This window comes from Microbacterium aoyamense (genome assembly GCF_023155855.1).
Lineage (GTDB): Bacteria > Actinomycetota > Actinomycetes > Actinomycetales > Microbacteriaceae > Microbacterium > Microbacterium aoyamense.
On record NZ_JAKNUT010000004.1, the window covers coordinates 1 to 56137 of the forward strand.

General features: G+C 68.5%; 58 protein-coding genes and 1 tRNA gene (1 of these 59 cut by a window edge). 36 read left to right on the forward strand and 23 right to left on the reverse strand.

All coding sequences use genetic code 11. The annotated features are described in order from the left end of the window. Positions 1-280: 280 nt before the first annotated feature. The 8 genes from MA876_RS11255 to MA876_RS11290 form a co-directional block, all read right to left on the reverse strand. Positions 281-1021, reverse strand: a complete 741-nt coding sequence (locus MA876_RS11255) for a hypothetical protein (protein WP_248148918.1) — start codon at positions 1019-1021, stop codon at positions 281-283. A 199-nt stretch (positions 1022-1220) separates the two neighbouring features. Then, positions 1221-1766 (reverse strand): nuclease-related domain-containing protein, encoded by a 546-nt coding sequence (locus MA876_RS11260; RefSeq protein WP_248148920.1) that lies wholly within the window; start codon positions 1764-1766, stop codon positions 1221-1223. A gap of 270 nt (positions 1767-2036) precedes the next feature. Next, positions 2037-2576, reverse strand: a complete 540-nt coding sequence (locus MA876_RS11265; protein ID WP_248148924.1) for a hypothetical protein — start codon at positions 2574-2576, stop codon at positions 2037-2039. A 158-nt stretch (positions 2577-2734) separates the two neighbouring features. Next, on the reverse strand, positions 2735-3502 hold the full coding sequence (locus MA876_RS11270; protein ID WP_248148925.1) for a TatD family hydrolase: 768 nt from the start codon (positions 3500-3502) through the stop codon (positions 2735-2737). Next, a complete protein-coding gene (locus MA876_RS11275; RefSeq protein WP_248148927.1) occupies positions 3499-4800 on the reverse strand; it encodes an adenine nucleotide alpha hydrolase family protein in 1302 nt (433 codons plus the stop codon). The genes MA876_RS11270 and MA876_RS11275 overlap by 4 nt, the downstream gene beginning before the upstream one ends. Next, entirely contained in the window at positions 4797-5243 is a 447-nt protein-coding gene (locus tag MA876_RS11280; protein WP_248148929.1) for a hypothetical protein, read from the reverse strand. Before MA876_RS11280 ends, MA876_RS11275 begins: the two co-directional genes overlap by 4 nt. A 379-nt stretch (positions 5244-5622) precedes the next feature. After that, positions 5623-7548 carry a KAP family P-loop NTPase fold protein gene (locus tag MA876_RS11285; protein ID WP_248148931.1) on the reverse strand — a complete coding sequence of 642 codons (1926 nt, stop codon included), beginning with the start codon at positions 7546-7548 and terminating at the stop codon, positions 5623-5625. A 350-nt stretch (positions 7549-7898) separates the two neighbouring features. After that, positions 7899-8345: a nuclear transport factor 2 family protein gene (locus MA876_RS11290; RefSeq protein WP_248148932.1), complete on the reverse strand. Its 447-nt coding sequence runs from the start codon at positions 8343-8345 to the stop codon at positions 7899-7901. Between the two features lie 265 nt (positions 8346-8610). Between MA876_RS11290 and MA876_RS11295 the strand changes: the two genes are divergently transcribed. The 3 genes from MA876_RS11295 to MA876_RS11305 all read left to right on the forward strand — a co-directional run bounded on the left by MA876_RS11295 (position 8611) and on the right by MA876_RS11305 (position 12073). Further along, positions 8611-9063: an ion channel gene (locus MA876_RS11295; RefSeq protein ID WP_248148934.1), complete on the forward strand. Its 453-nt coding sequence runs from the start codon at positions 8611-8613 to the stop codon at positions 9061-9063. Between the two features lie 208 nt (positions 9064-9271). After that, entirely contained in the window at positions 9272-10264 is a 993-nt protein-coding gene (locus MA876_RS11300; RefSeq protein ID WP_248148936.1) for an EamA family transporter, read from the forward strand. Positions 10265-11185: 921 nt separating this feature from the next. Continuing rightward, entirely contained in the window at positions 11186-12073 is an 888-nt protein-coding gene (locus MA876_RS11305) for a hypothetical protein (RefSeq protein ID WP_248148938.1), read from the forward strand. Positions 12074-12131: 58 nt separating this feature from the next. Here MA876_RS11305 and MA876_RS11310 read toward each other — a convergent pair whose 3' ends face one another. Further along, entirely contained in the window at positions 12132-12581 is a 450-nt protein-coding gene (locus MA876_RS11310; protein ID WP_248148940.1) for a DUF6176 family protein, read from the reverse strand. A 90-nt stretch (positions 12582-12671) separates the two neighbouring features. Beyond that, a complete protein-coding gene (locus MA876_RS11315; protein WP_248148942.1) occupies positions 12672-13634 on the reverse strand; it encodes a helix-turn-helix transcriptional regulator in 963 nt (320 codons plus the stop codon). Between the two features lie 158 nt (positions 13635-13792). Between MA876_RS11315 and MA876_RS11320 the strand changes: the two genes are divergently transcribed. Both MA876_RS11320 and MA876_RS11325 read left to right on the forward strand, forming a co-directional pair. Further along, positions 13793-14446: an NUDIX hydrolase gene (locus MA876_RS11320; RefSeq protein WP_248148944.1), complete on the forward strand. Its 654-nt coding sequence runs from the start codon at positions 13793-13795 to the stop codon at positions 14444-14446. A gap of 29 nt (positions 14447-14475) precedes the next feature. Continuing rightward, entirely contained in the window at positions 14476-14760 is a 285-nt protein-coding gene (locus MA876_RS11325; RefSeq protein WP_248148949.1) for a hypothetical protein, read from the forward strand. On the opposite strand, the gene MA876_RS11330 is transcribed toward MA876_RS11325, so the two are convergent. From MA876_RS11330 to MA876_RS11340, 3 genes are read right to left on the reverse strand one after another with little or no spacing between them, the layout of a single operon-like run. Further along, positions 14757-16082: a flavin monoamine oxidase family protein gene (locus MA876_RS11330; protein ID WP_248148955.1), complete on the reverse strand. Its 1326-nt coding sequence runs from the start codon at positions 16080-16082 to the stop codon at positions 14757-14759. The two genes, MA876_RS11325 and MA876_RS11330, sit on opposite strands and share 4 nt — an antisense overlap. Before the next feature lie 10 nt (positions 16083-16092). Continuing rightward, on the reverse strand, positions 16093-16941 hold the full coding sequence (locus MA876_RS11335; RefSeq protein WP_248148956.1) for a helix-turn-helix transcriptional regulator: 849 nt from the start codon (positions 16939-16941) through the stop codon (positions 16093-16095). A 54-nt stretch (positions 16942-16995) separates the two neighbouring features. After that, the gene (locus tag MA876_RS11340) at positions 16996-17922 is read right to left on the reverse strand and encodes an SDR family oxidoreductase (RefSeq protein WP_248148957.1); all 927 of its coding nucleotides are present in this window, start codon (positions 17920-17922) and stop codon (positions 16996-16998) included. Between the two features lie 103 nt (positions 17923-18025). On the opposite strand from MA876_RS11340, the gene MA876_RS11345 reads away from it, so the two are divergent. After that, positions 18026-19114, forward strand: a complete 1089-nt coding sequence (locus tag MA876_RS11345) for a DNA glycosylase AlkZ-like family protein (RefSeq protein WP_248150127.1) — start codon at positions 18026-18028, stop codon at positions 19112-19114. A 9-nt stretch (positions 19115-19123) separates the two neighbouring features. Here the strand turns inward: MA876_RS11345 and MA876_RS11350 are convergent, their stop codons facing one another. After that, positions 19124-19702, reverse strand: a complete 579-nt coding sequence (locus MA876_RS11350; protein WP_248148958.1) for a TetR/AcrR family transcriptional regulator — start codon at positions 19700-19702, stop codon at positions 19124-19126. A gap of 23 nt (positions 19703-19725) precedes the next feature. On the opposite strand from MA876_RS11350, the gene MA876_RS11355 reads away from it, so the two are divergent. Both MA876_RS11355 and MA876_RS11360 read left to right on the forward strand, forming a co-directional pair. Next, a complete protein-coding gene (locus MA876_RS11355) occupies positions 19726-20553 on the forward strand; it encodes an alpha/beta fold hydrolase (RefSeq protein ID WP_248148961.1) in 828 nt (275 codons plus the stop codon). A gap of 19 nt (positions 20554-20572) precedes the next feature. Further along, complete coding sequence (locus MA876_RS11360) at positions 20573-21742, forward strand: Type 1 glutamine amidotransferase-like domain-containing protein (protein WP_248148963.1); 1170 nt, start codon at positions 20573-20575, stop codon at positions 21740-21742. 3 nt (positions 21743-21745) lie between these two features. Here MA876_RS11360 and MA876_RS11365 read toward each other — a convergent pair whose 3' ends face one another. From MA876_RS11365 to MA876_RS11380, 4 genes are all read right to left on the reverse strand, one after another. Then, positions 21746-22303, reverse strand: a complete 558-nt coding sequence (locus MA876_RS11365; RefSeq protein WP_248148965.1) for a hypothetical protein — start codon at positions 22301-22303, stop codon at positions 21746-21748. A gap of 110 nt (positions 22304-22413) precedes the next feature. Beyond that, the gene (locus tag MA876_RS11370; protein ID WP_248148967.1) at positions 22414-22767 is read right to left on the reverse strand and encodes a nuclear transport factor 2 family protein; all 354 of its coding nucleotides are present in this window, start codon (positions 22765-22767) and stop codon (positions 22414-22416) included. Between the two features lie 46 nt (positions 22768-22813). Further along, entirely contained in the window at positions 22814-23392 is a 579-nt protein-coding gene (locus MA876_RS11375) for a hypothetical protein (RefSeq protein ID WP_248148969.1), read from the reverse strand. 32 nt (positions 23393-23424) lie between these two features. Continuing rightward, a complete protein-coding gene (locus tag MA876_RS11380) occupies positions 23425-24240 on the reverse strand; it encodes an inositol monophosphatase family protein (RefSeq protein WP_248148971.1) in 816 nt (271 codons plus the stop codon). A 96-nt stretch (positions 24241-24336) separates the two neighbouring features. On the opposite strand from MA876_RS11380, the gene MA876_RS11385 reads away from it, so the two are divergent. Further along, positions 24337-24412: transfer RNA gene (locus MA876_RS11385), tRNA-Lys, on the forward strand. A gap of 170 nt (positions 24413-24582) precedes the next feature. Then, positions 24583-25824, forward strand: a complete 1242-nt coding sequence (locus MA876_RS11390; RefSeq protein WP_248148973.1) for an HNH endonuclease signature motif containing protein — start codon at positions 24583-24585, stop codon at positions 25822-25824. A 335-nt stretch (positions 25825-26159) separates the two neighbouring features. Here MA876_RS11390 and MA876_RS11395 read toward each other — a convergent pair whose 3' ends face one another. Together MA876_RS11395 and MA876_RS11400 are read right to left on the reverse strand one after the other, a co-directional pair. After that, positions 26160-27383: an MFS transporter gene (locus MA876_RS11395; protein ID WP_248148975.1), complete on the reverse strand. Its 1224-nt coding sequence runs from the start codon at positions 27381-27383 to the stop codon at positions 26160-26162. Then, positions 27380-27811 (reverse strand): MarR family winged helix-turn-helix transcriptional regulator, encoded by a 432-nt coding sequence (locus MA876_RS11400; protein WP_248148977.1) that lies wholly within the window; start codon positions 27809-27811, stop codon positions 27380-27382. The genes MA876_RS11395 and MA876_RS11400 overlap by 4 nt, the downstream gene beginning before the upstream one ends. Before the next feature lie 194 nt (positions 27812-28005). On the opposite strand from MA876_RS11400, the gene MA876_RS11405 reads away from it, so the two are divergent. Genes MA876_RS11405 through MA876_RS11445 form a run of 9 tightly spaced genes read left to right on the forward strand, consistent with a single transcriptional unit; the run spans position 28006 to position 36513 of the window. Continuing rightward, complete coding sequence (locus MA876_RS11405) at positions 28006-29208, forward strand: substrate-binding domain-containing protein (RefSeq protein WP_248148979.1); 1203 nt, start codon at positions 28006-28008, stop codon at positions 29206-29208. Positions 29209-29210: 2 nt separating this feature from the next. After that, the gene (locus MA876_RS11410; protein ID WP_248148981.1) at positions 29211-29981 is read left to right on the forward strand and encodes an ABC transporter ATP-binding protein; all 771 of its coding nucleotides are present in this window, start codon (positions 29211-29213) and stop codon (positions 29979-29981) included. Continuing rightward, the gene (locus MA876_RS11415; protein WP_248148983.1) at positions 29978-30694 is read left to right on the forward strand and encodes an ABC transporter ATP-binding protein; all 717 of its coding nucleotides are present in this window, start codon (positions 29978-29980) and stop codon (positions 30692-30694) included. Before MA876_RS11410 ends, MA876_RS11415 begins: the two co-directional genes overlap by 4 nt. After that, positions 30691-31566 carry a branched-chain amino acid ABC transporter permease gene (locus MA876_RS11420; RefSeq protein ID WP_248148984.1) on the forward strand — a complete coding sequence of 292 codons (876 nt, stop codon included), beginning with the start codon at positions 30691-30693 and terminating at the stop codon, positions 31564-31566. The genes MA876_RS11415 and MA876_RS11420 overlap by 4 nt, the downstream gene beginning before the upstream one ends. A gap of 2 nt (positions 31567-31568) precedes the next feature. Continuing rightward, positions 31569-32666 carry a branched-chain amino acid ABC transporter permease gene (locus MA876_RS11425; protein ID WP_248148987.1) on the forward strand — a complete coding sequence of 366 codons (1098 nt, stop codon included), beginning with the start codon at positions 31569-31571 and terminating at the stop codon, positions 32664-32666. Beyond that, complete coding sequence (locus tag MA876_RS11430; RefSeq protein WP_248148989.1) at positions 32666-34222, forward strand: class I adenylate-forming enzyme family protein; 1557 nt, start codon at positions 32666-32668, stop codon at positions 34220-34222. The genes MA876_RS11425 and MA876_RS11430 overlap by 1 nt, the downstream gene beginning before the upstream one ends. Next, entirely contained in the window at positions 34206-34877 is a 672-nt protein-coding gene (locus MA876_RS11435) for a TetR/AcrR family transcriptional regulator (RefSeq protein WP_248148991.1), read from the forward strand. Before MA876_RS11430 ends, MA876_RS11435 begins: the two co-directional genes overlap by 17 nt. Further along, positions 34874-35620 (forward strand): 3-hydroxybutyrate dehydrogenase, encoded by a 747-nt coding sequence (locus tag MA876_RS11440; RefSeq protein WP_248148993.1) that lies wholly within the window; start codon positions 34874-34876, stop codon positions 35618-35620. Before MA876_RS11435 ends, MA876_RS11440 begins: the two co-directional genes overlap by 4 nt. Beyond that, positions 35617-36513 (forward strand): alpha/beta fold hydrolase, encoded by an 897-nt coding sequence (locus MA876_RS11445; protein ID WP_248148995.1) that lies wholly within the window; start codon positions 35617-35619, stop codon positions 36511-36513. The genes MA876_RS11440 and MA876_RS11445 overlap by 4 nt, the downstream gene beginning before the upstream one ends. Here MA876_RS11445 and MA876_RS11450 read toward each other — a convergent pair. Further along, positions 36510-36764 (reverse strand): hypothetical protein, encoded by a 255-nt coding sequence (locus MA876_RS11450; RefSeq protein WP_248148997.1) that lies wholly within the window; start codon positions 36762-36764, stop codon positions 36510-36512. The two genes, MA876_RS11445 and MA876_RS11450, sit on opposite strands and share 4 nt — an antisense overlap. Before the next feature lie 99 nt (positions 36765-36863). On the opposite strand from MA876_RS11450, the gene MA876_RS11455 reads away from it, so the two are divergent. The 10 genes from MA876_RS11455 (at position 36864) to serA (ending at position 47270) form a co-directional block, all read left to right on the forward strand. Beyond that, positions 36864-38288 carry an alpha,alpha-trehalose-phosphate synthase (UDP-forming) gene (locus tag MA876_RS11455; protein WP_248148998.1) on the forward strand — a complete coding sequence of 475 codons (1425 nt, stop codon included), beginning with the start codon at positions 36864-36866 and terminating at the stop codon, positions 38286-38288. Then, positions 38285-39064 (forward strand): trehalose-phosphatase, encoded by a 780-nt coding sequence (gene otsB, locus MA876_RS11460; protein ID WP_248148999.1) that lies wholly within the window; start codon positions 38285-38287, stop codon positions 39062-39064. Before MA876_RS11455 ends, otsB begins: the two co-directional genes overlap by 4 nt. A 9-nt stretch (positions 39065-39073) precedes the next feature. Beyond that, a complete protein-coding gene (ilvD, locus tag MA876_RS11465; RefSeq protein ID WP_248149000.1) occupies positions 39074-40780 on the forward strand; it encodes a dihydroxy-acid dehydratase in 1707 nt (568 codons plus the stop codon). A gap of 35 nt (positions 40781-40815) precedes the next feature. After that, a complete protein-coding gene (locus MA876_RS11470) occupies positions 40816-42618 on the forward strand; it encodes an acetolactate synthase large subunit (RefSeq protein WP_248149001.1) in 1803 nt (600 codons plus the stop codon). 2 nt (positions 42619-42620) lie between these two features. Beyond that, complete coding sequence (ilvN, locus tag MA876_RS11475; protein ID WP_248149002.1) at positions 42621-43130, forward strand: acetolactate synthase small subunit; 510 nt, start codon at positions 42621-42623, stop codon at positions 43128-43130. A gap of 44 nt (positions 43131-43174) precedes the next feature. Continuing rightward, complete coding sequence (ilvC, locus tag MA876_RS11480) at positions 43175-44200, forward strand: ketol-acid reductoisomerase (RefSeq protein ID WP_248149003.1); 1026 nt, start codon at positions 43175-43177, stop codon at positions 44198-44200. 194 nt (positions 44201-44394) lie between these two features. Continuing rightward, positions 44395-44598, forward strand: coding sequence for a hypothetical protein (locus MA876_RS11485; protein WP_248149004.1), 204 nt, complete (start codon positions 44395-44397; stop codon positions 44596-44598). A 66-nt stretch (positions 44599-44664) separates the two neighbouring features. Then, positions 44665-45183 (forward strand): DNA polymerase III subunit gamma/tau, encoded by a 519-nt coding sequence (locus tag MA876_RS11490; protein WP_248149005.1) that lies wholly within the window; start codon positions 44665-44667, stop codon positions 45181-45183. Then, the gene (locus MA876_RS11495) at positions 45180-45533 is read left to right on the forward strand and encodes a bacitracin resistance protein (RefSeq protein ID WP_308221656.1); all 354 of its coding nucleotides are present in this window, start codon (positions 45180-45182) and stop codon (positions 45531-45533) included. Before MA876_RS11490 ends, MA876_RS11495 begins: the two co-directional genes overlap by 4 nt. A 132-nt stretch (positions 45534-45665) precedes the next feature. Beyond that, positions 45666-47270, forward strand: a complete 1605-nt coding sequence (serA, locus tag MA876_RS11500) for a phosphoglycerate dehydrogenase (protein ID WP_248149006.1) — start codon at positions 45666-45668, stop codon at positions 47268-47270. A 9-nt stretch (positions 47271-47279) separates the two neighbouring features. Here the strand turns inward: serA and MA876_RS11505 are convergent, their stop codons facing one another. Beyond that, positions 47280-47825: a TetR/AcrR family transcriptional regulator gene (locus MA876_RS11505; protein ID WP_275562740.1), complete on the reverse strand. Its 546-nt coding sequence runs from the start codon at positions 47823-47825 to the stop codon at positions 47280-47282. Positions 47826-47918: 93 nt separating this feature from the next. On the opposite strand from MA876_RS11505, the gene MA876_RS11510 reads away from it, so the two are divergent. Further along, positions 47919-49454: an MFS transporter gene (locus tag MA876_RS11510; protein WP_248149007.1), complete on the forward strand. Its 1536-nt coding sequence runs from the start codon at positions 47919-47921 to the stop codon at positions 49452-49454. Here the strand turns inward: MA876_RS11510 and yczR are convergent, their stop codons facing one another. Further along, the gene (gene yczR / locus MA876_RS11515) at positions 49455-50876 is read right to left on the reverse strand and encodes a MocR-like transcription factor YczR (RefSeq protein WP_248149008.1); all 1422 of its coding nucleotides are present in this window, start codon (positions 50874-50876) and stop codon (positions 49455-49457) included. A gap of 101 nt (positions 50877-50977) precedes the next feature. Here yczR and MA876_RS11520 point away from each other — a divergent pair, with 101 nt between their 5' ends. The 6 genes from MA876_RS11520 to gltX form a co-directional block, all read left to right on the forward strand. Further along, positions 50978-51283 carry a hypothetical protein gene (locus tag MA876_RS11520; RefSeq protein WP_248149009.1) on the forward strand — a complete coding sequence of 102 codons (306 nt, stop codon included), beginning with the start codon at positions 50978-50980 and terminating at the stop codon, positions 51281-51283. 88 nt (positions 51284-51371) lie between these two features. Continuing rightward, positions 51372-52424, forward strand: a complete 1053-nt coding sequence (locus MA876_RS11525; RefSeq protein WP_248149010.1) for a 3-isopropylmalate dehydrogenase — start codon at positions 51372-51374, stop codon at positions 52422-52424. A 31-nt stretch (positions 52425-52455) separates the two neighbouring features. Continuing rightward, positions 52456-53562, forward strand: coding sequence for a branched-chain amino acid aminotransferase (locus MA876_RS11530; protein ID WP_248149011.1), 1107 nt, complete (start codon positions 52456-52458; stop codon positions 53560-53562). Positions 53563-53648: 86 nt separating this feature from the next. Continuing rightward, complete coding sequence (locus MA876_RS11535; protein WP_248149012.1) at positions 53649-54419, forward strand: fumarylacetoacetate hydrolase family protein; 771 nt, start codon at positions 53649-53651, stop codon at positions 54417-54419. Further along, complete coding sequence (locus MA876_RS11540) at positions 54416-55663, forward strand: MFS transporter (RefSeq protein WP_248149013.1); 1248 nt, start codon at positions 54416-54418, stop codon at positions 55661-55663. Before MA876_RS11535 ends, MA876_RS11540 begins: the two co-directional genes overlap by 4 nt. Before the next feature lie 2 nt (positions 55664-55665). Continuing rightward, positions 55666-56137: the 5' portion of a glutamate--tRNA ligase gene (gene gltX / locus MA876_RS11545; RefSeq protein ID WP_248149014.1), read on the forward strand. Its footprint extends 1043 nt past the window's final position; 472 of the gene's 1515 nt are visible here — the first part of the coding sequence; its start codon is at positions 55666-55668; its stop codon lies off the right edge, out of view.

A 56137-nucleotide genomic window follows, 5' to 3' on the forward strand; every position in this document is an offset into this window, starting at 1 on the left:
ACCGGCCGGGGCAGGGCACGCTGGGCGACGAGGTGGAAGCCGGCGCTGAACGCGTTCGCGATCGCATTCGAAGGCCGTATCAACTAATGACCGCCAGACCAGATCCACCGTTTATCGGACACACCCGATCGGGGGTCTTTGCGCCCGCACGAGTCGGATCCGAGGGGGGCCCCGCGTCATCCAGTGCTCGTGAGTTGGCTTCGTGGTCGTTCAACTCATGGTCAATTCACCGCATGAGTCTCTATTCGATGAAGCACGCTACTGGCAGCGATGAGATTTGCTATTCCGACAACTCGATGACGGCCCCGCCGAGCACGCCGGCGAGATGGCCGAGGTCTGGCTGCTGGGTGTTGATGATCCAGTTAGGGCCAACGAGAAGGTGAACCGGAGCGTAGCCCTGGGAACCTCTGACCGTCTTGTTGACCTGCGCTTGGACATCAGCTGCACTAGCAAAAGTCGAGAAGACATCGCGGTCGGAACAGTTTCCCGATCCTGATGCCAACGAGACGTTGTTGTTCTGGACCCATGACTGGCAGTAGTACCCAGCAGAGACCGCCGCATCCTTGAGTTCCGTCACCGACCCGTACTGTTGGGCCCAGCCGACGTCGTACGAGACACTGGCGCCCGTGTTGCTGGGCGCGGTTGGACCATCCAGAGCCGGGGCCGGTAGGCCGCCGCCGTTCAGCTGCGCTTCGAACTCGGCGGCCGCCGCCATGATCTCGCCCTCCGTGACGAAGGAATCGCCTTCGAGGAGGTACGGGCGCTGGCTGTCGCTGCCGTTGCTGCAGAGCACGTCGTCGTGCCAGTCGTCGTTATAGGTGGGTGAGAATGAGCACACCCATCCGTGGTCTGGCGCGGGGATATCCCAATCGTCCGGCCCGTCGTCCTCGACCGAGACCTGCTCCGGCGGTTCATTGGCGAGCTGGTCGTAGTACTCGGAGGAGTGGGACGTGCAGCCCGTTGCCGCAAGCATCAGCGATGCGAAGATCATCAGCCTGGCAGTGCGGCGCGGATCGACCATGGGCTTCCTAACGATCGGTGCCACTAGAGGGCAGGCTGGGGCCAGCGCTGCCGACGTTTGGGTGACGCGCGACGATCATCTCGATTGATCGGGTGCGATGAGCATAAGGCACCACCGCCGCTTGCCCCGCCGAGCGGACCATCCCCATCCGGGCGTCGAACGACAACGGGACCTGAAGCGAGCAATCTGGCCGGCGGCCCTACGCAGTGGGGAAGGCGCGTGCGAGGCGCGCGTGGATTGTGTCGGTGTCGATCGGGGTCGTCGAGTCTTCGGTCATGCGTTTGATGAGGTTGCGGGGCCATGTGACGAGGACATCGTCGATGGTGAAGGAGCCGCCGATGAGGGGCCAGTCGGCGTCGATGAAGCACAACGCTCCGTGCACCGGGACAGCGTCGTCCGCGATGGCTGTCTTGACGCGGGCGACCTGCGATCGCACGCCGTCGACCAGCTTTGTGCGATCGCGTCCGTCCACGCGGAGTGACTCGACGCGGGGTCGGAGGATGCCCCCGGTCACGTGAAGTGTGGGTCTCTTCCCCTTGTAGCGTTTGGCGTCGATGACCCAGACTCCGTGAGATCCGATCGCGATGTGGTCGATGTTGGCGCGCGTGCCGGGGATGCGGCGATCGTGAAGCACACGGAATGCTTCAGGGAGGTCGCCGAGGCGGTGCGCGAGCAGCTCTTCCCCAACAGCACCCTGTTGCCACGCCCTCGTGCTCTGCGGGTCGTCCGTGAGAGCGAGAATCAACCCGCCGAGCTTGGGATGCTCAGTTCGGATTCGTTCTTCGCGGCGGTCACGTCGCCGCTCATGCTCTCGGCGTGCAGAAGCGCCAGCCGTGCCACTGTGAGCCTCGGTCAGGGACGAGCACTGTTCGCAGCGGACCGTTTTGGTTGCGCGTTCATAGATCGCCTCGCTTCCGGACGAGAGCGTGGCTCCGCAGCGCCGACACGTCCCGGCGTAGCGCAACCTCATGCGTTTGTCGTCTGGCCCCAGTTCCAGCGTCACGACGCGAACGTATCACCGCAGACGGACACGCAGATTGCCTGCCTCGTCGGTCCAGACCGGGAACAGCCCTACACGTGGCCACGGCACATCGGTGTGTGTCACCAGGTCGTCCCAGAGCTGGCGCACGGCGTCGGTGACCTCGGCCGCCGAATGGGGATCCAGTAGGAGCACGGTGGCCGGTTCTTCTGCGCCGTTGCCGATGCGGGTCGTGGTGACATGGGCAATTTGCTTGTTCACGTCTCGAGCGACGGTTAGAAGTCGATCGAGCGCAGATTGCTGGGGTTGCCACGGATTCCTTGTCGTGAAATGAACCGCGTTGCGATCGTCAGGACGTGGCTTCTTTGGCAGCGGACTGAAGAACTCGGCCAGCATGCGCACGTGGATGTAGAAGGCATCGAGGCAGGACTGTCGAATGAGCATCGGCTGCGCATCGTCAAAGATCACCGCCGGCAAAGCGACCACCTGCTCAACGCGGGAGTGCATTTCCTGCACCACCTGGCGCTCATGATCCGGGAGGTTGTACACCGCCTCCGCAAGTTCGTCGTCATCCACGGTGGCCAGTCTCGCAGTCCATCCCGCCGCGAAGTCAACACCCCGAGTTGGATCCTCATTCGGGCATCCCACGGAAGCGGGACCGCAGCGCGCGGCAACATCGTGTGCGAATGCGATCGACTGGCCGGCGCCACCTGCACGTCGTACGTCGGCGATTGTTATGCGACGGCGATCATGCGTCGGATAGGCGGAGACAAGAGCTCGACCACGTCGACTTCCTCTGCCAGGGTCTTGAAGTTCCGCCACACCTGCCGACGAACGTCAGCAGACGGCGTGCCATAGACCCGCGCGAGGGCGGTCTCGACATCGGCGACCGCGCCAGGTTGACGCGGAGCGGGCGCGGACCGATCGCCCGAGGGGTGATCCGTCTCGGTGAGGATGCGATCCCGCGGTATGCGGGCTACGTCAGCCGTGTACTTCATTCCTGCGGCATTGATGGAGAACCAGCATCCGAGCGCTACGGCCCTGTCGGTCTGTGCAGGTGTCCCGCGCCACCAGTGCAGGACGACACCTTTGATCGGTACCTCTTCGAGAAGTTCGAGGACGAGATGGCAGGCCCCGCTGTTATGTATGGAGGCGATGCGCGGGCTTTGTGTGAGTTCCTGCAGGATGACCCGGAACGTCTTCTCCTGCGTGAGCATCGGCACCTTGGAGCGCCGGTCGAGGCCGACCTCGCTGACGAACGGGGTGGTGCGGATGAGCGATGAGAATCGTTTGCGGTCGAACTCCTCCTGTGCCGACGCGAGTCCGGGATGGCATCCGACACCCCAGACAGTCACGGCATCGCGCCGTCGTTGCGTGGATTCGAACTCTTTGAGGGATCGTGTGGCGGCGAAGACGACCGCGCCGAGTCGTTCGAGGTCTCGCGCGGGGATCGTCGTCTCGACGTGCGCGTGGAGGTCGAGAGGCGGAAGTGAGGGCCTCATCCGACAAGGCCTCGGAGTTCGTCGACGCCGAGCGTGCAAAGCGCGAGCGCGTCCCGTGCTTCATAGCCCTCGGGGAGCGACATTGCCATGACATCTCGAGCGCGCACGCCTCGATACACGAAGTCGCGCATGGGTTCGACGATGCTCTTACCGCGGACGAACTCGTCGAATCTGCCAGAGGCATCATCCACGAGATAGGTCGTGGCATCCCGGACACCAGAAGCCTGAAAGGCAGAGCGGCGCACAAGACATCCGAAACAAACGCCGCAGGAGGCTCCGGCGGGGGCACCGCTATATCGCCCATCGGTGTGGGAGCAGGAGGTGGTTGCGCTGAGGTACCGGGACGCGGCGTCGACGCCGATCGCCGAGGCGACGCGCCGGAACATCTCCCCTTTTGTGATCGTGTCGAATGGGTTCTCTAGTGCACCGTGCCCTCCCACTGCGGCGACGAATGCGCTGAGGTCGCGGAGGAATCGCGGGTGGGTGGTGTGGGTGGACAGGCTGCCTCGACGGTCGGGACCGAGTGGTGGATTCAGCGACGCGAAGCCGTTCTCGGGAATCCAGAGGATCGACCCGGCCCGCTCCGCGACGGCGAGTCCCAGGGCAAGGAAGAGGAATGAACGGGATCGGGTCGATGTCTCGCTGCGGAACTCGGATCCGTCGAGGCGGCGGCTTCCGCGGTTCAGGTGGAACTGATGGTGGATAAGGGTGCGGTCGGGAGCTAGCTCGTTGATCGCCGTCACCAGGTCGCGCTGCACAGGCGAAAGTGCGGTGAAGCTGAAGTGCGACACCAGCGCTTGCGAGTCCCCCGTGCTGAGCTCGAGTGCGGAGAGCAGAGCGCCCACTGCGGAATCGGCACCGCCGCTGAGCAGCACTGTTCGGCCGTGATGCTGTCCCTCGACCGCGAGAGGCGGGAAGGCGGCTGCGGGTGCCTGGGTGAAGGTGAATGTCCAGCGGTCCCCGGTGAGAAAGCCGATCAGACGCGACAGGTCGTCGGCGTGGGCTGCCCAGACTGCGGGGGTCGTCACATCCACCGTCAGGTCGAAGTCTCGGGCATTCCAGTCGGACCCACCACGGCGTCGAAGGATTGATCGATCGGAGGCGAGAACGGCGAGGGCAATGCGGACCAGATCGACGTTGACGGGGCTGACGGCCCCTAGTTCGTGGAGGAATGGCCCCGTAGATCCCGTGAAGGTGGTGCGGCCCGCCCCAGACCACAGGAACACCTCGTCGTAGGTCCCGCCTTCGAGCGCCTTCGTGGCAGCCGCATCGGAGAGCGTGAGGATGAGCCGGCTCATGAGGGCACTCCGAAGATGGTGCCTATATCGCGGATGCCGGTCTCGATCGCGGTCGCCATTTCTTGCTCAGTGGCGCCGGTAGCAGTCAGGTCCGCCTGCGCCGCATATTCGGCCGCAACGTCACGGATCTGCTGCTCGACACTCTGGCGCTCGGCGAAGGATGCGCCCTTGTCGTGCAGTGTGGCGGCGATTTCGGTGAGCGCGGTCTCAGCGATGGTGGTCTCGATGGTCTTGCGGACGACTTCCTCGGGAGAGGGTGCGCGATCTGCGGGATGTTCGAGGATCCACGACACGACCTCCGCCACGATGTCGCGCTCCTCGGCATCGGCGAGGGTACTGTCGGACTTGGCATCGAACGCGGCCTCCACGATCCGGATCCCGACCGCGACAGGGTCGAGCGCCCGCAGGTCGTCGTAGTTGAGACCCGCCTGCGCGAGTGCCACCCGATCACCGGCCGAGTAGGCGAGGGCGAGACTGCCGGCGCGGCCCGCAGCTCGCGAGATGCGACCAACAGAACGGCTCACGCCGCCAGACGAACGTCCTCCGCCACCACTGGCGCTTCCCCCGCCTCCGCCTCCACCGGGGCCGTCGCTACGACCCCCTCGAGATCGAATGAGAAGTCGAATAGCAGGCCCAAGGTCGATCTTCGGCCCGGCCGCAGCAGGGCTGCCTGAAGGATTCGAAGTTGCGCTGGTGCCCGCATCGTCGCCACTCTCGTCGGCTGCGTCGCCACCGAACCCGCCGCCATCACCATCAAGCCATCCGGCGATGTTGTCGCGCAGGTCCTTCGCGTCTTTACCCCCGCTACCGCCGAAGGAGCCACTAGTGCCCATCAGTCCCCCATGCCTTCTCAACCACCGCGATTGCGTTGACGACCGGCTCGATCGTCGCGCCCGTCTTCCACACCGCAAGGACTGGCCCATATGTCGACTCGTCGAGCGCACGCAGCTTGATGACCGTTGCGGCCTCGATGTCGATGCCCCGCACCGACTTCAGGGCGGCAACCACGTCACCCGTGACTACCGGTTGGCTGGCGGCGAGCCGAATGAGACTCTCAACGGAGAACTTCTGGATCGACGGCTGATCGCGCGTCCGACGCCCCAGGAAGGAGACCAGTGTGCGCGCGTCCGTCTCGGGGAGCGCGCGCAGAGCCTCGTCGGTGACGCCCGAACGATCGACCTTAAGTGACGAGGTCAGCGCTGCAGCGATGTCGCGAAGCCGCTCGGGGAGACCGGTGTCGATGACCTCGATCTTTGAGAAGGAGGCGGCGAGATACAGGTAGCCAGAGATCGCCGCGGCATCGAGGACGGGTGGGAGCTTCGCCCATCGGCGCATCGTGTCGCTGAAACCCTCGTCGGGCACGGGTTCCGCCACCTTGACTGCCACAGCAGCGCGCCGCGCCTTGGCAGGTGCCTTCGCTCCCGAGCTCGCCGGAGCAGCCCCTTCCTTCTCCGCAGTTTCTTCCACTACGTCCTCAGACGCCAGTTCGGCAGGGCCGTTGGCGGCAAGGTCCAACGCCTCGAGTTTGTCGCGGAGCTGGTTCGTGGCGAGCCAGTGGAGAACCTGCGCGAAATCGTTGGTCAGGATGCGCTCGAGCACCATCAGCTTCGCGACAGCGTCAGGGGCGAGGGTGAAGCCGCGGCGACGGGCGATGCTCTGCCGAACGTTGAGGTCGTTGAGGAACCGCTTGATCCGGCGCGGGTTGCCGTGGAACTTCTCATAGAGGATCGGGGTCAGCCGCGATGCGGTGACGAGGTGATCGACCAGCGGACTTCCCTCGGGGACAGATACCGAGTCAAGGTTCGGCGCGGTCAGACGAAGCACATCACATTGTGTGATCAGCCGCTCATAATCCGCGTCCTGGAGCCCCGCCTTGGCGAGAAGGAGGAAGAGGTAGGCCTCCGTATCGAAGCGGCTGAGCGCGGGCACGGGAATCGTCGTCTGGACGATCTTGTGTAGATAGAGCGTGGCTGGCGACTCCTCGTCCTGTGCGCCGCCGGCTGTGTGGAACTTCTGTTGGATCGCCTCAGCTACCCGCTCCTCGTCAGCGGCGATCACGAAGGACATCCCTTTCGAAGAGAGGAACAGCCGGATCGCCTCGAGCGTCTCGACCACGGTGTCAGGGAGACACCGGTCCAGGTCGTCGACAAGCACGACCACACGCGAGATGTGCTTGAGTGCTGGGTCGGCGAGGAGTTCCTGGAACTGCTCGCGGAACTCCGCCATGCCCTTTTCGCCTTCGAGACTTTCTGGATCGTCGCTGACCAGCCCGAACACATCGTCGATCTCAGGGAGCTGCAGAGTGATGGCGGTGCGAGCAGCCATCTTGACTGCCTTGGTCCAGTTGACCTTCCGGGCGAGCTTCTTAAGCGTGTCAACCGCCGTCTTCGCTGCAGGGTCGGTGGCCTTGAACTCGGCGCTAAGCGCAGCGAGGACCTCGGCGATGAGGCTCTCTTTCGGGCCGATCGTGGGGTCGTACCGCCATGGCTGAGTAGATACGACGAGGACCTTCCCCTCGGCGCCCTCGGAACGAGCTTCGATTTCTGCCACGACGAGCTCGAGCACACTGGTCTTTCCGCTGCCCCAGGCACCGGAGAGCCCGACTGCGATCGGGTCGAGATCGTCATCGAAGATCGCGTCGGCGACCGTCTCAGCTACCGCGCGGAACGCGAGCAGGTCTCTGCTCGCCGGCTCGTCGGACCACAGAGGAAACGTATGCGGGTCTGGTGATGTAGTTGGCGTCCCCATTTGGCCCTGATTATGACAGCAACGTCCGACACGTCAAGACATCCGGATTTCCGCTGGCGTGCGCGAGCCGCCTTTTCGAAGCTGAGCTGAATAGGTGCCGCTTCTTCATCAGACTGCCGAGCATCATCGAGGTCGGGGTCAGCCAACGGGCGCCGCTCACCGGACTCTGCAATCGCGAGAGATGGGGCGCACTAGCGCCCAGTTGGCAGGCGTGCGCCGAGGCGGACTTTTCACAAGTCGACGCGGAAACGCAGTGTGACCGTTGTTCCGCCCCAAAGCGGGAAGCGTTCGAAGCGCGGCCGCCCCTTTGGCGGTGGCGCCCCGGGCGCCTGCTGGGCGGTGTGGGGGAGCTATCGACTTGAGTTGTCGATGAAGAACGTTCGTATGTGCGTGATGTAGCCGTTCGCGACGGTGAGGACGTCGATTCCTCGGGCTACGGGTGCCTCGCTCGGTCCGAACGCCCACGCGAGAGCGCCGATGTCTGAGCCGACGTAGCGCTCACCATCTTCCGCGAAGACAAAGTTCTCGGGTGCGCTGGCGAGAAGGGCCGCAGCCTTTTCCTCAACCGCGTGCCGGCCATGGACGGTGCCCTCGGGATCGGTGAACACCACGTCCTCGGCGTAGATCGCCTCGATTCGGGTGCGGCGGGCGTCGGCATCCCGATTGCCGAAGACCTCGTGCAAGTTGGCTGCGAGCAGTTCTGAAACGCTGGCCATTGTTCGTCCATTCGATGTGGAGAGTTCGTTAGCGGTGCCAACTACCAGACCGCGATCCGGTATTCCGTGCGCGCGAATCACGGTCGTTCACCGTGCAACCCGGGCACGTCGGACACGACCTCGAGGCACCGAGCGAGGAGCGGCCGAGTACCCCGCCCGGGCCACCTGCGCGGTTGGGTGCGACATCCGCGCCGCGGGCGACAGTCAACGGACAGGCGCCCGGGGCCCGGCTGCGTGCACTCTCGCCAGCATGTATGGGCATCAGATTGCTCGCTGGGAGAAGGTCACGGAGTAGCCGCTCACCATTGCGGCCATCCTCTTCCTGACGGCCTACGCGGTGCAGACCATGGCTCGCCCCGGCGGCGTCCTCAGCGCTGTGTGCGAGGTGACGCTGGGGCTGACCTGGCTCGTCTTCGCGATCGACTACGGCACTCGACCCGTGATGACCGAGATCCGGTGGCGATGGTTCTACCGCGATCTGCTCGACCTGGCGATCGTCGTGCTGCCGATGCTCCGACAGCTGAGGCTCATGCGCTTCCTCACCGTGCTCGCGATTCTCGGCCGGGGGACCGGGACGCTGCTGCGAGGTCGAGTCGTGATCTACACCGTCGGAGCGACGGCTCTCGTCGTGCTCATCGCTACTCGGGCCGTCCTGGACGCCGAGCGCGGAGCGGGCGGTGACGTCACGACGTTCGGCGACGCGATCCGGTGGGCATTCGTCACGACCACGACCGTCGGCTCTGGCGACTTCAACCGGCTCACGGCGGCGGCATCGCCCGCATCGGTGTCGTTAGCGTGAGCCTCGCATCCTCGATCGTCGTACGCGTCGCAGACCAAGCGACCAAGACGATGGCGGCAAGTGAGCGACGAGTCGTCGATCGGCTGACGCGCTGTGCTGGCATTCCTCTGCCATGGCACTTTCCGCCACTTCCGGGCGAGGGTGGACCCTCCGTAGCGTGAGGACCGCTCACCCGCCGGGTGTGCGAAAACCCTGATGAGAGGTCGAGATGACCGGTATTCGTCGCGCCCTGATGTTGTCGGCGCCGCTCGTCGTCGTCGCGGCGTCGACGGCCATCCAGTTGGCAGCCATCGCGTCGCATCCGCTGTTCGCCACGCTCGGTGCGCCTGGGGTGAGCGGATGGAGGTTCGCGATCGCTGCTGCGATCCTGCTGATCATCGTGCGACCGCGACTGCGCGGGCGCAGCGTTCGCGAGTGGGCGGGCATCGTCTCTTTCGGGATGGCGATGGCGGCGATGAACGTGAGTCTCTACCTCGCGATCGAACGGCTGCCACTCGGTCTTGCGATCGCGATAGACTTCCTGGGCCCGTTCGCCGTCGCTGTCATGGGCATCCGGCGCCCGGTGATGGCCGCGCTTCCCGCTGCCGGTCTGGTCGGCGTTCTGCTGATCGTCGGACCCGCCTGGCTGATGGACGGCATGGGACTCCTGTTCGCCTCGGCGAGTGCGGTGGCATTCGGCGCCTACACGCTCCTGACGGAACGCGTGGGCACAGCCCACCGCGGCTTCGACTCGTTCGCGCTCGCCGTGACGGTCTCCGCGGTCGCACTGTCGCCGTTCGCCGTCGAGTCCGCGCCGCGGCTCACTGCGGACGCGGTGCCGGCACTGGTGGTCTCGGGCCTTCTGGGTGTCGTGATCGCGTTCGGACTCGACCTCGTCGCGGTGCGCCTCATCGGGGCACGCACCGTCGCGGTGCTGTTCTCGTTCGATCCGGTGCTCGCATGCCTGCTCGGCGTGCTGTTCTTCGGCGAGCACCTCTCGCTCGCCGCCCTCATCGGCATCGGCCTCGTCTCACTCGCCGGCGCGGCCGCCACCGTTCTCGCGAATCCGAGATCCACACCCACACGAAAGGACGACCGTCATGACCGTGCACCACGCCTGGGGCGCGCTCGCTCTCACACCGCTGTTGTTCATCGCCCCCACGCAGGCCTCGACCTGCGCGGACGCCCACGCCGCTTTGCTGCCCGGCGACTGGACCGGTAACGGCTATCGCGATCTGTCGGCGCACACCTCCGCGACCGTCATCCAAGCCGACGAACAAGGGGTGTTCGACGTCCGCATCGACGCGAGCGGTGCCGTTGTGGGCGGAGCGGTGGAGATCGTGGGCGGCGGAGACATGGCATCCGGAATCGTCGAGGGTTTCTCCTCGGCGCAGTGGTCGGTTGTGGCCGACCTCTCCGGGACGGGCGCTGCGCTGACGGCCACCGGCACGCGGACCCTCGAGATCGGCGGCGCGTTCGACATCAGCGGTGACGACGAGTACGCGGACTTCAACGGATCGCACACCGAGGATCTGCGGGGGACCTTCTCGCCCAGTCAGGCGGACTGCTCGTTCGCCTGGGGGAGCTTCGCAGGTCTCGGTGTCGGAGACGACATCTCATGGGTGGCGCAACGGACCGGCGCGACGAGCTCCGCAGACGAGACGATCGATGCGCTGCGTGGGGTGACGGATGCCGCGAACGCACTGTTGTCCGAGCCCTACCCCGACATCGACTTTCTCGAAGTAGTAACGGAGCGTCTGATCGTGCTCAATCGACTCGTCACCCAGTCCGCAGACTGCGGCGGGCTGCCGGACGGCTACGCACCGGGCACGCCGGTCGCCGGGTTCGCGCGGGATCTGCTGGCGAATGCGCTCGACCGCTACCTCGATGCGGCCGTCGTGGGTGCATACACGGCCGGCGACATCGTGCGGATCACGACGCTCGGCCTCGAGGCGGGTGCGTTCGACCTGCCGCGGTGCGGCGGTGCCACGATCGACGGCGAGATCCGCGCGACGATGCTCGGCAAGCTCCGTGTAGCGCTCGCCGAACGCATCGGCGCGCTCGAACCCGGCTCAGCCGAGTATCTCGCCGTCGTCGCGGCACTGCATCAGTTCGGCATGGCCGACATGCTGGTGGTGTCCGAATGAAGCGCGTGCTGGCGGTGCTGGGGCTTGCGGCTCTTCTCACTCTCGGGCTCACCGCGTGCGCGGGGACCGCGGCCGAGACGGTCGAGCGCCCGGAAGCACTGCGCGATCTGCCGGTGGTCGCGCTGCACAGCACCGAGGACGCGGCGAACCCCGTCCTCGCGTGGGACGCCGTCGGAGGTGCGGGGGAGTACCTCTTGACGGTCGCCGGGGCCGATGGACCGCTCTGGGCGTGGCGTGGGGACGCCACCTCGGTGCGGTTCGGGGGGTATGACGCGGAGCCCTCGCCGGGGACGGGGGCTCTGCGTCTGACCGCCGCCGCGTGGTGGTCGGTCAGTGCGTTCGATGACTCCGGTGCGCTGGTGGCCGTGTCGGAACTGCATGCGGTCTCGCCGGACGGCAGTTCGCCGGCGGTGCCCGTGAGCGAGGCAGCGGCCGCGGATGCGGGCAGTGAGGAGGAGGCGGCGTACGACCTCGACGCGGACGGTGTCTGCCCGCTTGTCGACGACGTCGAGGCCGAGGCGTTCCTCGAAGGTGCGCTGGTGGGAGCGGGTGCGCCCGAGGTCGAAGGGGGAGGGCGCACCTACTACTGCCGCTGGGAGCGCGCCGACGACGAGCTGCTCGAGCTGTCGGTGAGCATTTCGCCGAACATCGATGGCGAGCGGTGGGCGGATCTGGCGGACAGCATGTCGTCCGACCCCGCTGCGATCGGACGGGGGAGCGCCGGCATCGGTGAAGACTCGATCGTCTACGCCGACTGGGGCGGCACGATGGTCCAGATCTTCACCGGGAATGCGATCGTGCAGGTCCGGTCGGGGTTCACCCAGGGGGCCGAAGCCGCGCAGATCGAGCTGGCGAAACTCGTCATCGAACGCTGGGGAGCGTAGGCGGGAAAGACGGATGCCGCGACGAGGAGATCTCGCCGCGGCATCCGTCCTTCGTCCGTCAGTCCTTCGAACCCGTGCGCCCCCAGTGGGTCATCGCGTCCATGATGTGCTGCGGCGCGAGCATGAAGACGGGCTTGAGCTCTTCCCATCCGCGCTCCTTGACCTGTCGTGCCCGTGCCTCGTGTTCGGCGTCGACGGGATTGGAGACGTCGAGCCCACCGCCCTCGAGCCCGACGAGTTGCAGGTGGTACATCCAGACCGAGCCATCGGCCTCGGTGTGACGGAATGTCGCCTCGAAGCACGCGCGTTCCGCGGGAAGGGTGTCGAGGCACTCGTCGTAGCGGTCGGTGAGCATCTGCATCCACTCGTCATGCGCCTGCTCGCTGCCCGGCAGGAGTCGCGCGCGCGAGAGCTCGAGCGACAGGCCTTCGGGAACGGTCGCGGGCATCGGCCAGCGATGCTGCTCGTAGCTCGGGCGGAACGGCGTGTAGGGGGTGGGTTCGGTCATGGCGGTGTCCTTTCAGGTCTCGCATCGACGCTAGGCAACCCGGGGGAGCGCCCGGAAGGAGGAGTGAGTGCCGTGGCATCCGCCTGCCATTCAGCTCGCTCGCCGCGCCCAGGCCGCACCGAGTTCGAAGCGCGTCGGCGCCCGCAGATCGTCCATCGCCTCGGCGATCCGTCGACGCACGGTTCGCAGGCTGAGCCCGAGCGCGTCCGCGATCTGCTTGTCACTGCGACCGATCGCGAGCAGTTCCAGAACGGGCTCCCATCCGGCGACCGTCCCGCCGATCGGGATCGCGGCTGTCCACAGGGATTCGAAGAAGGCGGCGGCGAGGGCGAGCAGCGGCGAATCATGCAGGATGACCATGCCGGCGGGGTTGCCCTGACCCCAGGTGAGGGGGATGCCGCCGATGACGCCGTCATCGACGTAGAACCAGCTCGGGGGATCGGACATCGCGCGAACCTCGACGCCCGCGTCCAGTTGCGCCTGCAGCCAGGGCTCGATGTCACCCTCGGGGCCGAAGCATTCCTCGATGTCGAGGATCACCCGCATGTGGAACCCGCGCTCTATGAAGTCCGCGGCGACGCGCTCGATGTCCTCGAGGACCTGCCCCTTGAGCATCACGGCATCGGGCGTGACCACTCCCGGCCTGTTCGGCTGCAGGTGGGCCGAGTTGCGCCACCACGACTCCCAGACCTCATCGTGCCCGCGCACGATGTCGCCGATCATCCGGTCGCTGCCGGCGCCGGTGGGTTCTGCGACCGAGTGGTTCATCAGGTGGGGGATGGCCGCCAGAAGCGTCGCCGTCTCGTCGATCGACTGCCGCTGCGCCTCCAACGCGCGCGCGGCGCGCGCAGCGAGAGCGCGCACAGGATCCGTTATCCGCAGCTCGCCGTCGGACTGCTCGGCGATCCCCAGGTCCTCGAGGGTCGCGAGCGCGTCCTGCCCATCCCACCCGATCGACCCGGCGAGCTCGCTCAACTCGGTGACGCTCGTCGGCCGCGAGGTGAGCACCCGCTGCAGGAGGGGATCGAAGAGATCGAAGGGTCGACTGATCATGTGCGCTCCGAACGGTCGGCGGGTGATCGCAGGATACGGGAAGCGCGCAGTGGCAGGCGAGCGATCGCCGGACCAGCCCGACGCGGGTGTGCGTACGACGCGGAAGGTGCCGCGCCAGCCTGCGCGTGAGATTGCGCAAGCATGCGTAAAATGCGGGCATGACCTATCGCGACAGCGCCGGGCGCGCCCTCGACGAGTACCCGCGACCGTCGGTGGCGGCCGACACCGCGGTGCTGACGGTCGCCGACGGTGAGCTGTGCGTGCTCCTCGTGATGAGCGAGGATTCTCACGGCGGCGAGTGGCGTCTGCCGGGCACGTTCCTGCATCCGGGAGAGCGATTGACGGATGCCGTGCACCGCGCGCTGCGCGAAAAGGCGGGCATCACGGGGCTCGCGCCGCGGCAGCTGCACGTGTTCGACGCTCCCGATCGCGACGACCGCGGGTGGGTGCTGAGCGTCGCACACGTCGACGCCGTGCCGCCGGAGCGACTGGTCTCCGCCGCAGGCGTCAGCGTCGTGCCGGTCGCCGATCTGCCTGCGCTGAAGTACGACCATGCCGAGATCGTCGGCTTCGCCGTCGAGTGGCTGCGTGAGCGCTATCGCGAAACGCCCGACCCGGCAGGACTGCTGACCGGGCCGTTCACCCTGCGCCGACTCCGGCAGCTGCACGAGACGGTGCTCGGCGAGGGACTGCTGCCCGACTCCTTCCGCCGCGCGATGCTGCCGGGGCTCCAAGAGACGGGAGCGACGTTCAGCGAGGGTCGCGGCCGTCCGGCCGAGCTGTACGTGCGGATCGCCCACCCGCGGGAGTAGCCTTCGACTGCATCCACGAGGGGAGCACCATGCCGAACCAGAAGTCGATCCTTTCGCTCGGATCCAGCGGGTCCGTCCTCTCGCTGTGGTCGAAGAACTCCGTCCTGTCGATCGGAAGCGTCGGATCCGCCTGCTCGATCGGCTCGATCGGGTCGTTCGGATCGATCCTCGGGATCGGTTCGGCGGTCTCGCTGCTCGCGATCATGTCGTGGGTCTCCGTCGCATCTGTCATGTCGGCGACCAGTGCGGGCGGGGTCATGTCGGGCGGCGCGATCTCGAAGGAGCTGGAACGCAAGGGCAAGCTCCGGAGCTAGTCGGCCCAGAGCTCCTCGATCGCGACGGAGCGCCCGAGCACGCGCTCGGCGGCGCGGTGCCCAGAGAGCATCGCGGCGGTCACGGTGGCGGGGTCGTCCGTCCACGTCGCCTCACCCGCCAGGTGCAGCACTCCTCCGACGGGTGTCGCGATGACCTCGTGATCGTCGGTCGTCGAGCCCACGGTCATATAGGCGTACGAACCGTGCGAGAAGGGGTCGTCCTGCCATCGCGTGACATCGACGTGCGTGGGCTGCTCGACGCGGTCGCCGTACAGGCGGCGCAGCTGCGAGAGGACCGAGTCGGCGATGTCCTCGACAGGCCACGAGCGGGTCGCGATCGCGGCGGGACCGGCGGCGAAGGTGAGCAGCGTCGGCGTGCCGTGCAGCGCGGTGAGGTCGTACCACGAGTGCCACCAGACACCTTCGGGCCCCTGCTGCCGGATCGCGTAGACCCCGTCATCCCAGAACTTCGTCTCGAAGCGCAGGAACACCTTCTCGAACGCGTTCATCGTCAGCCGTCCCAGCGCCGAAGCGTTCGGCTCGGGGAGCGGCGGGTCGATCGCGAACGCGGATGACTGCAGAACCCCGACCGGGACGGTCACGACGGCATCGGCGCCGGTGAACTCTCCGTGATCGGTCGTCACGACGACTCCGTCGGCAGACCACGCGACGCGTGACACGACGTGCGAGAGGCGCACGTCGAGCCCCTGCGCGAGATTCGTCGGCAGGAGGTCGTACCCGTCGGGGAAGACGACCTCGTCGCCGTCGATCGAGTCGTCGTCGAGTCCGTGCGCGGCGAGGTCGGCGATCCACGCGCCGTACTGCTCCTCGGACCGATGCTGCATGTATTCGCGCACGCGCGCGGCGCGCTCGGCATCCCAGCCCTGCCGGGCGACGGCCTCGTCGGTGACGTCGAGGTACGAGGCATCCGGAGCCGACTCCGCCACGACGTCGAAGAGAGTCGCGTCGACGGCGTGGATGTCGGCGATGGATGTTTGGGCCTGGGCATCCGTGAGACGCACGCCGTCCGGGCCGTAGTACGCGATCGGTCGACTGTCGGGCTGGTAGCCGCCCACCGTGAACTCCACCGTGCGCATGCCGAACGCCTGCGTCGCGGCGTGGACGGCGGAGTCCTCGATGCCGTGGATCCACGATGCGCCGAGATCGGTGACGCGTCCGTCCGTGCGGTCGGTGTGCACGCGGCCGCCCGTGCGATCGCGTGCCTCGACGACGACTACGCGTCGCCCGGCTCTCGCGAGCAGTCGGGCTGCGGTCAGACCGGACACCCCGGCGCCCACGACGATCGTGTCGAAACGCTCCATGGACGAAACGTTAGCGCTCCCCGCCCGCCAGCGTCTGGGTGCCGATGACGTTGAGCAGTTGCAGCTTGTCGTAGCTCTCGGAGCCGGGCGTCGCGGTGAGGACGAGCAGCGTCTGGCCCTGCTCGGGGTCCACGAGGAACTGGCATTGGAGGTCCATGACCCCCGTCTCCGGATGCTGGAGGCGCTTCTCACGTGCGTGCCCCGCGCCCACCTCGTGCGCTTCCCACAGCTCGACGAACTCGGGGCTCTCGGTGAGGAGCGCCGCGACGATCGCACCCGCTCGGGAGCGCGCCCCGTGCTTGGCGTACGCGCGACGGATGTCGGCCGTGAACGCGCGCGAATGCTCGGGGTGGTCTTCGACCGGGTACACATCGCGGGCCGACGGATCCATGAACCACCGGTAGCCGACGCTGCGCAGGTGCCCCTCGAACCGTGTCTCGTCGCCGAAGAGGGCGCGCGCGGCGGGCGTCTGCGCGAGAGTCTCGCCGAGCTCGGTCATGACCTGCGCGGGGGTGTCGGCGAGGCGATCGAGCACCCGCATCGTGCCGGGGGAGACGTGGTCGCCGCGCAGCGCGCGCACCGGCGCGGTGTGCCCCGCGAGCCGGAAGAGGTGATCGCGCTCGTCGATCGTCAAGCGCAGTCCGCGCGCGATCGCGGCCAGCATCTGCTCCGACGGCTGCGGACCGCGACCCTGCTCGAGCCGGCTGTAGTAGTCGACCGACATGTCGCAGAGCGCAGCGACCTCTTCGCGCCGCAGTCCCGCCGTGCGCCGACGCGACCCGCGCCGCAGTCCGACGTCCTCGGGCTGCAGAGCCTCGCGCCTACGGCGGAGGAAGTCCGCGAGCTGTGCTCTGTCCATGGTTCGAGTCTCCGAGATCAGGATGCCGGGAACAAGGGACCGGCGATCCCTGTCTTACGCGGCGATCGTCACGCCCGTGAGGCGCTCGGACTCCGCCCACACGCGGGCCGCGGCATCTTGATCCGTCAGGCGCGAGTAGAGCTTCTGCTCGGCAGGCGGCCCGCCGAGGTGCTGGAACCCCTTCGGCCCGTACAGGCGCCCGCCGACGGCGTCGGGACTCGTCGCGGCGTAGACCGCCGACAGCGCCGCGGACTGCGGGGTGCCGACGATGAGCCCGAGCCGCGAGAGCGTCCGGATCACCTTGACGGCCGTCGTGTCGTCTGGGCGTCCCATGCCGGGCTGGGCCGACAGCAGGTTCGTGGGTGTGATGCCCGGATGCGACAGGGTGCTGCGGATACCCCAGCCCGCGGCATCCGATCGCCGTTGCAGCTCCGTCGCGAACAGTCCGAATGCGATCTTCGACGAGCTGTACGCGGCCATGGCGTCGTAGTCGCGCTCCCACTGCAGGTCCTCCCAGTGGATCGCGCCCTCGTTCGCGGCGATGCTCACCTGACTCGTCACGTGGCGCAGCAGCGGCCGGAGGCGACCCGCGAGAGCGAAGTGGCCGAGGTGGTTCGTCGCGAACTGCAGTTCGAATCCGTCGGCGCTCGCCTGGCGTGACGGCGGCGTCATGACCCCGGCGTTGTTGATGAGGTAGTCGATCGGGCGTCCCTCTGCGAGCAATTCGTCGGCGAACGAGGCGACGGAGTCGAGCGACGCGAGATCCAGCGAACGCAGATGGATGCCGGCATCCGGCGTCCGCTGCAGGATCTGCGCGGCCGCGGCCTCTCCCTTCGCACGGCTGCGGACGGGCATCACGATCTCGGCGCCCGCGCGCGCGAGGCGGGCGGCGATCTCGAGACCGACGCCGTCGCTCGCACCGGTGATGACGGCGCGCTTTCCGGTCAGATCGGGGACGATGATGTCGTAGGTCTTGGGCATGCATCCATCGTCCGTGTGCTCGGCTGGCGCAGGAAGGGCCGGGTTACCCGGGGATCGGGAGTCCCTGGATGTCGGTGTCGAACCGTAGAGTCGCGGTGTGGCGATGGCATCCATGGATTTCGCGCGCGCGCTCACCTGGCGTCTCCGGCGTCACGCGCTGGACGATGCGTCGGCCGCATCGGTGGCCGACGTCGCCGACCGCGTGCTCGCGTTCCGCGCGTGGCCCACAGACAACGCCGACCTCACGGTCGCGACCCGGCTCGCGACGCCGAGCATGACCGCGCTCGGCACGGCGCTCGCGCGCGGCGACGTCATCCGCAGCTACGCGTTCCGCGGCGGCCAGTACGTCTTCACCCGTGAGACGGGCGCGACGCTGCTCACCGCCCGTACGGCCACCGGTGTCTGGAAGACGGCGCGGTGGCAGGAGCAGGGCGGATTCGCGCTCGACGACTGGCAGCCGCTGCGCGAAGCGGTGCGCGAGACGCTCCGCAGCGGGCCGAAGACACGGCGCGAGATCAGCACGAGGCTGGAAGCGATTCCCGCCCTGCGGCATCTCGCTCCTGCCGCGCGCGGCGCCGGGGCCGACAGCCTCTACAAGCCGCTGCACTGGTGGGGAGACATCTGCTTCGGGCCTTCGATCGACGGCGAGGCGGCATTCCAACTCGTCATCCCGGCCCTCGAGTCCATCGACCTCGACGATGCGGGTCGGCGGGCTGTTCGCGCGTACCTGCATGCGTACGGGCCGGCCACCGAGGCGAATCTCGCCTACTGGCTGACGGACGGACTCGGTGTTCCTCGCAAGAGAGTGCAGTCCTGGGTCGCCGATCTCGCCGACGAGGTCGAGTCTTTCGACCTCGTCGGCACCCCGGCGCTCGTCCTGCGGGTGGACGCCGACGACATCGCGGCGGCTGCGCCCTCCGACGCCGTGCGCCTGCTCCCGGCGTACGATCCCTGGGTGTTCGGGCCCGGCACTGCCGACGCGACGATCGTGCCGCCCGCCCGGCGGTCTCTCATCTCGAACGGCGCGAACATCGTGATCGCCAGCGGCGTGGTCGTCGGGACGTGGAAGATGCGTGCCGACGTCGTCACGATCGACGCGTTCGCGGAGCTCGACGATCGAGCGCTCCGCGACGAGGTCGCACGTCTCGCCGGGACCCGCGGCGAGCACCTCGAGCTCACGCGAGCACACTGACACCCTCCGTCACACGAGCAGGGGCAGCAGGAGAGCGGCCAGCGCCTGCTCGGTCTGTGCCTCGTCGAGCTCGCCGTCGAACCGCAGGATGCGCCACGTCGTCGCATCGCAGATGGCGATGATCTGAGCCGTGCGCACGGCCTTCTCGGTCGGCGAGAGCGACGGGTCGAGGGGGAACGCTCGCCGGCACCAGTCGACGTGGAAGGCGCGACCTCGCGCGGCCAGAGCGGGCAGGCCTGCGACGAGGGGTGCTTCGGAGTACGTCTTGAGAATGAGCGCGCCGTATCGCTCGTAGTGGTGGATGAGCTCGTGGATGGTGTCGGTAGGCGAGGCCTGGGCAGCCTCCTCGCGCGCCGCGGCGACGCGTGCGAGCTCGCGCGCCACTGTCGCATTCATGAGTGCGGCCTTGCTGCCGAACCGGCGGATCAGGGTCTGGCCCGTCACTCCGGCATCGGCGGCGACGTCCTCGATGCGCACGTTCTCGTACGGCGTCGTCGCGAAGCGCGCGAGCATCGCGTCGATGATCCTGTCGGCGGTCCGGGCCGCGGCATCCGCCCGCGAGGTCATCTCGTACTTGCGCTTATTCATGTTAGTGACGCTAACATGAATGCATGCTGACCTTCACAGAACACACCGAACGAATTCACACCCGCCTCGGCGGACTGCATGCGCGCATCGTCGGCGATGGCCCGACCGTCGTCCTCTGGTCGTCGATGTTCGTCGACAGCCACACGTGGGATCGCATTCTGCCGCACCTGATCGCGGGTGATGCGACACCGCGTCGATACGTGCTCATCGATCCGCCGGGACTCGGCCTGAGCGATCCGCTCACCGCTCCGAGCACCGTCGCCGAAGCCGCGGACGCCGCGCGCGACATGCTCGCCGCGCTCGAGCCGGGTGAACCGGTCGACTGGGTCGGCAACGCGTTCGGTGGACACGTCGGGCTCGATCTCGCAACGGACGCCGACAGTGTCCGGAGTCTCGTCGCGATCAGCTCTCCTACGGAGCCGATCGCTCCCGAGCTGCGGAGGCGGATCCAGCTGCTCAAGCCGCTGCTGCGTCTCGTCGGCCCGGTCGGCCCGGTCCGCGCGGCGATCGTCGACGCGATGCTGACGGACGCCTCGGCCGCCGACCCTGAGATCATTCCGGTCGTGCTCGACAGCCTGCGCCGCCCGACGAAGGCGAGCATGACGCTGGCGCTGCGCTCGTTCATTCTCGACCGGGTCGACGTCAACGGCCGGCTCGCCGACATCCGCGTGCCGAGTCTGTTCATCGCGTCGGATGATCGCGGGGACTGGAGCCCCGACGACGCCGAGCGTGCCGCCGCGCGCTCCCCGAAGGCGACGGCGATCACGCTGGTGGGCGCGCGCACCCTCGTGCCGCTGGAACAGCCCGCGGCGCTGGCGGCTGCGATCCTGCGCTTCTGGAACCAGCGGTGAATCGCTAGCGTCGAGCATCATGAGCATTCATCTCGTCGGCGGAGGGCGCGACGAAGCGCTCTGCGCGACCGTGCTGCGCCCGTTCGTGGAAGAGGCGATGGATGCCGCGGCGGGCGTGGATCCCGTCATCGCGATGATTCTCGTGCTCGAACCCGACGACGACACGAGCGTGGACCGGTTCCGATCCCTCCTGGTCGCGTCCGGTGCGGCGCCCGAGAGCGTGCGTGTCGAGGCGATCGTCGAGGGAGCGAGGTTCGCAGCGCGGATCGTCGACGGAGCGCACGGGATCTTCGTCGGCGGCGGCCTGACCCCGGCCTATCACGACGCGCTGATCGACATCGCGCCCGCGATCCGTGCGGCGGTCGACGTCGGTGTGCCGTACGCGGGATTCTCCGCGGGTGCGGCGGTCGCGGCATCCCGAGCAATCGTCGGCGGCTACCTGCTCGACGGCGTCGTGATCGCGCCGGAGGACGTGGGTGAAGAGCTCGACGATCTCGAGGTGCGCGACGGGCTGGGGCTCGTGCCCGGCGGAGTCGACGCGCACGCGGCGCAGTGGGGCACGATCTCGCGTGCTCTGGCGGCGGTGGATGCCGGACTCGCGCCGCATGCGATCGCGGTCGACGAGCATACGGCCTTCGTGGTGCATCCGGACGGCCGCACGCGCGTGCGCGGCGCCGGTCGGGTCTGGAAAGCCACGCGCTCGGATGCGGGTGTCGAGGTGACGATCGGCAGCCGCACCCCGCGCTTCGTCCCGGACGGATTCGAGGCGCCGACCTCGCTCATCGCGCGCGAGTTCCGCCTCGAGCCGCTCGGCCCTCAGCACAACCGATCGGACCACGCGGCGTGGTCGTCGAGCATCGCCCACATCCGGTCGACGAAGGGGTATCCGGATGACGGCTGGCCCCCGGCCGACGGGATGACGCTCGACGACAACCTCTCCGACCTCGTACGGCACGCGGCCGACTTCGCAGCGGGCCGTGGTTTCACGTTCACGGTGCTCGACCCGGCCGATGACCACGTCATCGGCTGCGTGTACCTCTATCCGTCGTCGTCACCCGACTTCGATGTGTCGGTGCAGTCGTGGGTGAGTGCGGAGCGCGCCCGGCTCGACGAGCCGCTCGCGGATGCCGTGGCGGCCTGGCTGCGGGCCGACTGGCCGTGGCAGCGGCTCGACCGCTACGGGCGGTGAATCTCAGTCCCCGAGTCCGCCGACGGTCAGCAGATCGAGCAGGCGTCCACGGTAGAGCTCGACCTGCGCGTAATCGAGGACCACAGGGTCGCCGACGGCGTGCGAGATGTTCCCCGCCGTCGCGAGACGGACGCAGCTCTGCACGTCGAACTCGGTCTGGCCGTGCAGGATGAGGTTGCGGACGACCGCGACCTCGACCGCCCCGGACAGACCCTCGGGCACGTCCGACCACGTGCGCCCGGCATCCAGGAGCAGACGCGTGCCCCACTCTTCGACGCCGAGCCCCGCACGGAAGTCGATTCCGAGACGGTTCAGAGCGGCGGCTTCGGCGAGCGCGTACGAGAGCACGAAGGTCGCGGTCAGCACCGTGCTCTCGTCGTCGAGCGCCTCGACGTGATCGACGACGGTGAGTCCGGCTTCGCGCACGGGCGTCCTGAGGCGCAGCTCCGCCTTCTCGGTGACCTCGAGGTCATCCCAGAGCGCGCGCTCGCGTTCGACGGCGATTCGTGTGCTGATCAGTGATTTCGTGAGCGCTCCCCAGCGCACCCAGATGTCCGACAACGTGTTTCCCCCCAGATTCACGGTCCGTGTACCCGTGAGACTCTAGTCGCACACCCTCAGGGGAGCCTTGGCGTGCGGTAAGGAGATCACCGCGAGTTCAGGAGACCGGATCACTCGGCCTTGCGCGGAGTCATGAACCATTCCACGAACTTCGAGGCACGGCCGTCGTCGGCGAAATGCACCTCCCAGAGGTTCGAGTAGAACTGATGGCCCGGATAGTCGACGTGACCCTTGATGATGCCCAGGCGGGCGTCCTCGATCAGCACGTCCAGTTCGTACTGCGGGTTCGGCGGCTCGTCCTCGCCCCACATCTCGACGATCGCGTCGATCCCGATCACGGGATCCGGGTCGTCGGGGCGGAACCAGTACTCCGCATCGTCGGTGAAGATGGCGCGGACGTCCGCGCCATCCTTCGTCATCCATGCCCGGATGTACCCGTCGAGCCACTTCTTCGTCTGCGACATGCTCCGTGTCTACCGCAGGCGCGCACGCGGAATCTACGGTCGGGGTCTAGCCTTTGGGCCAGTCGACCAGCAGGATCCCCTGCTTCGTGTTGGAGAACTTCACGTCGGACTCCGAGAAGAGGTAGGTCCAGCCATAGCCCTGGTCGTCCACCGACATCGCCGTGTCGGGGTTCTCGGTGATGTACACGCCCTGAGGGGCGTCCTCGCGAATCCACCCCTCGCCGACGAGGGTTGCCTGCAGCTCTTCTGCGGTCTCGGTCGAGATCGGCGCCCAGCCGTACATGTTCAGGTGGTCACCCGCGGGGCCTTCGAGGTCGGCCCACTTGCAGAGGAGTCCACCCGGGAGCTCGAGCGCGCCGATGTAGAACGGCTCCGCCTGCGACGACCAACCCGCGGCGGTGAAGTCGGCGATGGTACTCGCCAGGATCATGTTGTCGCACGTGAGGTCCTCGGCGACCGGGGCTTCGGTCTCGGTCGCCTCGGGCGCCGGGGCCGTCGGCGTCGGAGTGGATGCCACGGTGCCGGTCGGTTCGGGTTCTGGCGCGGCGGACGCGCACGAGGTCACGAGGAGGGCCGTCGCGGCGAGGACGAGGGCGGCGCCGAGGCGGGGGAGGCGAGAAGTCATTCGAGAAGGCTCCGTGGGTGGGGGAGGAGGAGTCAGGACGGATGAAGCAGGTCGAGGAAAGTCTGGTGCAGCACGCGGTTCGTCGCGAGCGAGGAGCGCTCCGACAGTGAATCGGCGCCGGAGTATGCGGAGAACTTGCCGCCGGCCTCGGTCACGATGGGGATGAGTGCGGCGATGTCGTACTCTTTGACGCCGAACTCGGCGACGAGCTCGAGGCGTCCCTCAGCGAGGAGCATGTAGGGCCATGCGTCGCCGTAGCCGCGGTCACGCCAGACGCTGCTCGTGAGGCGTTCGAGGGCGTCGAGTTCACCGGCATCCCGCCACTGTTCGATGCTCTGGAAGCTGACGCTCGCCTTGTCGAGTTCGGCGACCGTCGAGACCGCGATGCGCTTGGGGCCGTTCGTCCACGCGCCGAGTCCGCTCGCCGCCCACCAGCGCCGCCCGATCGCAGGCTGGCTCACCACGCCGACGCGCGGTACGCCGTCGATGGCGAGGGCGATGAGGGTCGTCCACATCGGGATGCCCTTGAGGTAGTTGTGCGTGCCATCGATCGGGTCGATGATCCACTGGCGGTTCGAGTCGCCCGTCGTGCCGAACTCTTCACCGAGCACGCTGTCATCGGGGCGTTCGGCGGCCAGGATCGCGCGGATGGCCTCTTCGGTCGCGAGATCGGCGTCCGTCACGAAGGTCGCATCGGGCTTCGCCTGCACGTCGAGATCGGGGGCGTCGAAGCGGGGCATGGATGCCGCGTCCGCCGCATCCGCGAGCCACAACGCGAGATCGAGGTCGGCGTGCAGATCCCCCTCGTACGGGGCGTCGAACGACGCTGCGGCGGAAGGGGAGGTCACCAGGCAAGGATAACCGGCCGCGGGCACACCTCGATTCGCGGGAGACCCGATCGTGATGGTAACGTTTACCCTCGGTTCGCCTGGTGCGGATCGCCTGCACCTCTAGCTCAATCGGCAGAGCAACTGACTCTTAATCAGTGGGTTCTGGGTTCGAGTCCCAGGGGGTGCACCACTCCGAAGGGCTTCGCGATCGCGCGGAGCCCTTCGGTCGCTTCCGCGAAAGGTCGCGGCTACGCAGGTGGTCGTGTCTGCTGCGAAGGCCCACCGAATCGACTGCGCAAGAACCCGATCGAAGCGACGTAGGTATCTTCGAATGTCGGGGGTGGGTGGGATGCTGGAGGTATGGATCTTCTCACCCCTGACGAGGCGGCGGTGCTCGACGGTGTCGTGACGGCGTTGGTCGAGGCGCGTCGGGGGATCGCGGCGTTCCAGGCGTTGGAGGCGAGTCTGCTGGCGTCGGCGATGGCGCTGGGTGTCTCGCGTGCAGACGGGTCGCGCGGTGACGGCGACATGCCGGTGCGCGAGATCGCGGCCGAGATCGCCGCGGCGTTGCGGGTGTCCGATCGCACGGTCGAGCGTCGGCTGGTCGAAGCAGAGCGGCTCGCGACGCGGTTCCCCGCGTCGCTGGTCGCGTTGACCGAGGGGCGCGTGTCGCGCGCGCACGTCGATGTGATCGTCTCCGTGGGGGAGCGGATTCAGGATGCCGGGGCGCGGGCGGTGTTCGAGCACGCGGCGCTCGTGGTCGCCGAGCGTGAGAGCGCGAGCCGCCTCAAGCCCGTCGCGCTGCTGCTGGCCGAGCGGGTGATGCCGACCACCCTGACCGAGCGGCACGAGAGTGCGCGGGAGGAGCGTCGGGTCGAGGTGCGTGACCTCGACGACGGGATGGCGCAGCTGCTCGCGGTCCTGCCCGCGACGCTCGCGCACGGGATCCGCGCCCGACTGTCCGCGATGGCGACCGCGGTGAAGGATGCCGATCCGGCCGAGTCCCGCTCGCATGATCAGCTCCGCGCCGATCTGCTGTCCGATCTGCTGTTGACGGGTGAGCCTTCCGGTCACGACGCCGACGGGCAGCTGGGTGCGATCCGCGCCGAGGTGCACGTCACCGTCCCCGTCCTCTCCCTCGCAGGAGTCGATGCCGCGCCGGCGGTGATCGAGGGGTCCGCGCCGATCGACCCCGACACGGCCCGGGTGCTGTGCGCCGGGGCGCCCGGGTGGGAGCGGGTCCTCACGCATCCCGTCACCGGCACAGTCCTCGCTGTCGACCGGTACCGGCCGTCAGCCGACCTGCGGCGCACGCTGAGAGCACGCGATCAGCGGTGCCGATTCCCCGGCTGCCGCGTCACGGCCGCGCACTGCGACATCGACCACGTGCACGACCACGCCCACGGCGGAGCGACCGAGCACGACAACCTCGCCCACGTCTGCCGACGACACCACATGCTCAAACACCACTCCGCCTGGAGCGTCACCCTCACCGCCGACCGCACGATGACATGGCGAAGCCCGACCGGACGCGAATACCCCGAATCACCCGCCCCACCCGGCGTCGCGTTCACCACCGACGGCGACCCACCCCCGTTCTGACAACATTCCGCGCGCACGCGCACGGGACCGACCCGCGATCGGCGCGGCATCGCGCCCATGAGTGCACGAGGCGCGCTTGTGGCGGCCGAAGGCGGCGGTCGGGGGGCCGGGTCTGTCGTCGTGTGCCCGCTCTTCCCGGCGGCGTGCGGACAGGGGAGTCCGTGTGGTGCCGTGAGCGAGGCTGTCTGCGTGGGCGGGAGGGACGGGAGCCGCCGCCCACCCAACCTCGCCGTGCCACGAAGAACGGGAACGGGCCGCCCCGCATCAGCGCGAAGGGCCCGCTCCCCATGCACCCGGCGCGACGAAACGGCCGGCCGGGAGTCTCTCAGCCGCTGTCAGGCTGCGTCGCCGACGAGCACCGCGGCGGCTTCGTCCGCGGCATCCGCCTCTCGTCCGTCGATCCGCGCGAGCGCGCGGCGTCCGATGAGGATCGTGAGCGTCGCGATGACGATGGATGCCGCGGCGAACGCATACGGCACACTCGGGCCGTACAGGTGCCACAGCAGTGCCGCGATCGGGGGAGCCGCGGCACCGCCGAGGAATCGCACGGCGGAGTACGCGGACGACGCGACGGAGCGCGGCAGGTCCGTCGCCTCCATGACCGACTCGGTCAGGACGGTGTTCATGATGCCGAGCAGGAGTCCGCCGACGATGATGCACGCGACGAGCGCGGGCGGCGACGCGACGAAGACGGCCGCGGCGACGAGGTCGACCGCGAGCAGGGGGAGGACGAGGAGGATGACGGTGGTGCGCGGCATCCGTCGCACGAGCACCGGCGCGACCCACACGCTCGTGATCGCGAGCGCGACCCCCCACCCGAAGAAGGTGAGGCCGATGCCCATCGCTCCGAAGCCGAGCGGGAACGGCGAGAACGCCAGCAGCACGAAGAACCCGATGTTGTAGAACAGCGCCGTGATCGCGAGCACCGCGAGCCCAGGATCCCGCAGAGCCTTGAAGGGCGCCGAGAGCGGCACAGGCGCGCGCTTCTCGCCCGGCCCGCGCAGCAGGACGGCGACGGCGACGAAGGCGATCGCCATGAGGGCGACGACGCCGAAGAACGGGCCGCGCCAGCTGACCTCGCCGAGCAGGCCGCCCAGGAGCGGCCCGACGGCGATGCCGATGCCGAGCGCCGCCTCGTAGAGGACGATCGCCGCGCCGCTGCCGCCCGACGCGGCACCGACGATCGTGGCGAGTGCGGTCGAGATGAACAGGGCGTTGCCGAGGCCCCACCCCGCGCGGAAGCCGATGATCGCGTCGACGCTGCCGCTCAGCGCGCACAGCAGAGCGAACACGACGATGAGTGCGAGACCCGCGAGCAGTGTGGCCTTCGCACCGATGCGGCTCGAGATCCAACTCGTGACGAGCATCGCGAGGCCCGTCACGACGAGGTAGCTCGTGAAGAGCAGCTCGGTCTGGACGGGGGACGCGTCGAGCGAATCGGCGATCGCGGGCAGGATCGGGTCGACGAGCCCGATGCCCATGAACGCCACGACGCACGCGAACGCGACGGCCCACACTCGCGCGGGCTGCCGCCACGGTGATGCGGTCGCGCCGCTCATCGCGCGACCTCGGCCACGGCGGTCTTGCGACGAAGGACTGCCGCGGTGATCGCGAGCGCCTCCCACTCGTGCTCGTCGAGATCGGCGAAGTGCGGCGCGAGCGCGGTCGTGAGCTGATCGCGCCACGCGTCGAGGGCATCGAGTCCGGCCGCGGTCGCCGAGACGATCGTGACGCGTGAGTCCGCGGCATCCTGTTCCCGCTCCACGAGCCCGGCCTCGGCCATCTGTCCGATGAGACGCGTCATGCCGGGCTGGCTCACGCGGCTCGCGATCGCGAGCTCGCCGATGCGCAGCGCGCCGTGATCGCGCAGCAGCGCGAGCGTGCGCCACTGGGCCGCCGGAGTCTCGTTGCGGGTCTCGAGGGCCGCGATGCGGGTGAGTGAGGCGGATGCCGTGATGAGCGTCTCGATGTCTTGCAGATGTGTCACGGCACAAGCATAGCAACGATATATAACTACGGGATGCAACGACGGACGATCGTCGCGAAACGATAACGACACGCCGCAGCGGCCCCGCGCGACTTGACGATCCAGCCCTCGTTTCCTACATTGCCATTACCTGAATCAGTTTTCAGGTAGCCCTCCCCGGGCACCAGATCCTTCCAATGGTGAAAGGCACGCACATGCGGGTTACGAAGAAGTTGCTCTTGGGGTCCGTGGTCGCCACGGCCGCCCTCCTCCTGACGGCGTGTGCGCCGTCCGCAGCCCCCGGCGGCGGCGAGGAATCCGGCGAAGCCGGCCCGGCCGAGATCACGGTCGGCATCGTCACGAGCGAGACCGGTCCGCTCGCCGGCTACGGCAAGCAGTACCTCGACGCGTTCAAGGCCGGCCTCGACTACGCCACCGACGGCACCGACGAGGTCGACGGCACGAAGATCGTCGTGGAGTACCGGGATGACGCGGGCGACCCCGACAAGGCCGTCACCGCCGTCAAGGAGCTCGTCGGCGCGGGCGTCAACATCATCGCCGGCACGGCATCGTCGGGCGTCGCGCTCGCCGTCGCCGAGCAGGCAGCGCAGAACAAGGTCCTCTACATCTCGGGCCCTGCTGCGGCCGACGCGATCACCGGCATCAACGAGTACACGTTCCGCTCGGGCCGCCAGTCGGCTCAGGACGTCGCGACCGCCGGAACGTTCCTCGACGACATCGAGGGCAAGACGATCACGGTCCTCGCGCAGAACAACGCGTTCGGCACGGGCAACGAAGCCGCCGTGAACGCGATCCTCGGCGCCAAGGGCGCGACGGTCAACTCGGTCCTCGTCCCCGAGGATGCGACCGAGTTCACGCCGTTCGCGCAGCAGGTGCTCGCGGGCAGCCCCGACCTCGTCTTCGTCGCGTGGGCCGGCGCCACGTCCGGTGCGATGTGGCAGGCGATGAGCCAGCAGGGCGTCATGGACGAGATCCCCGTCGTGACCGGCCTCGGCGACGCGGCGACGTTCGGTGCATACGGTGAGGCTTCGGAGAAGATCAGCTTCCTCAACCACTACTTCGCCGGCGGACCCGACAACGACGTCAACACCGCGATGGTCGAGGCCATCGAAGCGGCGGGCGGCACGCCCGACCTGTTCAGCCCCGACGGGTTCAACGCGGCCATCATGATCGTCCAGGCGGTCAAGGAGGGCAAGGGCGACGTCGACGCGATGATCGCGGCGCTCGAGGGCTTCGAGTTCGAGGGCCCGAAGGGCACCACGACCGTCCGCGCGGGCGACCACGCCCTCATCCAGGAGATGTACCAGGTCAAGCTCACCGCCGACGGCGGCAGCTTCGTGCCCGAGCTCGTCGACACGGTGGCCGCCGACGAGGTCGCCCCCGCCGAGGCGGAGTAGGAATGAGCGCTCCCGTCCCGTCCGCGCTGCAGGTCGAAGGCCTCGGCCTTCAGATCGGCGGAGCGACGATCCTCAAGGATGTCGCCCTCGACGTCGCCGCCGGTTCGCTGGTCGGCGTGATCGGGCCCAACGGCGCCGGCAAGACCACGTTGTTCAACGTGATCTCCGGGCTCATGAAGCCCACGTCGGGTCGCATCCTCATGGACGGTGTCGACGTCACGTCGACATCGGTCACCGCCCGCGCGCGGGCGGGACTGGGGCGCACCTTCCAGACCTCGTCGCTCTTCCCACGGTTGAGCGTCCTCGAGAACGTGCGGCTCGCCGCGCAAGTGGGCCTCGGTGGTTCGGCATCGCTGTTCCGCTTCCCGAAGCGGACGGATGCCGCGACCGAGCTCGCTCTGCAACAGCTGCGCGCCGTCGGGCTCGATCACAAGGCCGACGCGGCGGCGGGGGACATCTCGCACGGCGACAAGCGCAAGCTCGAGATCGCCGTGCTGATGGCCACTGACGCATCCATCGTCCTGCTCGACGAGCCGATGGCGGGCGTCGCATCGGGCGACGTCGCCGGGCTCGTAGAGAACATCCGCACGCTGCAGGCCGAGAAGAACTGCACGGTGCTGATGGTCGAACACCACATGGACGTGCTCATGGGGCTCGTCGAGAAGGTCGCCGTCATGTACTTCGGCACGATCATCGCCTACGACACCCCGCAGGCGATCATGGACAACCCGCTCGTCCAGAGCGCCTACCTCGGAACGGGCACCGCGGCATGACCAGCTCCACCCCGATCCTCACCGTCGAGGGTCTCCGCTGTTCGATCGCCGGCCAGCAGGTCGTCGAAGACGTCTCGTTCAAGGTCCCATCCACCGGCATCACGGCCGTCCTCGGCCGCAACGGGGTCGGAAAGACCTCGACCCTGCGCGGCCTCATGGGACTGATCCAGCGTCGGGGCGAGATCCGGCTCGCGGGGGAGCGCATCGACGGCCTCCCCACCTACAAGATCGTGCAGCGCGGCGTCGGCTACGTGCCTGAAGACCGTGAGGTGTTCGCGAAGCTCACGGTGGCCGAGAATCTGGCTCTCGCCGAGCGGCAGAAGAACCCGCGGCGCGAGTTCGTCGCCGAGCTCTTCCCCGACCTCGTGCAGCGGCGCGATCAGATGGCCGGCAGCCTGTCGGGCGGTCAGCAGCAGATGGTGTCCGTCGCCCGTGCGCTCATGAACGACAACCGGATCCTCCTCGTCGACGAGCCGACGAAGGGCCTCGCGCCCAAGCTCGTCACGGAGGTCGCCGATGCGCTGGCGGAGGCATCCAAGATCGTCCCCATCCTGCTCGTCGAGCAGAACCTCGAGGTCGTGCGTCGACTCGCGCACGGCGCGATCGTCATCAGCGGCGGCCGGGTCGTGCACACCGGCGATGCGACCGAGATCCTCGACGACGAAGACCTGACCCGCCGCCTGCTCGGCGTGCACACGGGGGCAGCGGCATGAGCACCCTCATCCTCACCCTCATCACCGGCGTCGGTCTCGGCGCCCTCTACTTCCTCGTCGCGTCGGGACTGTCGCTCATCTACGGCCTCATGCACGTGCTGAACTTCGCGCACGGCGCGTTCCTCACGCTCTCGGCCTTCATCGGCTGGTGGGTCGCGTCGTCACTCGGCACCGAGTCATGGGGATCGTTCCTCCTCTCGATCCTCGTCGGCGCCGCGGTCGGTGCACTGTTCGCGACCTTCACGGAGCTCGTCCTCATCCGCCCGCTCTACGAGCGGCACATCGAACAGGTGCTGGTCACCGTCGGTCTGTCGTTCGCCGCGGTCGCCCTCTTCGAGGGCATCTGGGGGACGGATGCCATCAACATCGCCGGTCCCCCCTGGCTGAAGCAGACCACCGACATCCTGGGCGCGAAGATCCCCAACACCTACTGGGTGCTCATGATCGCCGCCGTCCTCGTGCTCGCCGCCCTCGTGCTGTTCCTCAAGAAGACGCGCTACGGCATGATCATCCGCGCCGGCGTGGAGAACCGGTCGATGGTCACGGCGCTCGGAATCGACGTGCGGCGCTCGTTCACCCTGGTCTTCGCGATCGGCGGTGCCGCCGCCGGCATCGGGGGCGTGCTCGCGATGCACTACTCCACCTTCGTCTCGGCACATCTCGGGCAGACGCTGCTGATCTTCGCGTTCATCGTCACGGTCGTCGGCGGGCTGGGCTCCCTCACGGGCGCTGCCATCGCATCCGTCCTCGTCGCGGTGCTGCAGCAGTTCGCGAACTTCTACCTCGGCGGCACCGGCGACTTCATCGTCGTCATCCTGCTCGCCCTCGTCCTGCTCATCAGGCCCGCGGGCCTGCTCGGAAAGGCGGCCTGACGATGAACATCCGCCGTTTCGTGCCCGCCGTCGTCGGCGCCGCGCTCATCGTGTTCATGGCGGTCCTGCCGCTGTTGAACCTGTCGCTGCCCGGCATCCTGCCCACGCCGACCTATATGCCGGGCACACTCGCTCTGCTGTCGCTGTGCATGGTGTTCGCCGCGCTCGCGCTGTCGTACAACATGCTCCTCGGCACCGCAGGCATGCTCTCGTTCGGTCACGCGCTCTACTTCGGGGCCGGGGCCTACGGACTCGGCATCGCCCTCGAGTACTTCGGCGTCCCCCTGTGGCCGGGGGTGTTCATCGCCCTCATCGGCGGCATGGTCATCGCCCTCGCGACGGGCGCCGTCGCAATGCGGGTCTCGGGCATCCCCTTCGCGATGGTGACCCTCGCCTTCGCGCAGGCGGGGTCGGTGCTCGTGCGCCGGAACCCCCAGATCACCGGCGGCGAAGAGGGGCTCAGCCTGCCGACGGAGCACGTTCCCGACTTCCTCATCGGGGTCGTCAACACGCGCAATCTGTACTGGCTGTGCCTCGCGATCCTGGTGGTCGTCTACCTCGTGACCCTGTGGGTCGACAAGTCCCGCCTCGGCCACCTCGCCGAGGCGACCCGAGAGAACGAGCAGCGGGTCAAGGTCCTGGGCCTGCGGCCGTACACCGTCAAGCTCGTCACGTTCGTCATCGCGGCGGTGCTCGCGAGCCTCGCCGGCGTCGCGTACATGCTGCTCCAGTCGGGCACCGTGCCGCGCGCGGTCTCGGCCGACTTGACGATCACGGTGCTCGTGATGGTGGTTCTCGGTGGCGTCGGGTTCCGGTGGGGTGCCATCGTTGGCGGTGTGCTCTACACGCTCCTCGACCAGCGCCTCACGGTGCTCGCGGGTTCCGAGGCGATCGCGGGGCTGCCCGACATCCTGCGCATCCCGCTCTCCGAGCCGCTGTTCATCCTCGGCGTGCTGTTCATCCTCGTCGTCATGTTCCTGCCCGGAGGCATCGCCGGCACGGTCGACAAGGCCGTGCGTCGCCGGCGCGGCGAACGAGCGCGTACGTCCCTGCAGTCGCTCGAGGATGCCGCGGAGCTGAAAGACGAGGTGCGCGTCTGATGTTCACCGGCATCGTCGAGGACGACCCGCACACGGTCGGCCGCTGGCTGGCCGATCGTGCGGCGACGTCCCCGCGGCGCATCGCGATCGACGATCGCGGCGTCACGATCGACTACGCGACGCTCGCGTTGCGGGCATCGGCTCTCGCCGATGCGCTGCGGGATGCCGGGTACGGCGCAGGCGACCGCATCGCGACCGTATCGGGCAACTCGACGGATCACGTCGTCGCGTTCTTCGCGTGCGCGCTCGCGGGAGTCGCCTTCGTCCCGCTCTCGTGGCGGCTCACGCCCCGCGAGCTGAACGATGTGCTGGTGCGCTCCGAGCCCGCCCTCGTGCTCGTCGAAGAGGACTTCGCGGCGGTCGCGGGCGAAGCCCTGCGCGGCATGGACACTCCCGTCGCACCCCTCGGAACGACGGGGATCGAAGCATCCGTGCCCCCGTCTCGCGCGCCGCGCACGCGACGGCACGTGCGCGATGACGACCCCCTGCTCGTGATCTTCACGTCGGGCAGCGAAGCCGCACCGAAGGGCGTCGTACTGACGCACGCCAACTGCTTCTGGAACAACCTCGCGCTTTCCCAGGCACTGCCGCTGACGCAGGACGACGTCGTACTCGCGATGCTGCCCCAGTTCCACGTGGCCGCGTGGAACTGCCAGCCGCTCCTGGCCTGGTGGGTCGGCGCGACGGTCGTGCTCGAGCGCTCCTTCCAGCCGGCGCGCATCCTGCAGCTCGTCGAGGAGCGCCGCGTGACGGCGATGATGGGCGTGCCCACGCAGTACGCCCTGCTCTCGGCCGATCGCGACTGGGCTTCGACCGACGTCTCGTCCCTGCGCCTCGCGCTGGTGGGCGGCGCGACGATGCCGATCGCCCTCCATCGGGAATGGGCGGATCGCGGCATCCCGCTCACGCAGGGATACGGGCTCACCGAAGCTGCCCCCAACGTGCTGCACCTGCCGGCCGACGAAGCGGCGGCGAACCCGGGTGCCGTCGGGCGACCGTACCCGCACGTGACCGTCGAGATCGTCGATGTGGAGTCGGGACTGCCCCTCGAGGGACCCGCGACGGGCGAGCTGTGGGTGCGCGGCCCGAGCGTCTTCGCGGGATACATCGGCGACGAGGATGCCACGGCTGCCGCCATGAGCGGGCCGTGGCTGCGCTCGGGGGACCTCGTGCAGCGCGATGCGGCGGGGATCATCAGCATCGTCGACCGCCTCAAGGACATCTACATCTCGGGCGGCGAGAACGTCGCGCCCGCCGAGGTCGAATACGCGCTGGGCCTGCATCCGCTCATCGAGTCGGCCGCCGTCGTCGGCGTCCCCGACCCCGTGTGGGGCGAGCGGGGCGTCGCCTTCGTCGTCCGCTCGCCCGGCGCGGCGCTCTCGCGCGACGAGGTGGTCGCGCACGCGCGGCGCAACCTGGCCGCGTTCAAGGTGCCCGTGCACATCGAGTTCGTCGAGACCCTCCCGCGCTCGACGATCGAGAAGCTCGCCCGCTCGCGCCTGCGAGCCCGTGCGAAGAACCTGATGGAAGGGGCGCATCATGAGCCTTCCCGATGACACCGACGAGCTGGTCTCGCCCGCGACCGGCCGCCCGCTGACCAAGCGCGGCGAGGCGACCCGGCGGCGACTCCTCGAGGCCGCCGAGGGGGTGTTCGCCGAGCAGGGGTACCACGAGGCATCCATCGTCAAGATCACCGAGCGTGCCGGGATCGGCCTCGGCACGTTCTACCTCTACTTCGACAGCAAGCAGTCGATCTTCGAGGCCCTCGTCATCGATCTCAACCGCCGAGTGCGCCACTCGATGTCCGAGGCGATGGAGGGCGCCGGGTCGCGCCTGGAAGCCGAGCGCGCGGGATTCGCGGGGTTCTTCCGGTTCACGGCAGAGCATCCGGCGCTCTACCGGGTCGTCCGCGAAGCCGAGTTCGTCTCGCCCGAGGTGCTGCGCCTGCACTACACGCGCATCGTCGAAGGCTACGAGGCCGGCCTGCGCGCCGCGCAGGAGACCGGCGACGTCGACCGGGCGCTCGATCCCGAGACGACGGCGTGGGCGCTCATGGGCATGGGCGAGCTCATCGGCATGCGGTTCCTGCTGTGGGAGCGGGATGCCTCGGGCACCGCGCCCACGGAGCTCGACCCCGTCATCTTCGCGGGCATGACCCGCTTCATCGACAACGCGCTCGCGCCGCGCGACACCCCGAAGGACGACTCATGAAGGATCTCGTCGGCAGACGTGCGCTCATCACCGGCGGCGCGAGCGGCATCGGCCTCGCGTGCGCGCACGAGTTCGCCGCGCGCGGCGCGCACGTCACGATCGCGGATCTGAACGCGGACGCCGCGGCCGCCGCCGCTTCCGACGTCGGCGGCGACGCGTGGGTCGTCGACCTCTCCGACACGGCGGCGCTCGACGACCTGGCACTGGATGCCGACATCCTCGTCAACAACGCCGGGATCCAGCGTGTGAGCCCCATCGAGGACTTCGACCCCGACACCTTCCGGCTGCTGCTGCGACTGATGCTCGAGTCGCCGTTCCTGCTCGTGCGCGCGGCGGTGCCCGGCATGTACGCGAAGGGCTGGGGACGCGTCATCAACATCTCCAGCGCGCACGGCCTGCGGGCATCCGCGTTCAAGTCCGCCTACGTGGCCGCGAAGCACGGTCTGGAGGGGCTCTCGAAGGTCACGGCGCTCGAGGGGGGCCCGCACGGGGTCACGAGCAACTGCATCAATCCCGCCTATGTGCGCACGCCGCTCGTCGAGAAGCAGATCGCCGATCAGGCGAAGGTGCACGGCATCCCCGAAGACGAAGTGGTCGAGAAGATCATGCTGACCGAGACCGCGATCAAGCGGCTCGTCGAAGCCGATGAGGTCGCGTCGCTCGCGGGATGGCTCGCGTCCGACAAAGCGGGCATGGTCACGGGCGCGTCGTACACGATGGACGGCGGGTGGACGGCGCGATGACCGAGCATTCCTACCGCACGATCGACGTCCCCGTCGCCGGCGGCGATCTGCGCGTCGCGGTCTGGGATCCCGTAGGGGAGCGCACCGCTGACGTCCTCCTCATCCACGGCGTGACGTCGTCGCACCTCGCCTGGCCGTACGTCGTGGACAGGCTGCCCGGTGTGCAGGCGATCGCGCCCGACCTGCGCGGGCGCGGGGCGAGCAACGACCTCGAGGGCGGCTCGAGCATGCGCGCGCACGCCGACGACATGGCCGCCGTGCTCGACGCGCTCGGGATCGAGCGGATCGTCGTCGTCGGCCACTCGATGGGCGCTTTCGTCGCCGTCGTGTTCGCCCACCTGCATCCCGAACGCGTCTCACGGCTCGTGCTCATCGACGGCGGACTCCCGCTCGACGTGCCCGAAGGCCTCGACGCCGACACGATGGTCTCGTCGATCCTCGGCCCCACCGCCGCGCGCCTGTCGATGCGGTTCGCCGACGCCGACGCCTACCTCGACTTCTGGCGCGATCACCCCGCGTTCCGAGGCGCCTGGACCCCGACGCTCGAGTCGTACCTGGCGTACGACCTCGTCGACGACGGTGAGGGGATGCTGCGTCCCGCCACGAGCTACGAGACGACCGCCGAGGACACCGTCGACATGAACACGGGCTCGACGCTGACGGACGCGGTTGCGGGGCTGCGGCATCCCGCACGATTCCTCACCGCCCCGCGCGGGCTTCAGAACGAGGAGCCGGGCCTGTACTCGCCCCGGTATCTCGAGGAAGTCCTCGCGGCTTCACCCGAGGTCGCGCACGAGCGATTGGACGGACTCAACCACTACACGATCGTGATGTCGGATGCCGGGGCGGCTGCCATCTCGCCGGTGATCTTCGACGAGCTCCGAGCGTCCTAGCTGTCGATACGGCGCTTGAGGAGCTTCTGCTCCTTGCCGTGCACGGGCGAGTCGCCCGCGATGAGACGGCCGCGCGATGCGCGCCGGGTGTCGACGATCGCGCCGATCGCCAGGGCCAGCGTGATGCCCCAGCTGAGCCACGCGAGCGCCGCGCGCCACGTGAACGGTTCGTTCTCGCGGAGTCCACGAAGCAGGGTGAGACCGCTCGTGACGGCGGTGATGATGCCCGTTCCGAAGATGTACTTCCGCATGCCCCCACGCTACCGCGACAGGGCCGCTTCGAAGAGGCCGAGCGGGTGACCGGCCTGCGATAGCCTGAAACGACAGCATCCGCCCACGTCGGGAGTCCCGTGACCAAGGCCGAGTTCGTCGTCGTCGCCAATCGCCTCCCTGTCGACCGCGTGGTGGATGCCGAGGGGAACGAGTCCTGGCGCACCTCGCCCGGGGGGCTCGTCACCGCACTCGAACCGGTCATGCGGACCGAGCACGGCGCGTGGGTCGGATGGCCGGGGCAGGCCGACCTCGAGCACGACCCGTTCGACCACGACGGCACGCGTCTGATCCCCGTCACTCTCTCCGCCGAGGACGTCGAGCTCTACTACGAGGGCATGTCGAACGACACGTTCTGGCCGCTTTACCACGACGTCATCGCCGCTCCCCGCTACCGCCGCGTGTGGTGGGACGCCTACGTCCGCGTCAACGAACGCTTCGCGCAGGCCGCGGCGAAGGCGGCGGCGAAGGGCGCCACCGTCTGGGTGCAGGACTACCAGCTGCAGCTCGTGCCGCGCATGCTCCGCGAAGCGCGCCCCGACCTCACGATCGGGTACTTCCATCACATTCCGTTCCCCGCATACGGGCTCTATTCGCAGCTCCCGTGGCGGCGCCAGGTGCTCGAGGGGCTGCTGGGTGCGGACGTCATCGGCTTCCAGCGGGTGGCGGATGCCGGCAACTTCGCCCGCGCCGTCCGCCGCCTGTTCCGCTATGAGACCCGTGCGACCGGGATCCGCGTGCCCGAGGCCGACGGCTCGACGCGCGTCGCCGTCGCGAAGGCATTCCCCATCTCGATCGACGCCGCGTCCTACGTCGAGATGGCCGGTCGGCCCGAGATCCAAGCTCGAGCCTCCGAGATCCGGGAGAGCTTGGGGAACCCGAAGCGCATCCTGCTCGGTGTCGATCGGCTCGACTACACGAAGGGCATTCGCCACCGACTGAAGGCGTTCGGCGAGCTCATCGCGGACGGGCGGATCGACGTCGAGGACGTCACGCTCGTGCAGGTCGCGAGCCCGAGCCGCGAGCGCGTGCAGGCCTACATCGAACTGCGCGACGAGATCGAGCTGATGGTCACGCGCATCAACGGCGACCACGACACGCTCGGGCACTCCGCGATCCGCTATCTGCATCAGGGCTTCCCCCGTGAGGAGATGGTCGCGCTCTACCTCGCGGCCGACGTCATGCTCGTGACCGCGCTGCGCGACGGCATGAACCTCGTGGCCAAGGAGTATGTCGCGACGCGCATCGACAACCGCGGCACGCTGGTCCTCAGCGAGTTCGCGGGCGCCTCCGACGAACTCGGCACGGCGCTGAGAGTGAATCCGCACGATATCGACGCCCTCAAGGACACCATCATGCGCGCGATCGAGATGCCACCCGCCGAGCAGGGGCGACGGATGCGCGCGATGCGGCGCAAGGTGCTCGACAACGACGTCGCCGCGTGGTCGCACTCGTTCCTCGATGCGCTGGCCGCCGCCTCCCACGCCGGCGAGGCGAACCGATGAGCGCGCGCGCCGACGCGATCGCCAAGATCGCCCGCACGGATCGCCTGCTGGTCGCCCTCGACTTCGACGGCACCCTCTCGCACCTGCACGACGAGCCGATGAAGGCTCGCATGATCCCCGAAGCGCGCGCCGCGATCGAGCGGCTCGCTGCACTGCCCGATACGACGGTCGCGTTCGTGTCGGGGCGGAGCCTGCACGACCTGCGCGAGATCGCCGAGCACCTCGATGACTCGCCGGTGCTGCTCGCCGGCAGCCACGGCGCCGAGTTCTGGGTGCCGGGGGAGGGCGCACTCGAGCCCGAGGCCGACGAGGTCGACGATGCGCTCCGGCAGGCCCTGTACGACCACGCCGTCACGGCGACGGAGGGCATGGACGGCGTCTGGATCGAGCCGAAGTCGTTCGGGCTGGGCGTGCACACTCGCACCGCGAGCCCCGAGACGGCGGCGGCGGCGGATGCTGCGGTCGACGCGCTCGTCGCGGCCGAAGCGCCCCACTGGCGGCGGCGCTCGGGCAAGAACATCGTCGAGTACGCCTTCCGGCACGAGGGCAAGGACTCGGCGATCGCCGCGCTGCGGGCACGGATCGGCGCGACGGCGGTGCTCTTCGCGGGCGACGACGTCACCGACGAGGATGCCCTCGTGAGTCTCGGCGATGCGGATCTCGGCGTGCACGTGGGGGAGAGCGAGAGCGCGGCATCCGTCTTCGTCGCGAACGTCGAAGATCTCGCCGCGTTCTTGGACGAGCTCGCGACCGAGAGAGCATATAAGCGGGAATAGACTCGCAGAATGCCCGGGCCCGAGAACCAGATCGACATCAAACCCCGCAGCCGCGTCGTCACCGACGGCATCGAAGCGACCACGTCACGTGGCATGCTCCGCGCCGTCGGCATGGGCGACGAGGACTGGGACAAGCCGCAGATCGGCATCGCGTCGAGCTGGAACGAGATCACACCCTGCAACCTGAGCCTCGACCGCCTCGCGCAGGGCGCCAAGGAGGGCGTGCACGCCGGCGGTGGCTATCCGCTGCAGTTCGGCACGATCTCGGTGTCGGACGGCATCTCGATGGGCCACGAGGGCATGCACTTCTCGCTGGTCTCGCGCGAGGTCATCGCCGACTCCGTCGAGACCGTCATGATGGCCGAGCGCCTCGACGGCTCCGTCCTGCTGGCCGGGTGCGACAAGTCGATCCCCGGCATGCTCATGGCATCCGCCCGCCTCGACCTGTCGAGCGTCTTCCTCTACGCCGGCTCGATCGCGCCCGGGTGGGTCAAGCTGTCGGACGGCACCGAGAAGGACGTCACGATCATCGACTCGTTCGAAGCCGTCGGCGCGTGTCTCGCGGGCAAGATGAGCGAGGCCGACCTGAAGCGCATCGAGTGCGCGATCGCCCCCGGTGAGGGCGCGTGCGGCGGCATGTACACCGCCAACACGATGGCCTCCGTCGCCGAGGCGCTCGGCCTTTCGCTGCCGGGCTCGGCCGCGCCGCCGTCGGCCGACCGCCGCCGCGATTACTTCGCGCACCGGTCGGGCGAGGCCGTCGTGAACCTGCTCCGTCAGGGCATCACGACGCGCGACATCCTGACGAAGGAGGCGTTCGAGAACGCGATCGCGCTCGCGATGGCGCTCGGCGGCTCGACCAACGTCGTTCTGCACCTCCTGGCGATCGCACGCGAGGCGGATATCGACCTGTCGCTGCACGACTTCAACCGCATCGGCGACAAGGTGCCGCACGTGGCCGACATGAAGCCGTTCGGCAAGTACGTCATGAACGACGTCGACCGCCACGGCGGCATCCCCGTCATCATGAAGGCGATGCTCGACGAGGGTCTCCTGCACGGCGACGCGCTCACCGTCACCGGCAAGACGCTCGCCGAGAACCTTGCCGAGCTGAACCCCGATCCGGTCGACGGCACCGTCATCCACTCCTTCGACGACCCGATCCACGCAAAGGGCGGCATCACGATCCTGCACGGCTCGATCGCGCCCGAGGGCGCCGTCGTGAAGTCGGCGGGCTTCGACGCGGACGTCTTCGAAGGCCCGGCGCGCGTCTTCGAGCGCGAGCGTGCGGCGATGGATGCCCTCGAGGCGGGCGAGATCGCCGCCGGCGACGTCGTCGTCATCCGCTACGAGGGCCCCAAGGGCGGCCCCGGCATGCGCGAGATGCTCGCCATCACGGCCGCCATCAAGGGCGCCGGCCTCGGAAAAGATGTACTACTGTTGACGGACGGCAGATTCTCAGGCGGCACAACCGGCCTGTGCATCGGCCACATAGCACCCGAAGCGGTGGACGCTGGTCCGATCGCCTTCGTGCGCGATGGTGATCTGATACGGGTCGATATCGCGGCTCGCACTCTCGACCTACTCGTCGATGATGCAGAGCTCGCCTCCCGCCGCTCCGGCTGGGAGCCGCTACCCCCGCGCTATACCCGTGGCGTCCTTGCCAAGTACTCGCGTCTCGTGCGCTCCGCTGCGGAGGGCGCGACGACGGGGTAGTTCCCGGCATCCCGCATTCGATTCCAAGGATCACCATGACTGCCGATTCCCTGCCGGCTGTTCCCCGGCCCCCTGCCCGCGCCTCCGCCGCGCCCGTGCTCACGGGTGCGCAGGCCGTCGTCCGCTCGCTCGAGCTGCTCGGCGTGACCGACGTCTTCGGCCTGCCCGGCGGCGCCATCCTGCCCGTCTACGACCCGCTCATGGACTCGAGCGAACTGCGTCACATCCTCGTCCGCCACGAGCAGGGCGCCGGCCACGCCGCCGAGGGCTATGCCGCGGCATCCAACAAGGTCGGCGTCGCGATCGCGACATCCGGTCCCGGTGCGACGAACCTCGTGACCGCGATCGCCGACGCCTACATGGACTCGGTGCCGATCGTCTGCATCACGGGTCAGGTCTTCTCGACCCTGATGGGGACGGATGCCTTCCAGGAGGCCGACATCGTCGGCATCACGATGCCGATCACGAAGCACTCGTTCCTCGTGAAGGATGCCTCCGAGATCCCCGGTGCGATCGCCGCCGCCTTCGAGATCGCCGGCACCGGTCGCCCCGGCCCGGTCCTGGTCGACATCACGAAGGACGCCCAGCAGGCCGAGGTGCCGTTCGTCTGGCCGCCGAAGATCGACCTGCCCGGCTACCGCCCCGTCACCAAGGCGCACGGAAAGCAGATCCAGGCGGCCGCGCAGCTGCTCACCGAGGCCAAGAAGCCCGTGCTGTACGTGGGCGGCGGCGTCATCCGCTCTCAGTCGTCGGCCGAGCTCCTCGCGCTGGCCGAGAGCACGGGCGCGCCGGTCGTGACGACCCTCATGGCGCGCGGCGCGTTCCCCGACTCCCACGCGCAGCACCTCGGCATGCCGGGCATGCACGGCACGGTTCCCGCCGTGCTCGCGCTGCAGGAGGCCGACCTGCTCGTCTCGCTCGGCGCGCGGTTCGACGACCGCGTCACCGGCAAGGCCGCCCTGTTCGCCCCGAACGCGAAGGTCGTGCACGTCGACATCGACCCCGCCGAGATCTCGAAGATCCGCACGGCCGACGTGCCGATCGTGGGCGACCTCAAGGATGTCCTGATCGACCTGGAGGCGGCGTTCCGCGCGGCTTCCGGCACCACGACCCCCGACATCACGGAGTGGTGGGCGTTCCTCGACGGCCTGAAGGACGAGTTCCCGCTCGGCTACACGCAGCCGACTGACGGACTCATGTCGCCGCAGTACGTCATCCAGCGCATCGGCGAGCTCACCGGCCCCGAAGGCGTCTACGCTGCGGGCGTCGGTCAGCACCAGATGTGGGCCGCGCAGTTCATCAAGTACGAGCGGCCGAACGCCTGGCTCAACTCCGGCGGCGCGGGCACGATGGGCTACTCCGTGCCCGCCGCGATGGGTGCCAAGGTCGCCGAGCCCGACCGCCACGTGTGGGCGATCGACGGCGATGGATGCTTCCAGATGACGAATCAGGAGCTCGCGACCTGCGCGATCAACAACATCCCGATCAAGGTCGCGATCATCAACAATTCGTCGCTGGGCATGGTCCGCCAGTGGCAGACGCTGTTCTACGACGGCCGCTACTCGCACACGAACCTCAACACCGGCCACGGCACCGTGCGCATCCCGGACTTCGTCAAGCTCGCCGAAGCGTACGGGTGCCTCGCGATCCGCGTCGAGAAGGAGGAGGACGTGGATGCCGCGATTCAGACCGCCCTCGAGACGAACGACCGCCCCGTCGTCATCGACTTCGTCGTGAGCGCCGACGCGATGGTCTGGCCCATGGTGCCCCAGGGCGTCAGCAACAGCTACGTCCAGTACGCGCGCGACCACGCGCCCGCCTTCGAGCAGGAGGACTGACCATGTCGAGTCACGTGCTGAGCCTCCTCGTCGAGGACAAGCCGGGTCTGCTGACCCGCGTCGCGGGGCTGTTCGCCCGTCGCGGCTTCAACATCGAGTCGCTCGCCGTGGGCGTCACCGAGGTGCCGGGACTGTCGCGCATCACGGTCGTCGTCGACGTCGACGAACTGCCCCTCGAGCAGGTGACGAAGCAGCTCAACAAGCTGATCAACGTCATCAAGATCGTCGAGCTCGACATGACGACGTCGGTCCAGCGCGAGCACATGCTCGTGAAGGTCCGCGCCGACAACCAGACGCGTTCGAACGTGCTCGAGGTCGTGAACCTCTTCCGCGGCTCGATCGTCGACTACGCGCCCGACGCGCTCGTCGTCGAGGTCACGGGCGACAAGGGCAAGGTCGACGCCTTCCTGCGCGCACTCGAGCCCTTCGGCATCAAGGAGCTCGCCCAGTCGGGCCTGCTCGCGATCGGCCGCGGCGGCAAGTCCATCACCGAGCGCGTCCTGCGCGGCTGACCATCACTTTTCCACTACCCCAGCAATCAAGGAGAAACACACTCATGGCTGAACTGCTGTACGACGCCGACGCCGACCTCTCGATCATCCAGAACAAGAAGGTCGCGATCGTCGGCTACGGCTCGCAGGGCCACGCGCACGCGCAGAACCTGCGCGACTCGGGCGTCGAGGTCGTCATCGCCCTCAAGGACGGCTCGAAGTCGATCGAGAAGGCGACCGAGGACGGCTTCGAGGTCAAGTCCGTCGCGGACGCCACCCAGTGGGCCGACCTCATCATGATCCTCGCGCCCGATCAGCACCAGCGCGGCATCTACAGCGACGGCATCAAGCCGTACCTGCACGAGGGTCAGACGCTCGCGTTCGCGCACGGCTTCAACATCCGCTTCGGCTACATCGACGCCCCCGAGGGCGTCGACGTCATCCTCGTCGCGCCCAAGGCCCCTGGCCACACGGTGCGTCGCGAGTACGTCGCGGGCCGCGGCATCCCCGACATCATCGCGGTCGAGAAGGATGCCTCGGGCACCGCGTGGGCGACCGCGCTCTCGTACGCGAAGGCGATCGGCGGCACGCGCGCCGGCGTCATCAAGACGACCTTCACGGAAGAGACCGAGACCGACCTCTTCGGCGAGCAGTCGGTGCTCTGCGGCGGTACGTCGCAGCTCGTGCAGTACGGCTTCGAGACGCTCGTCGAGGCCGGCTACCAGCCCGAGATCGCGTACTTCGAGGTGCTCCACGAGCTCAAGCTCATCGTCGACCTCATGTGGGAGGGCGGCATCGCCAAGCAGCGCTGGTCGATCTCGGACACGGCGGAGTACGGCGACTACGTCTCGGGCCCGCGCGTCATCGACCCGAGCGTCAAGGAGAACATGAAGGCGGTGCTCGCCGACATCCAGTCCGGTGCCTTCGCGAAGCGCTTCATCGACGACCAGGACGCCGGCGCCCCCGAGTTCCTCGCCCTCCGCGAGAAGGGCGCTCAGCACCCCATCGAGTCGACGGGTCGCGACCTGCGCGCCCTGTTCGCCTGGAAGCAGACGGACGCGGACTACACGGAAGGCTCCGCCGCGCGCTGAGTCCTCGCATGAACCACCGCTCCTGATCGGATCGGTCTTCGGCCCGGTCGTCACCTCTCATCCGGAGGTGGCGGCCGGGCCTCTTTCCGTGGTGGCACCGATTCCTCAGGCGGAGCGGTATCAGGGCCGGGTGGTGAGCCTCCTCACCCTTGTCACCGCCGACTCGGGCGGTGCACTCCACGGAAGGAACGGTCATGGACTATCACACCTACACCGCGGCCGTCCGTCTCGAACACCAACGAGCGGCGGCCCTGGACCGCGAGAACGCGCTCATCCGCAGCATCGCGGATCGCGGCGTCACGATCTCGCCGACGCGTCCGGTCGTCGACGCCCTTCGTGCGTTGGGCGTCTGGTTCCGGCCGGCGCCGCGCGCACCGCGTCTTCGGATCGCGCACTGAACAACGCCTGAGCCCCGTCGAGCCCGTGCTCGGCGGGGCTCGGCCCTGTGCCGGTACGCTGGGCCCGTGACTCCAGGCCGTGACGACGATGCCCTCAGCTGGTCCGGCGATGACGATCCGACACTCGACGTCGGTACGCCGGAAGTCGACGACGACGCCGATGCAGCGCCGGTGACGGATGCCGCGCCGGTTGCTCTGCCGAAGGGCTTCACCGCGGTGGGCCAGGGGAGTGGCGACGTCGGTCGCATCGAGCCGGACGGCAGTGTCGTGATGCCGGGCGACCGCGAGCCCATGAGCAACGCGGCGCTCATCTCGCTCGGCGTGTTCGGCGGGGTGTACCTGCTGTACGTCATCGGGTGGATCATCGGCGGACTGCGGCTCGAGGGCACGGCGATGTTCCTGGTGAGCGCGGCCGCCTATCAGTTCGGCCTCTGGATCGCGGTCCTGGCACCGGTGTTCTGGTTCGCCGCCGTCTTCCTGCTCACGCGTCGCTCGCCGACCTGGGTGCGGATCGTCTGGCTTCTCGCCGGAGCGGCGCTCCTCATCCCGTGGCCCTTCATCATGACCGGGGCGGTGGGACAGTGAGCGACGCGACGATGGATGCCTCGCCCCGCCGATCCGCGATGCCGACCTGGCTCGTGGCGACGATCGCCGGCGCGTTCGGGCTCTTCTACGCCTACGCCGTGTGGAATGCACTCGCGTTCCTCATCGATCAGGCGAGCGGTGCGCTCGGGCTCAACGGCGCGGGCTGGGCGCTCCTGCTCGCGGGGGTCGTGTTCCCGATCGCGGTGTTCGCCGTGGGGTTCGCTCTCGGGTGGAAGCGCAAGGCTGGTCCCTTCGCGCTGGTGCTGCTGGCCGGATTGGGCCTGGTCGCCGTGTTCTGGCTGAACATCGTGGCGTACGCGGCGGTGTACGGGGCGACCCTGCTGGGTTAGCCGCTCGACGTCACACGTACGAGGCGGGGCATGCACGGCCGGTAGGCTGGCGGGAGCCTCGTCCCGATGGCGTGCGGCGCGGCATCCACATTCTCGCGCCCGTCGCGCACCGCAGCCACAAAGGATCCATCCGTGACGAAGCCCGTCGTGCTCATCGCCGAAGAACTCTCGCCCGCCACGATCGACGCCCTCGGCCCCGACTTCGACGTGCGCAACGTCGACGGCACCGATCGGCCCGCACTGCTCGCGGCGCTCGCAGAGGCGAACGCTGTGCTCGTGCGGTCGGCGACGAAGATCGATGCCGAGGCGCTCGCGGCGGCTCCCGTGCTCAAGGTCGTCGCCCGCGCCGGCGTCGGACTCGACAACGTCGACATCAAGGCGGCGACGACCGCGGGTGTCATGGTGGTCAACGCGCCGACATCCAACATCATCTCGGCCGCCGAGCTCACGATCGGCCACATCCTGTCGCTCGCGCGCCGGATCCCCGCGGCCCACGCGTCGCTCGCGCAGGGGCAGTGGAAGCGCAGCGCCTACACGGGCACCGAGCTCTTCGAGAAGACGGTCGGCATCATCGGCCTCGGCCGCATCGGCGCGCTCATCGCCGCCCGCCTCCAGGCCTTCGACATGCGCGTCATCGCGTACGACCCGTACGTCACGAGCGCTCGCGCGCAGCAGCTCGGGGTGCAGCTCGTGTCGCTCGACGAACTCATCGAGCAGAGCGACTTCATCACGATCCACATGCCCAAGACACCCGAGACGACGGGCATGATCGGCATCGACCAGTTCCGCCTGATGAAGCGGACGGCGTACGTCGTCAACGTCGCCCGTGGCGGCCTCATCGACGAGGAGGCGCTGTTCAAGGCCCTCACGACGGGTGAGATCGCCGGCGCGGGTCTCGACGTCTTCACGACCGAGCCTCCCGTCGAAGGCGGCTCGGCCCGGATGCTGCTCGACCTGCCGAACGTCGTCGTCACGCCCCACCTCGGCGCGTCGACCGACGAGGCGCAAGAGAAGGCCGGCGTCTCGGTCGCGAACTCGGTGCGTCTCGCGCTCGGCGGCGACCTGGTTCCGGATGCCGTCAACGTCGCGGGTGGCGTCATCGACCCGTACGTGCGGCCCGGCATCCCGCTCGTCGAGAAGCTCGGGCAGATCTTCGCCGCGCTCGCGCACTCGCCCCTCACGTCGCTCGACGTCGAGGTGCACGGCGAACTGCAGGCCTACGACGTGTCGGTGCTCAAACTCGCGGCGCTCAAGGGACTTTTCACGAACATCGTGAGCGAGACCGTCTCGTACGTCAACGCGCCCCTGCTCGCCGAACAGCGCGGCGTCGTGGTGCGCCTGCTCGTGGATGACGACAGCCCCGAGTACCGCAACGTCATCACGCTGCGCGGTGCGCTGTCGGACGGTTCGCAGCTCTCGGTCTCGGGCACGCTCACGGGCACGAAGCAGGTCGAGAAGCTCGTCGCGATCAACGACTACGCGATCGAGCTGCCGATCGAGAAGCACCACATCGTGATGCTCTACACCGATCGCCCCGGCATCGTCGCGGTGTACGGCCAGAAGTTCGGCGAGGCGGGCATCAACATCGCCGGCATGCAGATCGCGCGCCGCGCGGCGGGCGGCCAGGCGCTGTCGGTCCTGACGGTGGATTCGCCCGTGCCGGATGCCCTGCTGGACGAAGTGCGCTCCGCGATCCACGCCGACCTCTTCCGCGAGATCGAGATCACCGAGGCCTGACGCCGCTGATCAATCGCGGATCGCGCGCTCGACCAGCGCGATCAGCGCATCCATCGCGGGACCGCGGGGGACGGGGCCGGGGATCGACCCGCCCGAGAGCGCGTTGTTGAAGTAGAGCCCGTCGCTCACGAGCATCACGAGGTCGAGGGATGCCTCGTCCTTCGCGTGCGGGCGGATGGCCCGCGCCCACTTCTCGCGCACACCGCGCAGGGCATCGCTCGCGGGGGTGCTCCCGCCCTGCGCGAGGCGGGCGGTCGCGAGGATCGCACGGTCGATGGGGTCGTTCTCCATGACCGACGAGCGGAGGAAGTAGGCCACGGCGCCCTCTTCCGCGGTCGTCATCGCGGCGACGTCGTCGTCGACGAGTGCATCGAGTCGCTCGACGATGCCCGCCTCGAGCGCCTCCTTCGAGGCGAAGTGGTAGAGCAGGCCGCCCTTGGAGACGCCCGCGGCGCGGGCCGTGGCATCCATCGTCGCCGCTCTTTCGCCCTCGTCGATCAGGATCGCCTCGAACGCGTCGAGCACCTTCTCGCGGGCGAGGGGAGGGCGACTCATGGCGTCGATCGTATCGACAGGGGAGCGGGCATCCTGATACTATACCGGCTGGACGGTATAGAAACGGTGCCGTTCAAGAACAGAGGCTGTGAGATGACCACCGAGACGATCACCGACGCGATCCGCGCCGAGCAGGCCCACCGGGTCGGCTGGCGCGGCTGGGCGGCGCTCGTGGTGCTCATGCTGCCCGTGCTGCTCGTCTCGGTCGACAACACGGTGCTGAGCTTCGCCCTGCCCGCGATCGCCCTCGACCTCGAGCCGACGAGCGCGCAGCAGCTGTGGATCATCGACGCCTATCCGCTCGTGCTCGCGGGCCTGCTCGTCACGATGGGCACCCTCGGGGATCGCTTCGGCCGTCGCAGGATGCTGCTCATCGGCGCGACCGGCTTCGCCGCCGTCTCGGCCCTCGCGGCGTTCGCACCGAACGCCGAACTGCTGATCGCCGCCCGCGCGCTCATGGGGGTCTTCGGCGCCATGCTCATGCCGTCGACGCTGTCGCTCCTGCGGTCGATCTTCACCGACCGCGACCAGCGGCGATTCGCGATCGCCGTGTGGGCGTCGATGTTCTCGGCCGGCGCCGCGCTGGGCCCGATCGTAGGCGGCATCCTGCTCGAGCACTTCGGCTGGGGCTCGGTCTTCCTCATGGCCGTGCCGGTGCTCGTTCCCCTGCTCGTGCTCGCACCGATCCTCGTGCCCGAGAGCCGCGACCCGAACCCGGGCCGGATCGACCCCGTCAGCATCGCCCTGTCGATGGGCACAATGATCCCGATCGTCTACGCGATCAAGGAGCTCGCGGTGCACGGCGTCGCCTCGCTCGCGTGGCTGTGGTTCGCCGTCGGCATCGTCTTCGGCTGGCTGTTCGTCCGGCGTCAGCTGCGGGCGCAGACGCCCATGCTCGACATGCGGCTGTTCCGCAACGCGACCTTCAGCGGCGCCCTGCTGGTGAACCTCTTGAGCGTCGTCGGGCTCGTCGGCTTCCTCTTCTTCGTCGCGCAGCATCTGCAGCTCGTCGTGGGGCTGAGCCCGATGGTCGCCGGCTTCGCCCTCGTCCCCGGTCTCGCCGCGATGATCGCATCGGGCCTCGTCGTCGTGCCGATCGCCAAACGCGTGCCGCCGCGGATCGTCGTGCCTGCGGCCCTCGCCTTCTCCGTGCTCGGCTACGTCGCCGTCGCGTTCGCCACGGGGCCTGAGAGCCTCGGTCTGCTCGTCGGCGCGTTCGTCTCGCTCGGCATCGGCATCGGCGCCGCCGAGACCGTGTCGAACGAACTGATCCTCGCGAGCGCCCCGCCCCAGAAGGCGGGCGCGGCCAGCGCCGTCTCCGAGACGGCGTACGAGCTGGGTGCCGTCCTCGGCACCGCGGTGCTCGGCGGCATCCTCACGGCCCTCTATCGCGCCAACCTCACGCTCCCCGCGGGGCTTCCCGCCGACGCGGCGCACGCGGCGGGCGAGACGCTCGCGGGTGCCGTGCACGCGGCGGACGAGATCGGCGGTTCGCTGGGCGACGCGGTGCGGGATGCCGCGGCTCATGCCTTCGACGCGGGTGTCGGCACGACGGCGCTCATCGGGGCAGGACTCGTGATCCTCGCCGCCGTCATCGCAGCGATGACCCTCGGCCGCGCGCGCCGCTGATCACAGAACCGCGCGGTGCGCGGCGTGGTGAGGTGCGGATGCCTCGGGCATCGCTTCGGCGAGGATGGTCACCGCGCGCTCGATCGCGTCGGGCGTCGCGGTGATCGGCACGCGGATGTTGCGCTCGAATTCGCCACTCAGCCCGAACCACGGGCCCGCTCCGATCAGCAGGCCGCGCGATCGTGCGGCGATCGTGAGCGCAGAGCTGACGGGCGTGTCCAGCCGCACCCAGGCGGCGACTCCGCCGTCGACGGAGTGGAGGTGCGCCGACGGAAGGTCACGCGTCAGCGAGGCTGCGAGCGTGTCGCGCGATGCCCGGTGCAGATCACGCCGATAGGCGATGATCGCATCGAGGTCCTCGAGCAGTTCGGAAGTGATCAGCTGTTCGAGGACGGCGGCTCCGAGGTCGAACGAGAACCGCGCCGCGACGAGGCGATCGATGATCGTGGTCGAGGCTCGGATCCAGCCCACGCGCAGCCCGCCCCACATCGTCTTGCTCGCCGACCCCACGCTGACGACGGTGCTTCCGGCCGTGTCGTACGCCGCGATCGGGATGGTCGACTCGAGCCGGTCGATGTCGAGCTCGGCCGTCGTCTCGTCGGACACGAGGATCGTGCCGTTCCGCGCCGCCGCGTCCACGACGGCGCCACGGACGGACGCGGACATGCTCCGACTCGTGGGATTGTGGAAGTCGGGCATCACGTACGCCAGAACCGGCAACGCTCGAGTCACCGAGCTCGCGAACTCCTCGGCATCCCACCCGTCTTCGCCGTCGACGATCGTGGGTATCAGTCGGGCGCCCGCAGCGCGAAAGGCGTCGTTGGAGTGCGGGTAGCCGGGAGTCTCGACGATGACTCGGTCGCCCGGGGCCAGAAACGTCCGGGCGATCAGCGAGACGGCGCTCGCGCTGCCACTCGTGACGAGGATGTTCTCGGGCGCAGTGGGCACGCCGCGCGATGAGTACAGCGCGGCGAGCGTCTCGCGGAGCGTAGGGAGCCCTGACAGCTCGTACCCGTCGGTCGTGAGACGTGCGGGCAGTCGACGCAGCGCACGTTCTGCGGCCGCGTGCACCCCGGGCACCGCCGATGAGGTGGCGCGGCTGAGATCGAGCATGTCGCCCGCGCGGGGGATCGGCAGATCACCCGTGCGACCCGGGATCTCGATGACGCTCCCCGACCCCTGTCGACTGCGCACGTATCCGCTGGCCCGCAGGTCGGCGAGAGCGGAGTTCACCGTCGTACGGCTGATGCCGAGGTGTTCGGCGAGCGCGCGCTCGGAGGGCAGACGCGCGCCGGCTTTGATGCGACCGTCGATCACCAGCAGCCGGATCCGCTCGGCAAGGGTTGAGTAGTCGCTCGCGGGACCACGCCATTCGCCCAAGAGCCCGGCGAGGTGGTGCATCGTGATCTGGTGCGACGTCACACGACCACTTTACGAGAATTGGTCTCTGGATGGAAGACCAATTGGCGAGGACGATGTGATCACTGATGAAGATCGGAAGACATCGAGAGAGGAGCTTCATCATGTTCCACACCAATTCGCGGAATCGCATGTCTGCTGTCGCCCTCATGGTCGTCGTCGGACTGGGGTCGTTGACCGCGTGTCAGACCCTCCCGAATCGCGGTGACCTGCCCGACCCGCAACCGGGGCCGGTCGTCGAGGGCGAGCGTGCAGGGCAGGGGGCGGCCCAGCACGGCGGACTCCCGGCCGACCGCATCGCGGAGGCGCTCGAGCGCCGCGCCGCCGAGCATCGGGCACTGTCGGAGCGGTTCGCGGGCGTTCCCGCCGACCGCATCGAGGAGCAGCTCGCGCGCGAGCGCGACGAGTGAGACGCGCTACCAGTGGAGGGCGGGGCGGGAATCCGCGCCCGCCCTCCACCGCGTTCGGACGGGTGGCGGCCGCCGGTAGGCTGGCGGGATGCCGCGTGTCGTGAAGCTCGCCGTCATCCCCGGAGACGGCATCGGTCCCGAAGTCATCGCCGAAGCAGAGAAGGTGTTGGATGCCGCGACCGCCGGCCTCGACATCCGCTTCGACAAGACGCACTTCTCGCTCGGCGCGACCCGGTTCCTCGAGACGGGTGAGACGCTCACGGATGCGGACCTCGCAGCGATCGCGGGCCACGACGCCATCCTGCTCGGCGCCGTCGGCGGCGTCCCCGGCGACCCGCGCCTGAAGGACGCGAACATCGAGCGCGGGCTCCTGCTGAAGCTCCGATTCGAACTCGACCACTACGTCAACCTGCGGCCCTCGAAGCTCTATCCGGGCGTGCCCGGCCCGCTCGCCGAGCCCGGCGACATCGACTTCGTCGTCGTGCGCGAGGGCACGGAGGGCCCGTACGTGGGCAACGGCGGATCGATCCGCCGCGGCACGCCGCACGAAGTCGCCAACGAGACGTCGGTCAACACCGCGTACGGCATCGAGCGCGTCGTCCGCTACGCCTTCGCACTCGCCGAGAAGCGTCGCAAGAAGCTGACCCTCGTGCACAAAACGAACGTGCTCGTACACGCGGGCGGCATGTGGAAGCGGATCGTGGATGCCGCGGCATCCGAGTACCCGGATGTCGCCGTAGACTATCTGCACGTCGACGCGGCAACCATCTTCCTGGTCACGAACCCGGGCCGCTTCGATGTGATCGTCACCGACAACCTCTTCGGCGACATCCTCACGGACCTGGCAGGCGCCGTCACCGGTGGCATCGGCCTCGCCGCTTCGGGCAACATCAACCCCGACGGCACGTTCCCTTCGATGTTCGAGCCCGTGCACGGGTCGGCGCCCGACATCGCAGGACAGCAGATCGCCGACCCGACGGCCGCGATCCTCTCCACCGCCCTCCTGCTCGATCACCTCGGGCTCCCCGGCGAAGCACACCGCGTCACCACCGCGGTGGAAGCCGACATCGCGGGCCGCGACGGCTCCGCACGCACGACGGCCGAGATCGGTGACGCGATCGCGACGCGGCTTCAGGCGTAACCTTTGACGCATCAGACCCACAGGACGTGACATGACCCTCATCGATTCCGACCCCGACACGGGACTCGCTCCGCTGCAGTTCGCGGTGACGAAGAACCTCAACGCCAAGACGACCGCTCAGCGCGACGAGATCCTTCAGAGCCCGGGCTTCGGCACCAACTTCACCGACCACATGGTCGACATCTGCTGGTCGGTGAACGGCGGCTGGCACCGCCCGCGCGTGCAGCCCTACGGCCCGCTCTCGCTCGACCCCGCTGCAGCGGTGCTGCACTACGGTCAGGAGATCTTCGAGGGCATCAAGGCCTATCGCCATGCGGACGGTTCGGTCCACACCTTCCGTCCCGACCAGAACGGCCGCCGTCTGCAGCGCTCCGCTCGACGACTCGCGCTGCCCGAGCTGCCCGTGTCGTACTTCATCCAGTCGCTGCGCGAACTCATCGCCGTCGACGGGGCCTGGGTGCCGACCGGTGCCGATCAGAGCCTCTACTTCCGACCCTTCATGTTCGCGAAGGAGGCGTTCCTCGGCGTGCGCCCCGCACACAAGGTCGCCTACTACGTCATCGCGTCCCCGGCCGGCGCGTACTTCAAGGGTGGCGTGAAGCCGGTATCGATCTGGCTGAGCGAGGACTACTCGCGCGCGGGCAAGGGCGGCACGGGTGCGGCCAAGACCGGCGGGAACTACGCGGCCTCCCTCCTGCCGCAGTCCGAGGCGTACGAGAACGAGTGCGACCAGGTCGTCTTCCTCGACCAGGACCGCAACGTCGAGGAGCTCGGCGGGATGAACGTCGTGTTCGTCTACAAGGACGGCACACTCGTGACGCCCGAGTCGCCGTCGATCCTCGAGGGCATCACGCGGGACTCGATCCTGCAGCTCGCGAAGGACCGCGGGCACAAGGTCGAGGGCCGCAGCGTCTCGCTCGACGAGTGGCGGCGGGGGGTCGCATCCGGCGACATCGTCGAGGTGTTCGCGTGCGGCACGGCCGCCGTCGTCACCCCGATCGGCGAGCTCAAGGGCCGCGACTTCTTCGATGAGCAGCCCATCGGCGAACTCGCGCTCTCGCTGCGCGAAGAGCTCACCGACATCCAGTACGGGCGCCGCGAGGACAAGCACGGCTGGCTCGTCCGCCTCGACGGCTGAGCCACGCGAGAGGCATGACCGTTTTCGGACGGTGGATGCCTTCCGCCGGCCGGTGTGCGGATGCCAGGGCTGGATAGGCTGAACGGGTGAGGATCGTACGCTTCAGCCACCAGGACGCCATCCGCTACGGCATCGTCGACGAGGGCGAGCTCGTCGTCCTCAGCGGCGACCCGATGTTCGCGGGTTTCGACACGACGGGCGAGCGTGTGCCGATCGGTGACGTGGCGCTGCTGGCCCCCGTCATCCCGCGCTCGAAGGTCGTGTGCGTCGGCCGCAACTACCGCGACCACGCGGCCGAGCTCGGCAACGACGTGCCGACGGCGCCCATGCTGTTCTTCAAGCCCAACACGACAGTCGTGGGCCCGGGCGACGCCGTCGTCCTGCCGAAGCACTCGGACTTCATCAGCTTCGAGGGCGAGCTCGCCGCCGTCATCGGCCGCATCGCGAAGAACGTCTCGGCCGAGGACGCCCTCGACTACGTGTTCGGCTACACGATCGGCAACGACCTCACGGCGCGTGACTGGCAGATGTCCGACGGGCAGTGGGCGCGTGCGAAGGGATTCGACACGTCGTGCCCGCTCGGCCCGGGCATCGAGACCGAGTTCGATGTGACGGGGGATGCCGTCATCACGACACGCCTCAACGGTGAGATCCGCCAGCAGGGGCCGATCAGCGACATGATCTTCTCGCTCGGCGAGATCATCGAGTACGCCTCGGCGGCGTTCACCCTCCTGCCGGGGGACGTCATCCTCACGGGCACCCCCGCCGGCGTCGGCCAGATCGTCGCAGGCGATGTGGTCGAGGTCGAGATCACGGGACTCGGTATCCTCCGCAACACCGCACGCGCTTCCGGATGAGCTCCGCCCCGCTCGACATCACCCGCATCCAGCGTCGCACCGTCTGGGTGCTGTCGATCGGGCAGGTTCTCGGGGGCATCGCCTTCGGCGCGACGCTCTCGCTCGGCGCCGTGCTCGCGGCCGAGATCTCGGGCGATGAGTCGTTCTCGGGGCTCGCGGCGGCGGCGGTCACGTTCGGCACCGCCGCGATCGCCGTCCCGCTGGCGGCGCTCGCCCGCCGATTCGGACGACGCGTCGCGCTCACGACCGGCATGGCAGCGGCGCTCGTCGGCGTCGTGCTCGTCGTCACGGCGATCGGAATGCGATCGTTCCCGCTGCTGCTCGTCTCGTTCCTGCTCATCGGGGGCGGTCAGGCGGCGAACCTGCAGACGAGGTTCGCCGCGGCGGACCTCGCGACCGACGCCACGCGCGGCCGAGACCTGTCGATCGTCGTGTGGGCCACGACGATCGGCGCCGTGCTCGGACCGAATCTCACGGGACCCGGCGAGATCGTCGGCGATGCGGTCGGGATGCCGCCGCTCAGCGGCCCCTACCTGTTCACGATCGTCGGCCAGCTGCTCGCGATCGCGCTGTACCTGTTCCTGCTGCGCCCCGACCCCCTCGTGCTCGCGCAGCGCGTCGTCGCCGACCGCGCGAACGCCGGCCCGAAGGGCGGCGCCATCGCGAAGGCCGACCGTCCGGTCGCGGCGCGCTACGCGATCTTCGCGATCGCCGCGGCCCACGGGGTCATGGTGTCGGTCATGGCGATGACCCCGGTGCATCTGCTCCACCACGGTGCCGATCTCGCGATCATCGGCCTCACCCTGAGCCTGCACATCGCCGGCATGTACGCCCTCGCCCCGGTCTTCGGCATCCTGGCCGACCGGCTCGGGCGCGTGTCGACGATCCTGGTGGGCCAGGGACTGCTCGTCGCCGCGCTTCTGACCGCCTCGTTCGGGCAGGAGTCGAACACGGCCGTCACCGTCGGTCTCGTGCTGCTCGGTCTCGGGTGGAGCGCGACGACCGTCTCCGGTTCCGCTCTTCTGACCGAGGCTTCTTCGGAGGAGCGACGCACACGCAGGCAGGGCCTCAGTGACTTCACGATGAGCATGGTGGCCGGTGTCGGTGCGATCCTCGCCGGAGTCGTGCTCGGCTGGATCGGCTACGGCGGTCTGGCGCTCACGGTCGGCGTGCTCGTCGTCGCCGTCGCCGCGTCGTCGCCTCTCGGGCGGCGGGCCGCGGCATCCGCGTCGGTAGAATCGTGAGGATGCCTTCTTCACCCGATCCCCGCACCACGACCGCCAGCGGCACCGACGTCCGCGTGCGGTTCTGCCCCTCGCCGACGGGTCTTCCGCACGTCGGAATGGTCCGCACGGCCCTCTACAACTGGGCGTACGCACGTCACACGGGCGGCAAGATGATCTTCCGCGTCGAGGACACGGATGCCGCACGCGACAGCGAGGAGTCGTATCGACAGCTCGTCGACGCGCTCACGTGGCTCGAGATCGACTGGGACGAGGGCGTCGAGAAGGGCGGTCCGCACGAGCCGTACCGGCAGTCCCAGCGCGGTGAGATCTACGCCGGCGTGCTCCAGAAGCTGATCGAGGCCGGTGCCGTCTACGAGTCGTACTCGACGGCCGAAGAGATCGACGCGCGCAACGAGGCGGCCGGTCGCGCGAAGCAGCTGGGCTACGACAACTTCGACCGTACGCTGACCGACGAGCAGAAGGCCGCGTTCC

Bases quoted from the DNA above. Each gene is read 5' to 3' on its own strand.
- MA876_RS11520 (WP_248149009.1), top strand. From the start codon at position 50,978: ATGTTCCACACCAATTCGCGGAATCGCATGTCTGCTGTCGCCCTCATG.
- MA876_RS11420 (WP_248148984.1), top strand. From the start codon at position 30,691: ATGAGCACCCTCATCCTCACCCTCATCACCGGCGTCGGTCTCGGCGCC.
- MA876_RS11375 (WP_248148969.1), bottom strand. From the start codon at position 23,392: ATGACTTCTCGCCTCCCCCGCCTCGGCGCCGCCCTCGTCCTCGCCGCG.
- MA876_RS11395 (WP_248148975.1), bottom strand. From the start codon at position 27,383: ATGAGCGGCGCGACCGCATCACCGTGGCGGCAGCCCGCGCGAGTGTGG.
- MA876_RS11275 (WP_248148927.1), bottom strand. From the start codon at position 4,800: ATGAGCCGGCTCATCCTCACGCTCTCCGATGCGGCTGCCACGAAGGCG.
- MA876_RS11470 (WP_248149001.1), top strand. From the start codon at position 40,816: ATGACTGCCGATTCCCTGCCGGCTGTTCCCCGGCCCCCTGCCCGCGCC.
- MA876_RS11435 (WP_248148991.1), top strand. From the start codon at position 34,206: ATGAGCCTTCCCGATGACACCGACGAGCTGGTCTCGCCCGCGACCGGC.
- MA876_RS11320 (WP_248148944.1), top strand. From the start codon at position 13,793: ATGACCTATCGCGACAGCGCCGGGCGCGCCCTCGACGAGTACCCGCGA.
- otsB (WP_248148999.1), top strand. From the start codon at position 38,285: ATGAGCGCGCGCGCCGACGCGATCGCCAAGATCGCCCGCACGGATCGC.
- MA876_RS11450 (WP_248148997.1), bottom strand. From the start codon at position 36,764: ATGCGGAAGTACATCTTCGGAACGGGCATCATCACCGCCGTCACGAGC.
- MA876_RS11540 (WP_248149013.1), top strand. From the start codon at position 54,416: ATGAGCTCCGCCCCGCTCGACATCACCCGCATCCAGCGTCGCACCGTC.
- MA876_RS11370 (WP_248148967.1), bottom strand. From the start codon at position 22,767: ATGTCGCAGACGAAGAAGTGGCTCGACGGGTACATCCGGGCATGGATG.
- MA876_RS11310 (WP_248148940.1), bottom strand. From the start codon at position 12,581: ATGACCGAACCCACCCCCTACACGCCGTTCCGCCCGAGCTACGAGCAG.
- MA876_RS11335 (WP_248148956.1), bottom strand. From the start codon at position 16,941: ATGGACAGAGCACAGCTCGCGGACTTCCTCCGCCGTAGGCGCGAGGCT.
- MA876_RS11325 (WP_248148949.1), top strand. From the start codon at position 14,476: ATGCCGAACCAGAAGTCGATCCTTTCGCTCGGATCCAGCGGGTCCGTC.
- MA876_RS11430 (WP_248148989.1), top strand. From the start codon at position 32,666: ATGTTCACCGGCATCGTCGAGGACGACCCGCACACGGTCGGCCGCTGG.
- MA876_RS11315 (WP_248148942.1), bottom strand. From the start codon at position 13,634: ATGATCAGTCGACCCTTCGATCTCTTCGATCCCCTCCTGCAGCGGGTG.
- MA876_RS11360 (WP_248148963.1), top strand. From the start codon at position 20,573: ATGAGCATTCATCTCGTCGGCGGAGGGCGCGACGAAGCGCTCTGCGCG.
- MA876_RS11485 (WP_248149004.1), top strand. From the start codon at position 44,395: ATGGACTATCACACCTACACCGCGGCCGTCCGTCTCGAACACCAACGA.
- MA876_RS11350 (WP_248148958.1), bottom strand. From the start codon at position 19,702: ATGAATAAGCGCAAGTACGAGATGACCTCGCGGGCGGATGCCGCGGCC.
- ilvN (WP_248149002.1), top strand. From the start codon at position 42,621: ATGTCGAGTCACGTGCTGAGCCTCCTCGTCGAGGACAAGCCGGGTCTG.
- MA876_RS11270 (WP_248148925.1), bottom strand. From the start codon at position 3,502: ATGAGGCCCTCACTTCCGCCTCTCGACCTCCACGCGCACGTCGAGACG.
- MA876_RS11285 (WP_248148931.1), bottom strand. From the start codon at position 7,548: ATGGGGACGCCAACTACATCACCAGACCCGCATACGTTTCCTCTGTGG.
- MA876_RS11505 (WP_275562740.1), bottom strand. From the start codon at position 47,825: ATGAGTCGCCCTCCCCTCGCCCGCGAGAAGGTGCTCGACGCGTTCGAG.
- MA876_RS11300 (WP_248148936.1), top strand. From the start codon at position 9,272: ATGACCGGTATTCGTCGCGCCCTGATGTTGTCGGCGCCGCTCGTCGTC.
- MA876_RS11390 (WP_248148973.1), top strand. From the start codon at position 24,583: ATGGATCTTCTCACCCCTGACGAGGCGGCGGTGCTCGACGGTGTCGTG.
- MA876_RS11330 (WP_248148955.1), bottom strand. From the start codon at position 16,082: ATGGAGCGTTTCGACACGATCGTCGTGGGCGCCGGGGTGTCCGGTCTG.
- MA876_RS11530 (WP_248149011.1), top strand. From the start codon at position 52,456: ATGACCCTCATCGATTCCGACCCCGACACGGGACTCGCTCCGCTGCAG.
- MA876_RS11440 (WP_248148993.1), top strand. From the start codon at position 34,874: ATGAAGGATCTCGTCGGCAGACGTGCGCTCATCACCGGCGGCGCGAGC.
- MA876_RS11510 (WP_248149007.1), top strand. From the start codon at position 47,919: ATGACCACCGAGACGATCACCGACGCGATCCGCGCCGAGCAGGCCCAC.
- MA876_RS11415 (WP_248148983.1), top strand. From the start codon at position 29,978: ATGACCAGCTCCACCCCGATCCTCACCGTCGAGGGTCTCCGCTGTTCG.
- MA876_RS11405 (WP_248148979.1), top strand. From the start codon at position 28,006: ATGCGGGTTACGAAGAAGTTGCTCTTGGGGTCCGTGGTCGCCACGGCC.
- MA876_RS11355 (WP_248148961.1), top strand. From the start codon at position 19,726: ATGCTGACCTTCACAGAACACACCGAACGAATTCACACCCGCCTCGGC.
- MA876_RS11305 (WP_248148938.1), top strand. From the start codon at position 11,186: ATGAAGCGCGTGCTGGCGGTGCTGGGGCTTGCGGCTCTTCTCACTCTC.
- ilvD (WP_248149000.1), top strand. From the start codon at position 39,074: ATGCCCGGGCCCGAGAACCAGATCGACATCAAACCCCGCAGCCGCGTC.
- ilvC (WP_248149003.1), top strand. From the start codon at position 43,175: ATGGCTGAACTGCTGTACGACGCCGACGCCGACCTCTCGATCATCCAG.
- MA876_RS11525 (WP_248149010.1), top strand. From the start codon at position 51,372: ATGCCGCGTGTCGTGAAGCTCGCCGTCATCCCCGGAGACGGCATCGGT.
- MA876_RS11410 (WP_248148981.1), top strand. From the start codon at position 29,211: ATGAGCGCTCCCGTCCCGTCCGCGCTGCAGGTCGAAGGCCTCGGCCTT.
- MA876_RS11445 (WP_248148995.1), top strand. From the start codon at position 35,617: ATGACCGAGCATTCCTACCGCACGATCGACGTCCCCGTCGCCGGCGGC.
- MA876_RS11425 (WP_248148987.1), top strand. From the start codon at position 31,569: ATGAACATCCGCCGTTTCGTGCCCGCCGTCGTCGGCGCCGCGCTCATC.
- MA876_RS11340 (WP_248148957.1), bottom strand. From the start codon at position 17,922: ATGCCCAAGACCTACGACATCATCGTCCCCGATCTGACCGGAAAGCGC.
- MA876_RS11255 (WP_248148918.1), bottom strand. From the start codon at position 1,021: ATGGTCGATCCGCGCCGCACTGCCAGGCTGATGATCTTCGCATCGCTG.
- MA876_RS11295 (WP_248148934.1), top strand. From the start codon at position 8,611: ATGGCTCGCCCCGGCGGCGTCCTCAGCGCTGTGTGCGAGGTGACGCTG.
- MA876_RS11345 (WP_248150127.1), top strand. From the start codon at position 18,026: ATGGCATCCATGGATTTCGCGCGCGCGCTCACCTGGCGTCTCCGGCGT.